55 protein-coding genes and 1 other RNA gene (2 of these 56 running past the window's edge) are annotated in these 56,039 nt (G+C 64.5%); 42 read left to right on the top strand and 14 right to left on the bottom strand.

The genetic code is table 11. The annotated features are described in order from the left end of the window. The 8 genes from AB3X95_RS08590 to pyrF form a co-directional block, all read left to right on the top strand. Positions 1–236, top strand: partial view of an SDR family oxidoreductase gene (locus AB3X95_RS08590; protein WP_176121864.1) — the 3' portion only. 547 nt of this gene lie to the left of the window's left edge; 236 of the gene's 783 nt are visible here — the last part of the coding sequence; its start codon lies off the left edge, out of view; the stop codon is at positions 234–236. Between the two features lie 121 nt (positions 237–357). Next, positions 358–1,356 carry an arabinose ABC transporter substrate-binding protein gene (locus tag AB3X95_RS08585; protein ID WP_176121862.1) on the top strand — a complete coding sequence of 333 codons (999 nt, stop codon included), beginning with the start codon at positions 358–360 and terminating at the stop codon, positions 1,354–1,356. A 105-nt stretch (positions 1,357–1,461) separates the two neighbouring features. Continuing rightward, a complete protein-coding gene (araG, locus tag AB3X95_RS08580; protein WP_176365585.1) occupies positions 1,462–3,024 on the top strand; it encodes an L-arabinose ABC transporter ATP-binding protein AraG in 1,563 nt (520 codons plus the stop codon). Between the two features lie 53 nt (positions 3,025–3,077). Then, complete coding sequence (gene araH, locus AB3X95_RS08575) at positions 3,078–4,094, top strand: L-arabinose ABC transporter permease AraH (protein WP_176105037.1); 1,017 nt, start codon at positions 3,078–3,080, stop codon at positions 4,092–4,094. 41 nt (positions 4,095–4,135) lie between these two features. Then, the gene (locus AB3X95_RS08570; protein WP_176121859.1) at positions 4,136–4,936 is read left to right on the top strand and encodes an SDR family NAD(P)-dependent oxidoreductase; all 801 of its coding nucleotides are present in this window, start codon (positions 4,136–4,138) and stop codon (positions 4,934–4,936) included. Then, positions 4,933–5,874, top strand: a complete 942-nt coding sequence (locus AB3X95_RS08565) for an SMP-30/gluconolactonase/LRE family protein (RefSeq protein ID WP_368621071.1) — start codon at positions 4,933–4,935, stop codon at positions 5,872–5,874. The genes AB3X95_RS08570 and AB3X95_RS08565 overlap by 4 nt, the downstream gene beginning before the upstream one ends. A gap of 221 nt (positions 5,875–6,095) precedes the next feature. Continuing rightward, positions 6,096–7,157, top strand: a complete 1,062-nt coding sequence (locus tag AB3X95_RS08560; protein ID WP_176121857.1) for an aldose 1-epimerase — start codon at positions 6,096–6,098, stop codon at positions 7,155–7,157. Positions 7,158–7,311: 154 nt separating this feature from the next. After that, complete coding sequence (gene pyrF, locus AB3X95_RS08555; RefSeq protein ID WP_062124713.1) at positions 7,312–8,127, top strand: orotidine-5'-phosphate decarboxylase; 816 nt, start codon at positions 7,312–7,314, stop codon at positions 8,125–8,127. A gap of 16 nt (positions 8,128–8,143) precedes the next feature. Here pyrF and AB3X95_RS08550 read toward each other — a convergent pair whose 3' ends face one another. The 4 genes from AB3X95_RS08550 to thiL form a co-directional block, all read right to left on the bottom strand. Next, positions 8,144–8,677, bottom strand: a complete 534-nt coding sequence (locus AB3X95_RS08550; RefSeq protein ID WP_176121854.1) for a cupin domain-containing protein — start codon at positions 8,675–8,677, stop codon at positions 8,144–8,146. 32 nt (positions 8,678–8,709) lie between these two features. Then, on the bottom strand, positions 8,710–9,210 hold the full coding sequence (locus AB3X95_RS08545) for a CinA family protein (RefSeq protein ID WP_013090547.1): 501 nt from the start codon (positions 9,208–9,210) through the stop codon (positions 8,710–8,712). Positions 9,211–9,319: 109 nt separating this feature from the next. Continuing rightward, complete coding sequence (locus AB3X95_RS08540; RefSeq protein WP_184226480.1) at positions 9,320–9,895, bottom strand: phosphatidylglycerophosphatase A; 576 nt, start codon at positions 9,893–9,895, stop codon at positions 9,320–9,322. Further along, a complete protein-coding gene (gene thiL, locus AB3X95_RS08535; RefSeq protein ID WP_368621070.1) occupies positions 9,885–10,886 on the bottom strand; it encodes a thiamine-phosphate kinase in 1,002 nt (333 codons plus the stop codon). Before thiL ends, AB3X95_RS08540 begins: the two co-directional genes overlap by 11 nt. A 177-nt stretch (positions 10,887–11,063) precedes the next feature. Here thiL and AB3X95_RS08530 point away from each other — a divergent pair, with 177 nt between their 5' ends. The 3 genes from AB3X95_RS08530 (at position 11,064) to AB3X95_RS08520 (ending at position 14,814) form a co-directional block, all read left to right on the top strand. Beyond that, positions 11,064–13,403 carry an NADP-dependent malic enzyme gene (locus AB3X95_RS08530; RefSeq protein WP_368621069.1) on the top strand — a complete coding sequence of 780 codons (2,340 nt, stop codon included), beginning with the start codon at positions 11,064–11,066 and terminating at the stop codon, positions 13,401–13,403. Between the two features lie 420 nt (positions 13,404–13,823). Next, positions 13,824–14,237 (top strand): ribonuclease, encoded by a 414-nt coding sequence (locus AB3X95_RS08525; protein ID WP_176121849.1) that lies wholly within the window; start codon positions 13,824–13,826, stop codon positions 14,235–14,237. Positions 14,238–14,253: 16 nt separating this feature from the next. Beyond that, positions 14,254–14,814 carry a barstar family protein gene (locus AB3X95_RS08520; protein WP_013090542.1) on the top strand — a complete coding sequence of 187 codons (561 nt, stop codon included), beginning with the start codon at positions 14,254–14,256 and terminating at the stop codon, positions 14,812–14,814. A gap of 134 nt (positions 14,815–14,948) precedes the next feature. On the opposite strand, the gene AB3X95_RS08515 is transcribed toward AB3X95_RS08520, so the two are convergent. The 3 genes from AB3X95_RS08515 to AB3X95_RS08505 form a co-directional block, all read right to left on the bottom strand. Further along, positions 14,949–15,689 (bottom strand): 16S rRNA (uracil(1498)-N(3))-methyltransferase, encoded by a 741-nt coding sequence (locus tag AB3X95_RS08515; RefSeq protein WP_368596380.1) that lies wholly within the window; start codon positions 15,687–15,689, stop codon positions 14,949–14,951. Between the two features lie 19 nt (positions 15,690–15,708). Then, positions 15,709–16,122 (bottom strand): glyoxalase/bleomycin resistance/extradiol dioxygenase family protein, encoded by a 414-nt coding sequence (locus AB3X95_RS08510; RefSeq protein WP_008923880.1) that lies wholly within the window; start codon positions 16,120–16,122, stop codon positions 15,709–15,711. Between the two features lie 104 nt (positions 16,123–16,226). Further along, on the bottom strand, positions 16,227–16,427 hold the full coding sequence (locus AB3X95_RS08505; RefSeq protein ID WP_176365591.1) for a hypothetical protein: 201 nt from the start codon (positions 16,425–16,427) through the stop codon (positions 16,227–16,229). Between the two features lie 324 nt (positions 16,428–16,751). On the opposite strand from AB3X95_RS08505, the gene tkt reads away from it, so the two are divergent. Together tkt and gap are read left to right on the top strand one after the other, a co-directional pair. Further along, a complete protein-coding gene (gene tkt, locus AB3X95_RS08500) occupies positions 16,752–18,773 on the top strand; it encodes a transketolase (RefSeq protein ID WP_368621068.1) in 2,022 nt (673 codons plus the stop codon). Between the two features lie 112 nt (positions 18,774–18,885). Then, the gene (gap, locus tag AB3X95_RS08495; RefSeq protein ID WP_176121843.1) at positions 18,886–19,896 is read left to right on the top strand and encodes a type I glyceraldehyde-3-phosphate dehydrogenase; all 1,011 of its coding nucleotides are present in this window, start codon (positions 18,886–18,888) and stop codon (positions 19,894–19,896) included. Between the two features lie 73 nt (positions 19,897–19,969). On the opposite strand, the gene AB3X95_RS08490 is transcribed toward gap, so the two are convergent. Next, entirely contained in the window at positions 19,970–20,656 is a 687-nt protein-coding gene (locus tag AB3X95_RS08490) for a FadR/GntR family transcriptional regulator (protein WP_176121841.1), read from the bottom strand. 235 nt (positions 20,657–20,891) lie between these two features. Between AB3X95_RS08490 and AB3X95_RS08485 the strand changes: the two genes are divergently transcribed. The 3 genes from AB3X95_RS08485 to AB3X95_RS08475 all read left to right on the top strand — a co-directional run bounded on the left by AB3X95_RS08485 (position 20,892) and on the right by AB3X95_RS08475 (position 23,896). Beyond that, entirely contained in the window at positions 20,892–22,220 is a 1,329-nt protein-coding gene (locus AB3X95_RS08485; RefSeq protein ID WP_176105053.1) for a C4-dicarboxylate transporter DctA, read from the top strand. A 125-nt stretch (positions 22,221–22,345) separates the two neighbouring features. After that, positions 22,346–23,356 (top strand): allantoicase, encoded by a 1,011-nt coding sequence (gene alc / locus AB3X95_RS08480; protein ID WP_368621067.1) that lies wholly within the window; start codon positions 22,346–22,348, stop codon positions 23,354–23,356. Between the two features lie 27 nt (positions 23,357–23,383). Beyond that, the gene (locus tag AB3X95_RS08475) at positions 23,384–23,896 is read left to right on the top strand and encodes an ureidoglycolate lyase (protein ID WP_184226473.1); all 513 of its coding nucleotides are present in this window, start codon (positions 23,384–23,386) and stop codon (positions 23,894–23,896) included. Positions 23,897–23,998: 102 nt separating this feature from the next. Here AB3X95_RS08475 and fur read toward each other — a convergent pair whose 3' ends face one another. Then, positions 23,999–24,427 (bottom strand): ferric iron uptake transcriptional regulator, encoded by a 429-nt coding sequence (gene fur, locus AB3X95_RS08470; RefSeq protein ID WP_027198845.1) that lies wholly within the window; start codon positions 24,425–24,427, stop codon positions 23,999–24,001. A gap of 152 nt (positions 24,428–24,579) precedes the next feature. Here fur and bamE point away from each other — a divergent pair, with 152 nt between their 5' ends. From bamE to AB3X95_RS08425, 9 genes are all read left to right on the top strand, one after another. Then, complete coding sequence (gene bamE, locus AB3X95_RS08465; protein WP_368621066.1) at positions 24,580–25,404, top strand: outer membrane protein assembly factor BamE; 825 nt, start codon at positions 24,580–24,582, stop codon at positions 25,402–25,404. A 368-nt stretch (positions 25,405–25,772) separates the two neighbouring features. Then, positions 25,773–26,570 (top strand): 4-hydroxy-tetrahydrodipicolinate reductase, encoded by a 798-nt coding sequence (gene dapB / locus AB3X95_RS08460; protein WP_176121836.1) that lies wholly within the window; start codon positions 25,773–25,775, stop codon positions 26,568–26,570. Positions 26,571–26,648: 78 nt separating this feature from the next. Beyond that, positions 26,649–27,365 carry a MotA/TolQ/ExbB proton channel family protein gene (locus AB3X95_RS08455; protein ID WP_368621065.1) on the top strand — a complete coding sequence of 239 codons (717 nt, stop codon included), beginning with the start codon at positions 26,649–26,651 and terminating at the stop codon, positions 27,363–27,365. Positions 27,366–27,413: 48 nt separating this feature from the next. Further along, complete coding sequence (locus AB3X95_RS08450) at positions 27,414–27,845, top strand: ExbD/TolR family protein (RefSeq protein ID WP_368621064.1); 432 nt, start codon at positions 27,414–27,416, stop codon at positions 27,843–27,845. 199 nt (positions 27,846–28,044) lie between these two features. After that, positions 28,045–30,636, top strand: a complete 2,592-nt coding sequence (gene leuS, locus AB3X95_RS08445; protein WP_368621063.1) for a leucine--tRNA ligase — start codon at positions 28,045–28,047, stop codon at positions 30,634–30,636. Positions 30,637–30,724: 88 nt separating this feature from the next. Next, entirely contained in the window at positions 30,725–31,276 is a 552-nt protein-coding gene (lptE, locus tag AB3X95_RS08440; protein ID WP_176105063.1) for an LPS assembly lipoprotein LptE, read from the top strand. Positions 31,277–31,330: 54 nt separating this feature from the next. Beyond that, complete coding sequence (holA, locus tag AB3X95_RS08435; RefSeq protein ID WP_176365596.1) at positions 31,331–32,458, top strand: DNA polymerase III subunit delta; 1,128 nt, start codon at positions 31,331–31,333, stop codon at positions 32,456–32,458. A gap of 247 nt (positions 32,459–32,705) precedes the next feature. Next, positions 32,706–33,977, top strand: a complete 1,272-nt coding sequence (locus AB3X95_RS08430) for a glutamate-5-semialdehyde dehydrogenase (protein WP_368621062.1) — start codon at positions 32,706–32,708, stop codon at positions 33,975–33,977. Between the two features lie 60 nt (positions 33,978–34,037). After that, positions 34,038–34,454 carry a CopD family protein gene (locus AB3X95_RS08425; RefSeq protein ID WP_176121830.1) on the top strand — a complete coding sequence of 139 codons (417 nt, stop codon included), beginning with the start codon at positions 34,038–34,040 and terminating at the stop codon, positions 34,452–34,454. 112 nt (positions 34,455–34,566) lie between these two features. Here the strand turns inward: AB3X95_RS08425 and AB3X95_RS08420 are convergent, their stop codons facing one another. Next, positions 34,567–35,412: a MurR/RpiR family transcriptional regulator gene (locus AB3X95_RS08420; RefSeq protein ID WP_176365599.1), complete on the bottom strand. Its 846-nt coding sequence runs from the start codon at positions 35,410–35,412 to the stop codon at positions 34,567–34,569. Between the two features lie 298 nt (positions 35,413–35,710). Here AB3X95_RS08420 and edd point away from each other — a divergent pair, with 298 nt between their 5' ends. The 4 genes from edd to AB3X95_RS08400 all read left to right on the top strand — a co-directional run bounded on the left by edd (position 35,711) and on the right by AB3X95_RS08400 (position 40,465). Beyond that, a complete protein-coding gene (gene edd / locus AB3X95_RS08415) occupies positions 35,711–37,675 on the top strand; it encodes a phosphogluconate dehydratase (protein WP_368621061.1) in 1,965 nt (654 codons plus the stop codon). Between the two features lie 2 nt (positions 37,676–37,677). Then, entirely contained in the window at positions 37,678–38,319 is a 642-nt protein-coding gene (eda, locus tag AB3X95_RS08410; protein WP_013090522.1) for a bifunctional 4-hydroxy-2-oxoglutarate aldolase/2-dehydro-3-deoxy-phosphogluconate aldolase, read from the top strand. A gap of 255 nt (positions 38,320–38,574) precedes the next feature. Continuing rightward, positions 38,575–39,960, top strand: a complete 1,386-nt coding sequence (locus AB3X95_RS08405) for a GntP family permease (protein ID WP_176121827.1) — start codon at positions 38,575–38,577, stop codon at positions 39,958–39,960. Between the two features lie 10 nt (positions 39,961–39,970). Next, complete coding sequence (locus tag AB3X95_RS08400; RefSeq protein WP_176121826.1) at positions 39,971–40,465, top strand: gluconokinase; 495 nt, start codon at positions 39,971–39,973, stop codon at positions 40,463–40,465. Between the two features lie 95 nt (positions 40,466–40,560). Here the strand turns inward: AB3X95_RS08400 and purB are convergent, their stop codons facing one another. Next, positions 40,561–41,949 (bottom strand): adenylosuccinate lyase, encoded by a 1,389-nt coding sequence (gene purB, locus AB3X95_RS08395; RefSeq protein ID WP_176380896.1) that lies wholly within the window; start codon positions 41,947–41,949, stop codon positions 40,561–40,563. Positions 41,950–42,136: 187 nt separating this feature from the next. Between purB and AB3X95_RS08390 the strand changes: the two genes are divergently transcribed. The 6 genes from AB3X95_RS08390 (at position 42,137) to AB3X95_RS08365 (ending at position 47,986) form a co-directional block, all read left to right on the top strand. Next, the gene (locus AB3X95_RS08390) at positions 42,137–43,093 is read left to right on the top strand and encodes a LysR family transcriptional regulator (RefSeq protein ID WP_184226466.1); all 957 of its coding nucleotides are present in this window, start codon (positions 42,137–42,139) and stop codon (positions 43,091–43,093) included. Positions 43,094–43,255: 162 nt separating this feature from the next. After that, on the top strand, positions 43,256–44,578 hold the full coding sequence (locus AB3X95_RS08385) for a Glu/Leu/Phe/Val dehydrogenase (protein WP_176121823.1): 1,323 nt from the start codon (positions 43,256–43,258) through the stop codon (positions 44,576–44,578). A 283-nt stretch (positions 44,579–44,861) separates the two neighbouring features. Further along, positions 44,862–45,755 carry a glutamate/aspartate ABC transporter substrate-binding protein gene (locus tag AB3X95_RS08380; RefSeq protein ID WP_176105074.1) on the top strand — a complete coding sequence of 298 codons (894 nt, stop codon included), beginning with the start codon at positions 44,862–44,864 and terminating at the stop codon, positions 45,753–45,755. Positions 45,756–45,846: 91 nt separating this feature from the next. Next, positions 45,847–46,587: an amino acid ABC transporter permease gene (locus AB3X95_RS08375; RefSeq protein WP_176105075.1), complete on the top strand. Its 741-nt coding sequence runs from the start codon at positions 45,847–45,849 to the stop codon at positions 46,585–46,587. Further along, complete coding sequence (gltK, locus tag AB3X95_RS08370; protein ID WP_184226464.1) at positions 46,587–47,264, top strand: glutamate/aspartate ABC transporter permease GltK; 678 nt, start codon at positions 46,587–46,589, stop codon at positions 47,262–47,264. Before AB3X95_RS08375 ends, gltK begins: the two co-directional genes overlap by 1 nt. Continuing rightward, positions 47,261–47,986 (top strand): amino acid ABC transporter ATP-binding protein, encoded by a 726-nt coding sequence (locus AB3X95_RS08365; protein WP_176105077.1) that lies wholly within the window; start codon positions 47,261–47,263, stop codon positions 47,984–47,986. The genes gltK and AB3X95_RS08365 overlap by 4 nt, the downstream gene beginning before the upstream one ends. A gap of 101 nt (positions 47,987–48,087) precedes the next feature. Here AB3X95_RS08365 and AB3X95_RS08360 read toward each other — a convergent pair whose 3' ends face one another. Continuing rightward, positions 48,088–49,047: a class II glutamine amidotransferase gene (locus tag AB3X95_RS08360; protein WP_176121821.1), complete on the bottom strand. Its 960-nt coding sequence runs from the start codon at positions 49,045–49,047 to the stop codon at positions 48,088–48,090. A 163-nt stretch (positions 49,048–49,210) separates the two neighbouring features. Between AB3X95_RS08360 and pyrC the strand changes: the two genes are divergently transcribed. From pyrC to rnpB, 3 genes are all read left to right on the top strand, one after another. Further along, a complete protein-coding gene (gene pyrC, locus AB3X95_RS08355; protein WP_176365604.1) occupies positions 49,211–50,272 on the top strand; it encodes a dihydroorotase in 1,062 nt (353 codons plus the stop codon). A gap of 11 nt (positions 50,273–50,283) precedes the next feature. Next, complete coding sequence (locus tag AB3X95_RS08350) at positions 50,284–51,210, top strand: DUF3025 domain-containing protein (RefSeq protein WP_368621060.1); 927 nt, start codon at positions 50,284–50,286, stop codon at positions 51,208–51,210. Between the two features lie 35 nt (positions 51,211–51,245). Continuing rightward, an RNA gene (gene rnpB / locus AB3X95_RS08345) (RNase P RNA component class A) lies at positions 51,246–51,659 on the top strand. Positions 51,660–51,747: 88 nt separating this feature from the next. On the opposite strand, the gene AB3X95_RS08340 is transcribed toward rnpB, so the two are convergent. Next, positions 51,748–52,170 (bottom strand): OsmC family protein, encoded by a 423-nt coding sequence (locus AB3X95_RS08340; RefSeq protein ID WP_026226035.1) that lies wholly within the window; start codon positions 52,168–52,170, stop codon positions 51,748–51,750. Between the two features lie 636 nt (positions 52,171–52,806). Here AB3X95_RS08340 and rplM point away from each other — a divergent pair. The 3 genes from rplM to erpA all read left to right on the top strand — a co-directional run bounded on the left by rplM (position 52,807) and on the right by erpA (position 54,238). After that, positions 52,807–53,235: a 50S ribosomal protein L13 gene (rplM, locus tag AB3X95_RS08335; RefSeq protein WP_013090508.1), complete on the top strand. Its 429-nt coding sequence runs from the start codon at positions 52,807–52,809 to the stop codon at positions 53,233–53,235. An 11-nt stretch (positions 53,236–53,246) separates the two neighbouring features. Further along, a complete protein-coding gene (rpsI, locus tag AB3X95_RS08330) occupies positions 53,247–53,639 on the top strand; it encodes a 30S ribosomal protein S9 (protein ID WP_013090507.1) in 393 nt (130 codons plus the stop codon). A gap of 233 nt (positions 53,640–53,872) precedes the next feature. Further along, complete coding sequence (erpA, locus tag AB3X95_RS08325) at positions 53,873–54,238, top strand: iron-sulfur cluster insertion protein ErpA (RefSeq protein ID WP_013090506.1); 366 nt, start codon at positions 53,873–53,875, stop codon at positions 54,236–54,238. Between the two features lie 123 nt (positions 54,239–54,361). Here erpA and AB3X95_RS08320 read toward each other — a convergent pair whose 3' ends face one another. Next, a complete protein-coding gene (locus AB3X95_RS08320; RefSeq protein ID WP_176121937.1) occupies positions 54,362–55,492 on the bottom strand; it encodes an anhydro-N-acetylmuramic acid kinase in 1,131 nt (376 codons plus the stop codon). A 179-nt stretch (positions 55,493–55,671) separates the two neighbouring features. On the opposite strand from AB3X95_RS08320, the gene tyrS reads away from it, so the two are divergent. Then, a protein-coding gene (gene tyrS, locus AB3X95_RS08315) for a tyrosine--tRNA ligase (RefSeq protein ID WP_176121817.1) crosses the window boundary here: on the top strand, positions 55,672–56,039 show its start. Its footprint extends 883 nt past the window's final position; only the first 368 of its 1,251 coding nucleotides appear in the window; the start codon lies at positions 55,672–55,674; its stop codon lies beyond the right edge, outside the window.

Raw genomic sequence — 56,039 nt, 5'->3', positions numbered from 1 at the left:
TGAACGCGATCGCGCCGGGCTACATCGAGACGCAGCTGACGCACGACTGGTGGAACGAGCAGCCCGATCCGGCCGCCGCGCAGCAGGCGACGCTCGATCTGCAACCGATGAAGCGCATCGGCCGCCCGGAGGAGGTGGCGATGACCGCGGTGTTCCTCGCGTCGGACGAGGCGCCGTTCATCAACGCGAGCTGCGTCACCGTCGATGGCGGCCGCTCGGCGCTGTATCACGACTGAATTCGCATCGCCAGGAGACGCACAGAACACCGGACGACGCGCTGGCCGCGTGTGTCAGGACCGGTATAAGAAGACGCGGCCGATTACCTTCTCGTTATCAATTAGTCAGGAGACACGCATCATGAAACGTAGAATTTTCCTCACGCTGGCAGCGGCGGCGACGGGTGTGCTCTTCAATGCGCCGGCCGCACAGGCAGCCGATACGGTCAAGATCGGCTTCGTCGTGAAGCAGCCGGAAGAGCCGTGGTTCCAGGACGAATGGAAGTTCGCCGAGATCGCCGCCAAGGACAAGGGCTTCACGCTCGTGAAAATCGGCGCGCCGTCGGGCGAGAAGGTGATGAGCGCAATCGATAACCTCGCCGCGCAGAAGGCGCAGGGCTTCGTGATCTGCACGCCCGACGTCAAGCTCGGGCCGGGTATCGTCGCGAAGGCGAAGGCCGACGGCCTGAAGATGATGACGGTCGACGACCGCCTCGTCGACGGCGCGGGCAAGCCGATCGAAGCGGTGCCGCATATGGGCATCTCGGCGTATAACATCGGCAAGCAGGTCGGCGACGGCATCGCGGCTGAAATCAAGAAGCGCGGCTGGGACATGAAGGACGTCGGCGCGATCGACGTGACCTATGAGCAGCTCCCGACCGCGCATGACCGCACCACCGGCGCGACCGACGCCCTCGTCGCCGCGGGCTTCCCGAAAGCGAACATCGTCACCGCGCCGCAAGCCAAGACCGACACCGAAAACGCTTTCAACGCCGCCAACATCGCGCTGACGAAGAACCCGCAGTTCAAGCACTGGGTCGCTTACGCGCTGAACGACGAAGGCGTGCTCGGCGCGGTGCGCGCGGCGGAAGGCCGTGGCTTCAAGGCCGACAACATGATCGGCATCGGCATCGGCGGCTCGGACTCCGCGCTGAACGAGTTCAAGAAGCCGCAGCCGACGGGCTTCTTCGGCACCGTGATCATCAGCCCGAAGCGCCACGGCGAGGAAACCTCGGAACTGATGTACTCGTGGATCACCCAAGGCAAGGAGCCGCCGCTGCTGACGCTCACGACCGGCATGCTGGCGACGCGCGACAACGTCGGCGAAGTGCGCGAGAAGATGGGCCTCGCGTCGAAGTAATCGCGGGTCTTGCGGTGACATGAAGTACACCGCCGGCGCGCCGCTTTCTCTGCCTGTTGCGGAGGGCGGCGCGCGTACGGTCTACATGAGGGATGAGGAGGCGAAGTGTCAGCGACGCTACGTTTTGACAATATCGGCAAGGTTTTTCCAGGCGTGCGTGCGCTCGACGGTGTGTCCTTCGACGTCAACGTCGGCCAGGTGCACGGCCTGATGGGCGAAAACGGCGCGGGAAAATCGACGCTGCTGAAAATTCTCGGCGGCGAGTATCAGCCCGATTCGGGCCGCATGATGATTGACGGCAACGAGGTGCGCTTTCCGAGCGCGGCCGCCTCGATCGCTGCCGGCATCGCGGTGATTCACCAGGAACTGCAGTACGTGCCCGACCTCACGGTCGCGGAAAATCTGCTGCTTGGCCAGCTGCCCAATTCGCTCGGCTGGGTCAACAAGCGCGAGGCGAAGCGCTTCGTGCGCGAGCGGCTCGAGGCGATGGGCGTCGCGCTCGATCCGAACGCGAAACTGCGCAAGCTCTCGATCGCGCAGCGGCAGATGGTCGAAATCTGCAAGGCGCTGATGCGCAACGCGCGTGTGATCGCGCTCGACGAGCCGACCAGCTCGCTGTCGCATCGCGAGACCGAGGTGCTGTTCAAGCTGGTGCGCGATCTGCGCGCCGACAACCGCGCGATGATCTACATCTCGCATCGGATGGACGAGATCTACGAGCTGTGCGACGCGTGCACGATCTTCCGCGACGGCCGCAAGGTCGCGTCGCATCCGACGCTCGAAGGCGTGTCGCGCGACACGATCGTCAGTGAGATGGTCGGGCGCGAAATTTCGGACATCTATAGCTATACGGCGCGGCCGCTCGGCGAAGTGCGTTTCGCGGCGAAGGCGATCGAAGGTCATCCGCTCGCGCAGCCGGCCAGCTTCGAGGTGCGGCGCGGCGAGATCGTCGGCTTCTTCGGACTCGTCGGCGCGGGCCGCAGCGAGCTGATGCATCTGGTGTATGGCGCCGAGCATCGCAAGGGCGGCGAACTCGTGCTCGACGGCAAGCCGATCAAGGTGCGCAGCGCGGGCGAGGCGATCAAACACGGCATCGTGCTGTGCCCCGAGGATCGCAAGGAAGAGGGCATCGTCGCGATGGCGAGCGTCGCGGAGAACATCAACATCAGCTGCCGCCGTCACTATCTGCGTGCGGGCGTGTTTCTCGATCGCAAGAAAGAGGCGCAGACGGCGGACCGATTCATCAAGCTGCTGAAGATCAAGACGCCGCATCGCCGGCAGAAGATCCGCTTCCTGTCGGGCGGCAACCAGCAGAAGGCGATTCTGTCGCGCTGGCTCGCCGAGCCTGATCTGAAAGTCGTGATTCTCGACGAACCGACGCGCGGCATCGACGTCGGCGCGAAGCACGAGATCTATAACGTGATCTATCAGCTCGCCGAGCGCGGCTGCGCGATCGTGATGATTTCGTCGGAATTGTCGGAAGTGCTTGGCGTGTCCGACCGGATCGTCGTGATGCGCCAGGGCCGCATTTCCGGCGAGCTCGCGCGCAAGGACGCGACCGAGCAGTCGGTGCTGAGCCTCGCATTGCCGCAGAGCTCGACCGCGCTACCTGCTGAGTCGAATACGAACGCGAACGCAGCCAACCAGAGCGGCTCGCGCGCGGCCTGAACCTTATCCGGACGAGAGTCCGCAACCCGTGGGGACGGGGAGGAGTATTGAACATGCAAGCCAGAGAAAACCTCGCGCAGCAGGCCGCCAAGAGCGCGGCCGACGCGCTGATTCCGCAGCCTACCGACAAGGCCAAGTGGTGGCAGCAGATCACCGAGTACAGCCTGATCGTGATCTTCATCGTGATGTTCGTCACGATGTCGCTGACCGTCGATCATTTCTTCTCGATCGAGAACATGCTGGGCCTCGCGCTGTCGATCTCGCAGATCGGCATGGTCGCGTGCACGATGATGTTCTGTCTCGCGTCGCGCGACTTCGACCTGTCGGTCGGCTCGACCGTCGCGTTCGCCGGCGTGCTGTGCGCGATGGTGCTCAACGCGACCGACAGCACGGTCATCGCGATCATCGCGGCGGTCGCGGCGGGCGCGGTGATCGGCTTCGTCAACGGCGCGGTGATCGCTTATCTGCGCATCAATGCGCTGATTACCACGCTCGCGACGATGGAAATCGTCCGCGGCCTCGGCTTCATCGTGTCGCATGGTCAGGCGGTCGGCGTATCGTCGGATACCTTCATCGCATTGGGCGGCCTGACGTTCTTCGGCGTGTCGCTGCCGATCTGGGTCACGCTGATCTGCTTCATCGTGTTCGGCGTGATGCTGAACCAGACCGTGTACGGCCGCAATACGCTCGCGATCGGCGGTAATCCGGAAGCGTCGCGCCTGGCCGGTATCAACGTGGAGCGCACTCGCGTCTACATCTTCCTGATCCAGGGCGCCGTCACCGCGCTCGCCGGCGTGATTCTCGCGTCGCGTATCACGTCGGGTCAGCCGAACGCCGCCGAAGGCTTCGAGCTGAACGTGATCTCCGCGTGCGTGCTCGGCGGCGTGTCGCTGCTGGGCGGCCGCGCGACGATCTCCGGTGTCGTGATCGGCGTGCTGATCATGGGCACGGTCGAGAACGTGATGAACCTCTTGAACATCGACGCGTTTTACCAGTACCTGGTGCGCGGCGCGATCCTGCTCGCGGCCGTGTTGCTCGACCAGTTGAAGAACCGCGGCTCGCGCGACTGAGCCGCTTTCACCTCATCCCAAGCTCATAAAGGAATCGAACGATGTCGTCTCCGGCCAATGCAAACGCCAGCCTCTCTGACACCGCGTACGCGCGCTATCCGAGCCTCGTCGACCGTACGGTGCTGATCACGGGCGGCGCGACCGGCATCGGCGCATCGTTCGTCGAGCACTTCGCGGCGCAGGGCGCGCGCGTCGCTTTCTTCGATATCGATGCGAGCGCCGGCGAAGCCCTCGCCGACCAGCTCGGCGATTCGAAGCACAAGCCGCTCTTTCTCCCGTGCGATCTGACCGATGTCGACGCGCTGCAAAAAGCGATCGCCGACGTGAAGGCGGCGCTGGGTCCGATCCAGGTGCTGATCAACAATGCGGCGAACGACAAGCGCCATCAGATCGCCGACGTGACGCGCGAGTCGTTCGACGCCGGCATCGCCGTGAACATCCGCCACCAGTTCTTCGCGGCGCAGGCCGTGATGGAAGACATGAAGGCCGCGCGCAGCGGCTCGATCATCAACCTCGGCTCGATCAGCTGGATGCTGAAGAACGGCGGCTATCCGGTGTACGTGATCTCGAAGTCGGCGGTGCAGGGGCTCACGCGCGGGCTCGCGCGCGACCTCGGCCACTTCAATATCCGCGTCAACACGCTGGTGCCGGGCTGGGTGATGACCGAGAAGCAGCTGCGCCTGTGGCTCGACGACAACGGCCGCCGGCAGATCAAGGAAGGCCAGTGCATCGACGCCGAGCTGATGCCGGCCGACCTCGCGCGCATGGCGCTATTCCTCGCCGCCGACGACAGCCGCATGATCACCGCTCAGGACATCGTCGTCGACGGAGGCTGGGCGTGAGCGGCAGCCCGCGCGTGCAACGGGCCACGCTGCTGCTCGACGCGCAGTGCGAACTCGGCGAAGGCGCGACCTGGTGCGCCCGCAGCGGCCGTTTCTACTGGACCGACATCGAGGGCGCGCGGCTGTGGCGCTACGATCCGGCCGACGGCCGCAGCGATTCATTCGGCATGCCCGAGCGGCTCGCCACCTTCGCGCTGTGCGAAAACCCGCGCTACGTGCTGCTCGGGCTCGCATCGCATCTCGCGTTTTTCGATCTGGAGAAGGGCAGCACGCAGCACATCGTCGACGTCGAGCCCGGCATGAACACGCGCGTGAACGATGGCCGCTGCGATCGGCAAGGGCGCTTCGTGTTCGGCACCAAGGACGAAAGCGGGCAACGGCAGACGGTCGGCGGCTTCTATCGGTTGAATCACGATCTATCGCTCGAACGCTTACCGTTGCCAGCGCCGGCAATTTCGAACAGCATCGCATTCAGTCCCGACGGCGCGACGATGTACTACTGCGATTCGCCGACGCGTGAAATCCGCGCGTGCGACTATCGCGCCGACGGCAGCATCGCGAACGATCGCCTGTTCACGCGTCTAACCGATGCGAACGGCATCCCCGACGGCTCGACCGTCGACAGCGACGGCGGCCTGTGGAACGCGCAGTGGGGCGGCGCGCGCGTGGTGCGCTACGGTCACGACGGTGTGGAAACCGAGCGCATCGACGTGCCGACCACGCAGCCGAGCTGCGTCGCGATCGGCGGTGCCGCGCTCGGCGAGGCCCCGGGCAGCGCCCGCGGCGAGACGGCGCTCGACACGCTGTACATCACGAGCGCCTACGCCGAGCTCGATGCAACGGCGCGCGCGGCCGATACGCTCGCGGGCGACCTGTTCGTCGCGACGCTTTCACGGCGTGGTGTTGTGGAACCGCTGTTCCAGGGCGCGCCTATCTAGCGCAGAATGACGCAGCCCCGGCCGCGCGCCGGGGCCGCGATCCTGAAGGTGAAGCAGAAGTCGATGTAGCAGTTTCGGTCCGCGAGCGATACGCCCGCGACCGGCCGGCAACGAATCGGCAGCATGCAGTTCGGACTCGAGGCGAATTGGTCATAAAAAAATCGCCCGCAACTCCCGTCAACCCTGACGGCAACGTCCCACGCCTCTCGATGGAGCCAGATATGACTGTTGCGAATCTCGTTTCAGCCTCATCCCCAACCTCTCAAACGCGACGCTCGCGACTTGCCGCGGCGGCCAATCCCGTGCTGGCGGGCCCGAGCACGTCGGCGGTGGCGCTCGGCGAGGGCAGTGCCGGCGATGTCGCGTGCATCACGCTCGCCAACTCGCAATTGCGTCTCGATGTCGCACCGACGCTCGGCGGCGGCGTGACCCGCTTCGACTGGCGCGACGACGGCGCACTGACGCCGATCTTCCGGCGCTGCAGTCAAGTCGGTGTCGATACGGAACCGAACCAGCTGGCCTGCTATCCGCTGTTGCCATACTCGAACCGCATCGGCGGCGGTCATTTCAGCGTGGGCGGGCGGCGCGTCGAGGTGCCTCGCAACCGCGCCGAGGAACCCCTGCCGATTCACGGCGACGGCTGGCTCGCGCAATGGCAGGTGCTCGACGCGGGCCGCGAGCACGTGCGCCTCGCGCTCGACCGCAGCGAAGGCAAGCCGTACGCGTTCCGCGCGACGCAAACCTACACGCTCGACGGCCCGACGCTCGTCATCGCGCTCGAAATCGAAAACGCCGGCCGTGAGACGCTGCCGTTCGGGCTCGGCGTGCATCCATTCTTTGTGCGCGACGCGGACACCGAGCTGTCGGCGGCGGCTGGCGGCCTGTGGCTGTCGGGCGACGACTGGCTGCCGGTGCGCCACGTGCCGGCGCCGCCCGCGTGGCAGTTCGGCGTCGCGTATCCGCTGCCGGAGACGATCGTCAATCACGCGTTCACCGGCTGGAGCGGCCAGGCGGCGGTGGTGTGGCCGAAGCGCCGGCTGTCGCTGAACATCGCCGCCGATACCGACTACTACGTGCTGTACACCCCGCCCGGCGAAGACTTCTTCTGCTTCGAGCCGGTCGATCATCCGATCAATGCGATGAACCTGGCCGGCGGCGCGAGCGAAAACGGCATGACGCTGCTCAAGCGCGGCGAGCGGTTGACGCGCACGTTCCGCTTCACCGTCGAGCGGACTGGGCTGCGCTCGATGCCGGGCGGGCGTGGCGCGCGGCGCAGGCAGTAGTTGTCGCCGTAGCCGCCGGGCCGCCGCAAGGGCGGCTGGCGCTGCTACCGCCAATGAGGTGCGGGCCGCGCGGTGACCGCCATCGACGGATGGCGATCGTGGGACGGGTAAAATACGCGCCTCCCCCGATTACCGGCTCGCCGCGAGACTCACCATGTCCAACTTCATCCAGACACTCAACGACGCCTGGCAGCGCACGAACTCGCTGCTGTGCGTTGGGCTCGATCCCGAGCCCAGCAAATTTCCGGGCGCGCTCGCGGGCCGCGCCGATGCGATCTTCGAGTTCTGCCGCACGATCGTCGATGCAACCGCGCCGTACGCGTCGTCGTTCAAGCCGCAGATCGCCTACTTCGCCGCGCATCGTGCGGAAGACCAGCTCGAGCAGCTGATCGCCCACATTCACGCGAACCATCCGGGCCTGCCGGTGATTCTCGACGCCAAGCGCGGCGATATTGGCAGCACCGCCGAGCAGTACGCGCGCGAGGCGTTCGAGCGCTACCAGGCGGACGCGGTGACGGTCAATCCGTACATGGGTTTCGATTCGATCGAACCGTATCTCGAGCACGCGGGCAAGGGCGTGATCGTGTTGTGCCGCACGTCGAACGCGGGCGGCTCGGACTTGCAGTTTCTCGAGACGGGCGGCCGGCCGCTGTACCAGGTCGTCGCTCAACTGGCCGCGCAGAAGTGGAATGCGAGCGGCCAGCTGGGGCTCGTGGTCGGCGCGACGTTTCCGAAGGAAATCGAAGTGGTGCGCGGGATCGTCGGCGACATGCCGCTGCTGATTCCGGGCATCGGCGCGCAAGGCGGCGACGTGCAGGCCACCGTGAGCGCCGGACGCACCGCGAACGGCACCGGCATGCTGATCAACTCTTCGCGCGCGATCATCTACGCGGGCAAGGGCGACGACTTCGCGCAAGCGGCCGCGCAGGCCGCGAAGGACACCCGCGACCGGATCAACGCGTTTCGTTGAATCGACGAGCGGCGCGTCAGCGCGCCGCTCCGAGCCGCCCGATCAACTCCGCATGGCGCGGATGCCGCGCCTTCAGCGCATCGACCTCCGCGAGTTCGAACTCGCTGAATTCGAAACCCGGCGCGACCGTGCAGCCGACCAGCGCGAACGACGCCGGATCGGCGCACTCAGCCGCGAACCACATGCCGGCCGGCACGACGGCCTGATACACCGTGTCGGGATGCGTGAGCGGATTGCCTAGCCGGTGCGTGACGAGCGCACCGCCGGCAGCATCGCTTTCATCGAGCATGTGAACCAGCAGCGGCTCGCCGGCGTAGAAATGCCAGACCTCGTCGGATTGGATCCGATGCCACGCCGAATGCGCGCCGTCGCACAGCATGTAATAGATCGCGGTCGATGCCGCACGAGTGTTCTCAGTCTCGCTCGCTTCGCCGGCGCGCAGCACGCGCGCGGCCGAGCGATAAGTCTCCGCGAAAAAGCCGCCTTCAGGATGTGGCTTCAGGTCGAAGCGACGGATCAGGTCATCAGCGATCGCGCGCGAATCCGGCATTGTCCGCCTCCCCAGAAATAGTCAGGCGCCGCTCAATGCTCGCGTTCGTCGAGTAGCGCCAGCAGACCGCGCAGCGCGTGCGCTGCCGCCTGCACGCGGATCTGCTCGCGATCGCCCTTGAAAATCTTCGTTTCCACCGACGTATGCAGCCGGTTGGTCCAGCCGAACGACACCATGCCGACCGGCTTGGTTTCGGTGCCGCCACCGGGCCCAGCGACGCCGGTTATCGACAGCGACACTTGCGCGCGGCTGTTGCGCAGCGCGCCTTCGGCCATCGCTCGCGCGACCGGTTCGCTGACCGCGCCGTGCTTTTCGATCAGGTCGGCCGGCACGCCGATCATTTCACTCTTCGCCTGGTTCGAATACGTGACGAAGCCGCGTTCGAACCAGCCACTGCTGCCCGAGATGTCGGTGATCGCGGTCGCGACCATGCCGCCCGTGCAGGACTCGGCGGTCACGAGCATCAGGCGCTCGTCGCGCAGACGGTTGCTCACGCGGATCGCAAGCTGGTGAACGACGGAATCGGTGGGCATGGCGTCAGTCAATCCGGAAAACGAAGCCGGCCGTGAGGCGCGGCGAACGGCAGGGGCCGGGTGGCGACCGAAAGAGTCGAACGGTGCTCAGATAGCACTCGGGCAGCGCTCAAACCGACATCCGCCACAGCGCAATCACGAGCAACGTGAAGAACGCGGCGATCAGGTCGTCGAACATGATGCCAAAGCCACCTTTCAGCCGGCGGTCGAAGTAGCCGATCGGCGGCGGCTTCACCATGTCGAAGAAGCGGAAGATCACGAACGCCCACATCTGAGCGGCGAGCGTGGCAGGCGTGACCATCAGCAGCACGAGCCAGAACGCGACGATTTCGTCCCACACGACCGCCGACGGGTCCTCGATGCCAAGCCGCTTCGCCGTAAAGCCGCACAGCGCGATGCCGGCGAGAAAGCCGACGCCGATCAGCACGCCCCATTCGATAACGGTCAGATAGCGGCTCAGTACCGCGAAGGACGCCCAACCGAACAGGGTGCCGATCGTGCCCGGCGCGACGGGCGACAGCCCGCTGCCGAAGCCGAGCGACAGGATGTGGACGGGATGCGACAGCATGAAGCGCGCGGTTGCGCGGCGTGGCTGAGCGGGCTTCGGCGCGCGCGGTCCTGGTACTTGCGGCGGCTCGCTGCCGAGGAAGTCGTCGGCGGGGCCGAGCGGGGGGTCATTCTGCATGAAAGTGATCGAAACCTTGCAAGGTCAAATTGAGCGGCACGCCGGTGGCGTTGCGCCACGCGATGGCCGGGCGGTCGGTGGCCGCCTCCAGTGCGCTTATTGTACCGATGCGAGTGACCGGCACAGCGGCCTTGTGCGCGGCGGCCGCGACCGCGGCGCGCGCGGCGCCGGGCGCGGTGAAGCACAGCTCGTAATCGTCGCCGCCGGCGAGCGTGCAGCGCTGCTGGACCTCGGGAGGCAGGCGGCGCAGCGCGGCCGAGCGCGGCACCGCGTCGACGTCGACGCTCGCACTGACCGACGAGCGCTCGAGGATATGCAGCAGATCGCCGGCGAGTCCGTCCGACAGGTCGAGCGCCGCGTGTGCGACGCCGCGCAGCGCGAGGCCGAGCGCGATGCGCGGCTCGGGGCGTTCGAGTGCCTGGCGGAACGCCGCGGCGTCGTTCGGATCGGCGGACCATTCGCCGCGCTGCACGCCGAGGCCGGCGCGCGCGTCGCCGAGCGTGCCGGAAATCCAGATGTCGTCGCCGGGTTGCGCGGCATCGCGGCGCAATGCCGTTTGCGGCGGCACGCTGCCGAACACCGTGATGCACAGATTGAGCGGTCCGCCCGTCGTATCGCCGCCGATCAGCTCGCAACCGTAGCGCGCGGCCAGCGCGAACAGGCCTTCGCTGAACCCCGATAGCCAGGCTTCGTCGGCTTGCGGCAGCGAGAAGGCAAGGGTGAACGCCTGCGGGCGCGCGCCCATCGCGGCGAGGTCCGACAGGTTGACCGCGAGCGCCTTGTGACCGAGCGCTTCGGGATCGATATCTGCGAAGAAGTGACGGCCTTCGACCAGCATGTCCGTCGATATCGCGAGCATTTCGCCGGCAGGCGGTGCCAGCAACGCGCAGTCGTCGCCGATGCCGAGCGCGCCGTTTTCGGTAGTAGAGGGCCGCGCGTGGGCGGCGCGGCGGGCGAAGAAGCGGTCGATCAGCGAAAACTCGGAAAGCATGATGGCGGACGATGAGCGGAGAAGGAGCGTAGAAATAGCGTAGGTGGCCAGGTTCGAGCATAGTGCGCCTTCGCAAGCACCGGACCACCCCGTGCGACGGGCAACGCGCTTTCACGCTGTTTCAGTCGCGGCAGTTGTACCCGTATTGAAGGAATTGCGTAGGCAATTGGGGCTACAATGCCGTCGAACGTCTATTCTAATCTGCACTCCGAAGCCCGCCTTATGTCGAATCCCGTCACTACCAAACTCCGCGAAGCAGCCCTCGATTACCACGAGTTTCCGACTCCCGGCAAAATCGCGATCGCCCCGACCAAGCAGATGATCAACCAGCGCGACCTCGCGCTGGCGTATTCGCCTGGCGTCGCATTTGCGTGCGAGGAAATCGTCGAGAGCCCGCTGAACGCCGCGCGCTTCACCGCGCGCAGTAACCTCGTCGGCGTCGTCACGAACGGTACCGCGGTGCTGGGTCTCGGCAACATCGGCCCGCTCGCGTCCAAGCCGGTCATGGAAGGCAAGGCCGTCCTGTTCAAGAAGTTCGCCGGCATCGACGTGTTCGATATCGAGATCAACGAGACCGATCCGCACAAGCTGGTCGACGTGATCGCCGCGCTCGAACCGACCTTCGGCGGCATCAACCTCGAAGACATCAAGGCGCCAGACTGCTTCATCGTCGAACGCGAATGCCGCAAGCGCATGAAGATTCCGGTCTTCCATGACGACCAGCACGGCACCGCGATCGTCGTCGCGGCGGCAGTCACCAACGGTCTGAAGGTCGTTGGCAAGGACATCAAGGAAGTTAAGCTGGTTTCCTCGGGCGCGGGCGCGGCGGCGCTCGCCTGTCTGGACCTGCTGGTCGACCTCGGCCTGCCGCTCGAAAACATCACCGTGACCGACCTCGCGGGCGTCGTCTACAAGGGCCGTACCGAACTGATGGACCCGGACAAGGAGCGTTTCGCGCGTGAAACCAGCGCGCGCTCGCTCGCCGAGGTGATCGACGGCGCGGACGTATTCCTCGGCCTGTCGGCTGGCGGCGTGCTCAAGCAGGACATGGTCAAGAAGATGGCCGCCAAGCCGCTGATCCTCGCGCTCGCGAACCCGACGCCGGAAATCCTGCCGGAACTCGCGCTCGAGGTGCGTCCGGACGCGGTGCTGTGCACAGGCCGCACCGACTACCCGAACCAGGTCAACAACGTGCTGGTGTTCCCGTTCCTGTTCCGCGGCGCGCTGGACGCCGGCGCGACGACGGTCACGCGCGAAATGGAAATCGCCGCCGTCAACGCGATCGCCGAACTGGCGCGCCAGGAGCAGAGCGACATCGTCGCGACTGCGTACGGCATCCAGGATCTGTCGTTCGGACCGGAGTATCTGATTCCGAAGCCGTTCGATCCGCGTCTGATCGTGAAGGTCGCGCCCGCGGTGGCGAAGGCCGCGATGGACTGCGGCGTCGCCGAGCGTCCGATCGAGGATATGGACGCGTACGCGCAGCATCTGCAGCAATTCGTCTACCACAGCGGCACGACGATGAAGCCGATCTTCCAGCTCGCGCGCAGCGTCGAGCCGGAGAAGAAGCGCATCGTGTTCGCGGAAGGCGAAGAGGAACGTGTACTTCGCGCAATCCAGATCGTCGTCGACGAAAAGCTCGCCAAACCGATCCTGATCGGCCGGCCTGCCGTGATCGAACAGCGGATCGCGCGTTATGGCCTGCGGCTCATCGCCGGGCAGGATTACACGGTCGTCAACACGGATCATGACGAACGTTACCGTGAGTTCTGGCAGGAATACGCGAAGATGATGTCGCGCAGGGGCATCACCACGCAGATGGCCAAGCTCGAGATGCGCCGCCGCACCACGCTGATCGGCTCGATGATGGTCAGGAAGGGCGAGGCGGACGGCATGATCTGCGGCACGGTCAGCACGACGCACCGCCATATCCATTTCATCGACCAGGTGATTGGCAAGAAGCCGGGCGCGAAGGTGTATGCGGCGATGAATGGGCTGGTGTTGCCGAATCGGCAGATTTTCCTCGTCGATACGCACGTGAATGTCGATCCGACGCCGGACGAGCTGGCTGAGATCACGATCATGGCGGCCGAGGAAGTGCGTCGTTTCGGTATCGAGCCGAAAGTCGCGCTGGTGTCGCATTCGAACTTCGGTTCGAGCAACGCGCCGAGCGCACAGAAGATGCGCGATACGCTCGAGATCCTGCGTCAACGCGCACCGGAGCTGCAGATTGACGGCGAAATGCACGGCGATGTCGCGCTCGACTCCAATCTGCGCCGCGAAGTGCTGCCCGATTCGACGCTCGAAGGCGACGCGAACCTGCTGGTGCTGCCGAACATCGATGCCGCCAATATCGCGTACAACCTGCTGAAGACGGCGGCCGGCAACAACATCGCGATTGGCCCGATCCTGCTCGGCGCGGCCAAGCCGGTGCACGTGCTGACGCCGTCGGCGACCGTACGCCGGATCGTCAACATGGCGGCGCTCCTGGTTGCGGACGTCAGCGCGACCCGCTAAGCGCGCATCGTGACCGGGCCGCGACAGGCCCGGCGCCGGTTCTCCAACCGGCGCGCCCTGAAAAAAAAGGCGTGCCCGCAATGGGCACGCCCTCAGGGCAAGCTGGGGATCGCCACCCCGAAAAATGGCAATGACACAGCCTTTCGGCTGAGTGGTTCCAGGCTTTGACAACCGCGAGCGAGCGCCCCGGCCACCGGCCGCTTGCATCGCTTGCGCTGCGCTCGATCACGGTTGAGCTCAGTTTAGCCTGATCGAGCTAAACATTCTGTCAAAAGTCGTCAAAGCCCCGATGGCCGGCTTTCCGCGCCGTGAGGCGGGGTGTCGTCCGGCCGTCGAACGTTGATTCCAAAGGCTATTAGCGATACCCTTACGACTTTCATGGTCGTCAAACTCGTGGTCTTACAGCGGGAAACCTGATACATGGCACGCAACTGGTTGCGCATGAAAGGCGTGCTGATCGGTGCTGCCGCGCTCTGCGCGTTGTCAAGTTCGACGCCCGAGGCGCTGGCGCGAGACTACTCGGCGCCAGCTGCGGCGGAAGCGCGGGTAGGCACCATCGCGCTGGCGCAATTGCCGCGCGAGGCGGTCGATACGTTGAACCTCATTGCTACCGGCGGGCCTTACCCGTATCAGAAGGACGGCATCGTATTCGGCAACTACGAACGGGTGCTGCCCGCTCATCGGCGCGGCTATTACCACGAATACACCGTCCCCACGCCTCACGCGCGTAATCGCGGGGCGCGCCGCATCGTCTGCGGAGGTCCGCTACAGCGAACCGACAATTGTTATTACTCGGACGACCATTACACCAGTTTTAACCGTATTGTTGAATGACATTGGGATGAACGGCATGAGCGACAACATCTACGCGCACGATTCCGGAGTCGCGACGGATCTTTTCGCGGCCGGCGACGGCAATTTGTTCCAACGCGTCATGAAGATGCGCGCCGACGAGCAGGGTCGCGACAACCAAAGCGAGGCTGGCACGGTGGTTTCATCGAACGAAGAGCCCATGAGCCTTTTCAGGACGGTGCGGCCGAACATCGTGCAGTCGATCCGCGCGTTCCGCGTGCAGGATCTCGCCGACGAGGCCAACCACCTTGGCCAGCACTTTCTGTATGCATACTGCGCGAATGCCGCGTCGAAGCAGGAAGTGCTCGAGACGATCGCAACGTCGTTCCTGTTTCCCAAGCATTTCGGCAAGAACTACGACGCGCTCTACGACTGCCTTACCGACCTCGTGCACAAGGCCGGCGCGCAGCCCGGCTTCGTGATCGTGCTCGAACACCTGCCGATCGCGCAGAAATTCGACAAGGAAGGGCGCGAGACGCTGCTCGACGTGTTCCGCGAAGCGGCCGAATTCTGGGCCGAGCGCAAGGTCGCGTTCCGGGTGTTTTACTCGTTCGCCTGAGGCTCGCCGGATGTTCACCTGTTCAGGCGTACTTGATTGGCTCTGACGGCGAACGTCGCGCTACAGACGATAAAGGCCCGCTAATTGGCGGGCCTTTGCTTTTGTGGCGGTGTTTGGCGCAAGCTAGCTCCCGCTTACCAACCGCCCCAGCGCGCCGCAAGCGCAGCAAGCACCGCGATCCCTGCGGTCTCGGTGCGCAGCACACGCGGTCCCAAGCCCACCGCGGCAAAGCCCTGTTCAACGGCGGCGGCTTCCTCGTCGGCGGAAAGGCCGCCTTCGGGGCCGATCAGCAGCGTCACGCCGCCAGGCGGCGGCGCGTCCGGCAGCGCAGTGAAACCGATGCTCGCGCGTGGCGACAGCAGCAGGCGCAACTCGTCAGGTGCCGGTTCGCGCGACAGGGTATCGAGCCAAGCGCCAATCTCACACACCGGCATGACGTCCGGCAGCCGATTACGCCCGCACTGTTCGCACGACGCCCGCACCACACCTTGCCAGTGCTGCTGCCGCCGCTGCGCGCGCTCGCCGGTCAGCCGCACGACGCTGCGTGCGGTCGCGAGCGGCACGAAGCCAGAGGCGCCGAGTTCGACCGCCTTCTCGATCAGCCAGTCCATCTTGTCGCCGCCGGCGATGCCTTGGGCGAGCGTCAGCCGATACGGCGGCTCGACCTCCACCGCGCGAAATTCGCCAATTTTCACGCGAGCCGAACGGCGCTCGACCTCGACGAGTTCGGCGCCGTATTCGCCGCCCTGGCCGTTGAACAGCACGAGCGAATCGCCAGGCTGCAAACGCAGCACGGCCACGTGGCGGACGACGTCGTCTGGCAATGCGATCACGTCGTCGGGGTAAAGCAGCGCATCAACAAAAAAACGGGGCATCGACGAAAGACTCTCGGATTCAGGAAAGGTGGCGGGCGAGCGCCCAGCGATAGCCGTCGATATCTTCGACCTGCGCGAAGCGGTCGCCCCAAAACTGGTCCTGCGGCTCGCTCAGCGACTTCGCGCCAGCCGCGAGCGCGCGAGCATACACGGCATCGACGTCCTCGACATAGACATAGAACGATTGCGGCGCAATCGTGCCCGCGCTTTTCGGCGTCTTCGCGGTCGAGCCGAACGCGCCTTCGGGTGCGAACATCACGATCAACTGGCCTTGGTAGGTCATCTCGACGTGCATGACGACGCCGTCGTCCTGCACGCTGTCGCGCACGTCGAAGCCGAACGCCGCCGAAAAAAACGCCGTGGACGCGCGCGCGTCGCGCACCGTCAGATAGGGGGTCAGCCAGGGCACACCGGCGGGGCGGGGAGCGGTCATGGAGTTCTCCGGATCTCGTGGGGCAGCGTGGCCACTGTTGCGGGTTTCGCTCCGGCGCAGCATGCCGGCTTCGCTCGAACCGGTTCGCTCCAGGTGTCCACGCTTCAAATGGATGGTTTCGTCGTCGGACTCAGTTTATCGCGCGCCGTTCGCGCTGCCGAGAATAGCCCCGCGTGCAGGGCCGGTTCGTCATGATGCAGCGAATCGATGCCGCGCGCGGCGAGACGTTCGGCGAGCGTGCGAATCGGGCGGGTCGTCGCGGAGCTCGATAGGCATCCGCGCATCGAGCCGATCGAGGCGTGCATGAGGAAATCCGTAGACGGCGTCGGCACAAGGCTGGAACAATAGCGGGGCGTTCACGGCGGACGGGCTCGATCGGCAGCGTGGGCAAATCAGCTGCTCGAATCGTGAATGCCGCCGCCGGGCGGAGTGCGTTGAACCGCGCGGCCGGGCGGCTTTCCGGCCGGCTAGGGGTTAACCTTCTGCTAGAATGTGACGCTTTCAGCCTTGTCCGCTTGCTCTGCCCGTTTCGCGTCTCCTGGCGCCGCATCGTGCGCCGTAGCGAACTGGCCGCCGAGCTTCCGGGCCTCAAGCGCGCCCCGCTTTCTGACTCTGTCTCCGGACTCGACATGACGACCCCGTCTCCCGCACCCACTTCCCTGATGGCCAACGCGATCCGCGCGTTGTCCATGGACGCCGTTCAAAAGGCGAACTCCGGCCACCCCGGCATGCCGATGGGCATGGCCGAAATCGGCGTTGCCCTGTGGTCGCGTCATCTGCGCCATAACCCGAAGAACCCGCAATGGGCCGATCGCGACCGCTTCGTGCTGTCGAACGGTCACGGCTCGATGCTGCTGTACTCGCTGCTGCATCTGACCGGCTACGACCTGCCGATGGAAGAGCTGAAGAACTTCCGCCAGCTCCATTCGAAGACGCCGGGTCACCCGGAATATGGCATCTCGCCGGGCGTCGAGACGACCACCGGTCCGCTCGGACAGGGCCTCGCGAATGCGGTCGGCATGGCGCTCGCCGAGTCGCTGCTCGCCACCGAATTCAACAAGCCCGACGCGAAGATCGTCGACCACCACACGTATGTGTTCGTCGGCGACGGCTGCCTGATGGAAGGCATCTCGCACGAAGCCTGCTCGCTCGCGGGCGTGCTGAAGCTGAACAAGCTGATCGCGTTCTACGACGACAACGGCATCTCGATCGACGGCGAAGTGGTGCACTGGTTCCACGACGACACGCCGAAGCGCTTTGAAGCGTACGGCTGGAACGTGATACCGAACGTGGTCGGCCATGACGTCGACGCGGTCGACGCGGCGATCAAGCAGGCGAAGCAGTCGGACAAGCCGACGCTGATCTGCTGCAAGACCGTGATCGGTGAAGGCGCGCCGACCAAGGCGGGCTCGCACGACTCGCACGGCGCGCCGCTCGGCGACAAGGAAATCGCGGCAACGCGCGAAGCGATCGGCTGGAAGTGGGAGCCGTTCGTGATTCCGCAGGAAGTCTACGCGGCATGGGATGCGAAGGACGCGGGCGCGCGCCTCGAATCCGAATGGGACAAGGCGTTCGCCGCCTACGCGGCCAAGTATCCGCAGGAAGCGGCCGAGTTCAAGCGCCGCAGCGCGAAGCAGCTGCCGGCCGACTGGAAGGACAAGGCAAAGGCGATCATCGCCGGCGCGAACGAACGCGCCGAGACCGTCGCGACGCGTAAGGCGTCGCAGCAGGCCATCGAAGGCCTGTCGGCCGTGCTGCCCGAACTGCTCGGCGGCTCCGCCGACCTGACCGGCTCGAACCTGACCAACTGGAAGGCCGCGAAGCCGGTGCGCGTGAACGCCGAAGGCCGTGCCGCCGGCAACTACGTGAACTACGGCGTGCGCGAATTCGGCATGAGCGCCGCGATCAACGGCGTCGCGCTGCATGGCGGCTACAAGGCATTCGGCGGCACGTTCCTGACGTTCTCGGACTACAGCCGCAACGCGCTGCGCGTCGCCGCGCTGATGAAGTCGCAGTCGATCTTCGTGTTCACGCACGACTCGATCGGTCTCGGCGAAGACGGCCCGACCCACCAGTCGATCGAACACGTCGCGAGCCTGCGCCTGATCCCGAATCTGCAAACGTGGCGTCCGGCCGATACGGTCGAAACCGCGGTGGCCTGGACCCATGCGATCGAGCATGTTGGTCCGTCGTGCCTGATCTTCAGCCGTCAGAACCTGCAGTTCAACGAGCGCACCGACGCGCAGATCGCCAACATCGAGAAGGGCGGCTACGTGCTGCGCGACTGGGACGAAGAGATCGTCGCGCGTAAGATCATCCTGATCGCGACGGGCTCCGAAGTCGAACTGGCGATGAAGGCCGTCGAGCCGCTCGCGCGCGAAGGCATTGCCGCACGCGTCGTGTCGATGCCGTCGACGACCGTGTTCGACAAGCAGGACGCCGAGTACCGCGAACGCGTGCTGCCGCACGGCGTGCGCCGCGTCGCGATCGAAGCGGGCGTGTCGGATTTCTGGCGCAAGTACGTGGGTCTGGAAGGCGGCGTGGTCGGCATCGACACGTTCGGCGAATCGGCCCCGGCAGGTGTGCTGTTCAAGCATTTCGGTTTCACCGTCGAGCACGTGGTGGCGACGGTCAAGGCCGCTCTCGGCTGATGGTTGCGTCGCGTTGCCGTCGCGCCCCTCGTGGTTGCGCGGGGCAACGCACCGAACCGGATGTCCGACCAGGCGAACATAAACGGATTTTTTAGCCATCAGGAGATACATCATGACGATTCGCGTCGCAATCAACGGCTACGGCCGGATCGGCCGCAATACCCTGCGCGCCTTCTATGAAAACGGCAAGAAGCACGATATCGAAATCGTCGCCATCAACGATCTGGGCGATGCGAAGACCAACGCCCACCTGACGCAGTACGACACCGCGCACGGCAAGTTCCCGGGCCAGGTGTCGGTGGACGGCGACTACCTCGTCGTGAACGGCGACAAGATCCGCGTGCTGGCGAACCGCAACCCGGCTGAACTGCCGTGGGGCGAGCTGGGCGTCGACGTCGTGATGGAGTGCACGGGCTTTTTCACGACCAAGGAAAAGGCCAGCGCGCACATCAAGGGCGGAGCGAAGAAGGTCATCATCTCGGCGCCGGGCGGCAAGGATGTCGACGCGACCGTCGTCTACGGCGTGAACCACAACGTACTGAAGGCATCGGACACGGTCATCTCGAACGCATCGTGCACGACCAACTGCCTCGCGCCGCTGGTCAAGCCGCTGAACGACAAGATCGGTCTCGTGAACGGCCTGATGACGACGATCCACGCGTACACGAACGACCAGGTTCTGACCGACGTGTACCACGAAGACCTGCGCCGCGCGCGTTCGGCCACGCATAGCCAGATCCCGACCAAGACCGGTGCGGCATCGGCGGTCGGCCTCGTGCTGCCGGAACTGAACGGCAAGCTGGACGGCTACGCAATCCGCGTCCCGACGATCAACGTGTCGGTCGTCGACCTGTCGTTCATCGCCGCGCGCGACACGACGGTCGAGGAAGTCAACGCGATCATGAAGGAAGCGTCGGAAGGCGCACTGAAGGGCGTTCTCGGTTACAACGACGCACCGCTCGTGTCGATCGACTACAACCACAACCCGGCTTCGTCGACGTTCGACTCGACGCTGACCAAGGTGTCGGGCCGTCTCGTAAAGGTGTCGAGCTGGTACGACAACGAGTGGGGCTTCTCGAACCGCATGCTGGACACGGCTGTGGCGCTCGCGAACGCGAAGTAAGTTTCGGGTTTCACGCTGCATGAAAGCCGCTCCTCGGAGCGGCTTTTTTTCGTCTGCGGTATCGGCGCGACGGCTACGGCGTCGGGAAATAGACGCCCGCGCGCTGCGCGGCGTTCGCGATGTGCGTCTCGATCGCCTTGCCCGCCGCGAGCGAATCGCGGGCCTTCAGCGCGTCGAGAATCGCGCGATGCTCGGTGTAGGTGGATAGCACCCGCTCGCGCCGGTAGAACGGCATGCGCTGGCTTTCCTTCATGATTTCGGCGCTGCTGCGCAGGATCGACTCGATCGCGGCATTGCCCGCGATGCTGACGATGCGCATATGGAACGCGTAGTCGAGCCGCGCCGCTTCGTCGAGCTCCTCGCAGGCGAGCGCGCTTTGCATCGCGGTGACGTTTTCCTCGAGCCACGCGAGGTCGTCGTTGGTGACCGCGAGCACCGCCATGCGCGCAACGAAGCCTTCGAGCGCGTAGCGCATCTGGTACGTGTCGGGCAGCGACGACTGCTCGGCGAAACGCCACGCCTGAGCGGCTTTCGCCTGCGCGCTTTCCACGTACACGCCCTTGCCGGGCCGGATGACCAGCAGGCCGAGCGCTTCGAGCGTGGAGAGCGCTTCGCGCAGCGACGCGCGGCTGATCGACAGTTCATCGGATAGCTGGCGCTGCGCCGGCAGCAGGCTGCCCACCGGATAGACGCCCGCTTCGATGCGTTCGCGGATGGTCGCGATGGCCGCGTCGGTGACGGTGTGCGGGACGTTTTTCATAAAAGCTCACTGGGTGGCGTGGTCTGACCGCAATTCTAATACGCGGTCGAAAACGGCGCGCCGCACGGCGTCGCGAATCCTGAATCCGACCCGAAATCGCCGAAAAAACAACGGGTAAACACTGTTCGATCAATCCTTGACGGGACTATATCGGCTTCCTACTATTCCCCATAACACTACTGGTCGGACCAGTCTGAACAGAAGTGACCGAGACAACCATCCGCAGGAGGAAGCCGTGTTGAAATTCTTCAATTCGCTATTTGGCCGGGTCGTGATAGCGCTCGTGGTCGGCATCGTGCTCGGTGCCGTGTTTCCGCATTTCGCGCAGTCCTTGCGGCCGCTTGGCGACGGCTTTCTGAAGCTGATCAAGATGGTGATCGGACCGATCGTGTTCTGCGTGGTGGTGAGCGGTATGGCGCATGCGGGCGATTTGCGCAAGGTCGGCCGCGTCGGCTTGAAGTCGGTGATCTACTTCGAGGCGATGACGACGATCGCGCTCGTGATCGGCGCGGTGCTCGCTTACGCGACGCGTCCGGGCGCCGGCATGAACGTGAACCTGAGTTCGCTCGATGCGGCGTCGCTCACGACCTATACCGAGCACGCGAAGAGCCTGAAGGACACCGCCGGCTTTCTGCTGAAGATCATCCCCGACACGGCGATCAACGCGTTCGCAACCGGCGACATCCTGCAGATCCTCGTGTTCTCGGTGCTGTTCGGCTCGGCGCTGTCGCTGCTCGGCAAGCGCGCGCAACGCGTGAGCGGGTTGATCGATGAGCTGTCGCAGGTGTTCTTCCGCGTGATGGGCTTCATCATCAAGCTCGCGCCGCTCGGCGTGCTCGGCGCGATCGCGTTTACGACCGGCACCTACGGCGTCGAGTCGCTGAAGCAGCTCGGCATGCTCGTGCTGGTGTTCTACGCGAGTTGCGTGGTGTTCGTCGTGCTCGTGCTCGGCGCGGTGATGCGGCTCGCCGGCTTCAGCATCTTCAAGCTGATCCGCTATCTGCGCGAAGAACTGTCGATCGTGCTCGGCACCGCGTCGTCCGACGCCGTGCTGCCGCAGATCATGCGCAAGCTCGAGTGGATGGGCGTCAAGGATTCGACGGTCGGTCTCGTGATTCCGACCGGCTACTCGTTCAATCTCGACGGCTTCTCGATCTATCTGACGCTTGCGGTGCTGTTCATCGCGCAGGCGACCAACACCCCGCTGTCTATTCATGACCTGATCGTCGTCGTGCTGGTGTCGCTGGTGACGTCGAAGGGCGCGCACGGCATACCCGGCTCGGCGATCGTGATTCTCGCTGCGACGCTCTCCGCGATTCCCGCGATTCCGGTGCTCGGTCTCGTGCTGATTCTGCCGGTCGACTGGTTCGTCGGCATCGCCCGCGCGCTGACCAACCTGATCGGCAACTGCGTCGCGACGGTGGTGGTCGCCGTGTGGGAAAACGATATCGACAAGGCGCGCGCGCACCGCGTGCTGAATCGCGACGCGGCGCTGCGCTACGTGCCCGCTGTCGACGACACGCTCGCCGAGCCGGGTGCGGGCGAACACGCGCCGGCAGTCTGACGGCGGCGCGCCGGCTCTGGTCTGACCAGACCAACCGGCATCGTCTTCAGACGGAGTTTTTCGCAAACCGACGGCTGCCGTGGCGCCGCCGGCCGTTTCTGACCTCTTCGACACTGACCGACATCATGGCCAACCCGATCCTCGACCCGAACGCCCCCGTCTTCACGCGCCGCTACATGAACCTCGCCGATCCGCGCCTCGGCGCGAAGGCGCTGGTCGCCAGCGACGAATTCTTCGCACCGAAAGAGCGCATGCTGGAGCCGCAGCCGGCGGTGTTCATCCCCGGCAAATACGACGACCACGGCAAGTGGATGGACGGCTGGGAGACGCGCCGCAAGCGCACGAACGGCCACGACCATTGCGTGATCCGTCTCGCGCGGCCGGGCGTCGTGCATGGCGTCGATCTCGATACGAGCCACTTCACCGGCAATTTCCCGCCGGCGGCGTCGATCGATGCCTGTCACAGCGACGCTGACGTGCCGCCCGAGCACGCCGACTGGCAGCCGCTCGTGCCGGCGACGACGCTACAGGGCAACCAGCATCACTACGTTGAAGTGAAAGACGCGCGCCCGGTCACCCATCTGCGGGTGAATCTCTATCCGGACGGCGGGCTCGCCCGACTGCGCGTGTACGGCCAGCCGCAGCGGGACTGGAGCCGCGTCGAGCGCGGCACGCTGCTCGATCTCGCCGCGATCGAAAACGGCGCGTACCTCGTCGCCGCGAATAACCAGCATTTCGGGCCGGCCTCGCACATGCTGATGCCAGGCCGCGGCGTGAACATGGGCGACGGCTGGGAAACCCGGCGGCGTCGCGAGCCGGGCAACGACTGGGCGATCGTCGCGCTCGCGCGGCCCGGCGTGATCCGCAAGATCGAAGTGGATACGGCGCACTTCAAGGGCAACTTCCCGGACCGCTGCTCGCTGCAGGCGGCATCGGTGACGGGCGGCACCGACGATTCGCTCGTCACGCAGGCGATGTTCTGGCCGGTGCTGCTCGGCGAACAGAAGCTGCAGATGGACCATGTGCACACGTTCACGGACGACCTCGCCGCGCTCGGGCCGGTCACGCACGTGCGCTTCAACATCTTCCCGGACGGCGGCGTGTCGCGCCTGCGTCTGTGGGGCGAGATCGCTTAACGCACGCAACATCAGGGAGCGGCACGCATGAAGATCCTGCAGATGGAACGCCTGACGCGCGCGGCTTTCGCGCCGTTCGGCGACGTGATCGAACTTGACGGCGCGCGTCATTTTCCCATCAATGGCGGCACCACCGAGCGCTATCACGACCTCGCGCGCGTCGACGTGGCGGAGCAGGGCGGCCGGCCGCTCGTCAATCTGTTTCGCGCGCAGCCGCGCGCGCTGCCCGTCGAGATCACGATGATGGAGCGGCATCCGCTCGGCAGCCAGGCTTTCATTCCGTTACGCGCGGGCCGCTATCTGGTGGTGGTCGCGCCGGCCGGCGAGTTCGACGCCACGCGGATGCGCGCGTTCTGGACCGACGCGTGGCAAGGCGTCAATTACGCGAAAGGGGTTTGGCACCATCCGCTGCTCGCGCTGGACCAGGTCAGCGATTTCATCGTCGTCGATCGTGGCGGCGACGCGCCGAATTGCGACGAATTGCAGTTGGCCGAGCCGTGGCGGCTCGCCTTCGAGCCGAGCGTGGAACTGGTCGGATAGCCGTATTTGCCGTCGCCTGAACAAAAAACCCGACCGATTCTCATCGGCCGGGTCTTTCTTCTGACTTGCCAGGCCGCGTATTCCCACGCGGCCCGCGATGCATCAGTGCTTGCGATGCGGGCAATTTTCCTTCGTGCACGCCCCATACAGTGCCAGCGCATGCTCCTGCAGCTTGAAGCCGCGTGCCTTGGCGATGGACTGCTGACGACTTTCGATTTCGGGGTCGAAAAACTCTTCCACGAGCCCGCAATCGAGGCACACGAGGTGATCGTGGTGTGTCCCCTCGTTCAGCTCGAACACCGCCTTGCCCGACTCGAAATTGCTGCGCGAGAGCAGGCCGGCCTGCTCGAATTGCGTCAGCACGCGATACACGGTGGCGAGACCGATATCGAGTTCCTCGTGCAGGAGGTTGCGGTACACGTCTTCGGCGGTTAGATGACGTACCGGACTGTGTTGGAAAATCTCAAGGATTTTGAGGCGCGGAAGGGTCGCCTTGAGCCCGATATTCTTGAGATCGGTTGGATTGGTCATGACAAGGGATCCCTAGAGTACAATGCTGGGCTCTCATAGTAATGTGTTTTGCCGTTCTGGTCATTTTCGATGGAATGAGCGCGGCCCGCAAGCGGGCCCGCACGGTGAGTGAAATGATTTCTAAATCTCAATTGATCTACCGGGGGAGCCGCATGCGGGGTACCTTGATCGCGGTTGCGACTGTCGCGGTTCTTGCCGGATGTTCCACGTACGACAGCCTGACCCAGCGCGTTGCCCAAAGCATTACGCCGTATCGGATTACGGTCGTGCAAGGTAACTTCGTGTCGCAGGAAATGGCCAGCCAGATGAAGGTCGGCATGACGCGCGCACAGGTGCGTCAGGTGCTCGGCACGCCGCTGTTGACCGATATGTTCCACGCGGATCGCTGGGATTACACGTTCTATTTCAAGCGTGGCAACACCTCGATCGTTCAGCAACGCGACTTCGTCGTGTTCTTCTCGGGCGACACCGTGACCCACTGGACGGGTGGCGAGGATCTGCCGACCAATCTCGAATTGCTGGCCGAAATCGACGGCGACCGCAGTGGCCGTCGCTCGAACGCTACGCCGCCGAGCGCGGCCGAGGCCGCCAGCGCCGCAGCCGCCGCAAGCGGGGCTGCCGCCGCGGCGCCGGTCACGGTGGACACGACGCGCTCGCCGTCGGTCGAAGGCGCCCAGCAAGCCGCCACGCCGTCCATGGACGCCAACGCGGAAGCTGCCCAGGCGGCCAATCGCGCGACCAGCGCGGTGTCTACGCCGAGCGGCGCGCCGTCCGTGCGTTCGGCCGTGCCGAGAGCAGGCGCTGGCGGAATCCCGACGCAAGGCCCGACGGCCGGTGGTCAGCCGCAGTTCCAGTTCAAACGGCCGCCGCCGCCGGCGCCGGAAAACGAGAGCAACCCGGTCGGCCCGACGGGCTCGCAAAGCGGCGACAGCTCGGCGCCGAACGCTTCGCCGTCAACGTCCGGAACGAGCAACTGATCCGCTTGTCGGTGTCGTGAGGCGGGCTGCGCGTAGCATGTGCGGCGCCCGCCAGATGTGTGTTCGTCCGGCGTCAGGCGAGGCCGGAAATGCACCGCTTGGGCCGCATGAACCTGTTGCCGCAGTGCGCCGCGGCAGTGGCTCGCCGCAGCGGGCGGTATCAGTCAGTCACCTGAGCGAGCCGTCCCGGTTGGCCGCGGGCGTTGGCTTCAGCAGCGAGCCGCGCGGCCTTGTCGCAAGATCGTGCCGCCTGTCGCCGCTTGTTTCTATATCGACCGGGCGCATTCCCCGGCACACTGGTCGGTGCATTCGCCGGGCCGCGTTTGCCGGGCTCCATCCCGGTTGACTCTTTTCGAATCCTCATCGTCATGAAAATTGCCATTGCAGGCGCATCGGGCCGTATGGGCCGCATGCTGATCGAAACCGTCCTCAACGACGCCGACACGACGCTGTCCGGCGCGCTCTGCCGCACGGGCGCGGCGCAGCTTGGCCAGGACGCCGGCGCGTTCCTCGGCAAAGAGACCGGCGTGCTGCTGTCCGACGATATCGAGCGCGTGTTTGCCGAATCCGACTACCTGATCGACTTTACACGCCCGGACGCGACGCTCGCGCATCTCGAAGCCGCGCAGCGCCACGGCGTGAAAATGGTGATCGGCACGACCGGCTTCGACAACGCGCAAAAAGCGCAACTGCGCGCGGCGGCGCAGAAGATCGGCGTGGTGTTCGCGTCGAACATGAGCGTCGGCGTGAACGTTACGCTGAAACTGCTCGAATACGCGGCGCGGCACTTTTCGACCGGCTACGACATCGAGATCATCGAGGCGCATCATCGCCACAAGGTCGATGCGCCGTCCGGCACCGCGCTGACGATGGGCGAAGTGATCGCGGGCGCGCTCGGCCGCAATCTCGACGACTGCGCGGTCTACGGCCGCGAAGGCGTGACCGGCGAGCGCGATCCGTCGACGATCGGCTTCTCGGCGATTCGCGGCGGCGATATCGTCGGCGATCATACGGTGCTGTTCGCGGGCATCGGCGAGCGCATCGAGATCACGCACAAATCGGCGAGCCGCCTGTCATATGCACAAGGCGCGCTTCGTGCTGTACGCTTCCTCGAAGGCCACGACAACGGCTTCTTCGACATGCAGGACGTGCTCGGCCTGCGTTGAGCGAAGTTCGTTGCGCATAGGCGGGGCAGCGCATCCCGAGCGCGCCCTCCCGAAGTCACTTTCCGAAGGCGAGGTCAGATGGCAGGCAGCAGCGGCATCATCCATTACCTGCAAACGAGCGACGCAATCACGCATGCCGTCGCCTACGTGCTGCTGGCCATGTCGATTGCGAGCTGGTGTTTTCTGATCGTCAAGAGCTGGATTCTGGCGCGCACGAAACGCCAGTCCTCGCGGGCGATCGCGCGCTTCTGGCAAGCGCCGACGCTCGCCGAAGGCGTCGCCATCCTGCGCCGCGCCGACCGTGAGCGCGTGTTCGCGCCGCTCGCCGAAGCGGCGCTCAGTGCGGCCGAGGTCGACATTCCGGGCGCGCTGCTCGCGCGCGTCGAGCGCAGCGAACGGGTGCTGCGCGCGCTGCGCCAGGCGCTCGCCGCGTCGCAGCGGCGGCTCGAGTTCGGTCAGGTGCTGCTGGCGTCGGTGGGCAGCACCGCGCCGTTCGTCGGTCTGCTCGGCACCGTATGGGGCATCTATCACGCGCTCGGCAGCATCGCGGCGAGCGGGCAGGCGCAGATCGAGAACGTCGCGGGACCGGTCGGCGAGGCGCTGATCATGACCGCGTTCGGTCTGGTGGTCGCGATTCCGGCGGTGCTCGGCTACAACGTGCTGGGCCGCCTCGTGCGGCAATTGACCGAGGAGCTGGACGGTTTCGCGCACGATTTGCACGCGTACGTGTGCTCCCCCGAGCATGCGCCGACGCCGCCTCGCGCGCAGCAGGCGGCGCACGAGGCGCACCGCTGACGCTTGGCGTGCGGCGGGCAGGGCCAAGCTCAGACGCAAGGAGGCGACATGGCATTCGACGGACTCGAGAAGAAGCAGGCGGCCGCGCCGATGGCCGAGATCAACATGACGCCGCTGATCGACGTGATGCTGGTGCTGCTGGTGATTTTCATCATTACCGCGCCGCTGTTCTCTCATGCGATCCGGCTCGATCTGCCGAAGGTCGCGGCGGCGCCCGCGCGCCAGACCCCGCAAACCATCTCCCTGTCGATCGACGGCGCCGGCAAGCTCTACTGGAACGGCAAGCCGATCACGCTCGCGCAGATGCGCGTGCAGTTCGCCGAGGCCGGCAAGCAGGCGGACCAGTCGGACATCCAGCTGCGCGCGGAGCGTTCGACGCGCTACGAAGTAATCGCGCAGGTGATGGGCGCCGCGCAGCAGGCGGGGCTCGAGCGGATCGGCTTCGTGACGGACCCGCCGCCGCCCGCCGCGCAGCACTGAGCATCACCGGACGCTGGCGGGCGCGCAGCGCGTCGACGAATCCGGCATACCCCGCCCCGCACCATGCCGCGCGTAGCGGCGCACCCGTCCGCGAACGGTATAATCAGCCCTTTCCCCGCCGAAGGGGAAACGACGCAACGACATTCTGCAGAGCACCGGGCCGGTGCGAAAGCACCGAACCTAGCGATCCCATCACACCATGCACGAAAAATACGTTCCCTCCGACGTCGAAGCCGCCGCGCAAGGGCAATGGCGCGCCATCGACGCCTACAAGACGACGGAAACCACCGACAAGCCCAAGTTCTACTGCGTCTCGATGCTGCCGTATCCGTCGGGCAAGCTGCACATGGGGCACGTGCGCAACTACACGATCAACGACGTGATGTACCGCTATCTGCGGATGAACGGCTACAACGTGCTGATGCCAATGGGTTGGGACGCGTTCGGCATGCCGGCGGAAAACGCCGCGATGGCCAACAACGTGCCGCCCGCGCAGTGGACCTACGACAACATCGCTTACATGAAGAAGCAGATGCAGTCGATGGGTCTCGCGATCGACTGGTCGCGCGAAGTCGCGACCTGCAGCCCCGACTACTACAAGTGGAACCAGTGGCTGTTTCTGAAGATGCTCGAAAAGGGCATCGCGTACAAGAGAACCGGTACCGTGAACTGGGACCCCGTCGACCAGACCGTGCTCGCGAACGAGCAGGTGATCGACGGGCGCGGCTGGCGCTCGGGTGCGCTTGTCGAAAAGCGCGAAATCCCGATGTACTACATGCGCATCACGCAGTACGCGGATGAACTGCTGAACGATCTCGACGGCCTCGGCTGGCCCGAGCGCGTGAAGATCATGCAGCAGAACTGGATCGGCAAGAGCTTCGGCGTGAACTTCGGCTTCCCGTATGAAATCGACGGCGAACAGAAGCTGCTGCGCGTGTTCACGACGCGCGCCGACACGATCATGGGCGTCACGTTCTGCGCGATCGCCGCCGAGCATCCGCTCGCCACGCGTCTCGCGCAAGACAAGCCGGAACTGCAGGCATTCATCGACGAATGCAAGCGCGGCGGCGTCGCCGAAGCCGACGTCGCGACGATGGAAAAGAAGGGCATGGCCACCGGCTTCTACGTCACGCATCCGCTGACGCACGAGCAGGTCGAGGTGTGGATCGGCAACTACGTGCTGATGACTTACGGCGAAGGCGCGGTGATGGGCGTGCCGGCGCACGACGAGCGCGACTTCGCGTTCGTGAAGAAGTACGGTCTGCCGGTGAAGCAGGTGGTCGCGGTCGAGGGCAAGGAGTTTTCGACTGAAGCCTGGGCGGAGTGGTACGGCGAGAAGACCGGCACGCTGGTCAACAGCGGCAAGTACGACGGCCTCGCGTACGACGAAGCGGTGGACCGCATCGCCGCCGATCTTAAGGAACTCGGCCTCGGCGACAAGCAGATCACGTGGCGTCTGCGTGACTGGGGCGTGTCGCGCCAGCGTTACTGGGGCACGCCGATTCCGATCATCCACTGCCCGAAGTGCGGCGACGTGCCGGTGCCGGAACAAGACCTGCCGGTCGTGCTGCCGGAAGACCTCGTGCCGGACGGCACGGGCAATCCGCTCGCGAAGTCCGAAGCGTTCCTGAACTGCACGTGCCCGAGCTGCGGCGGCGCGGCGAAGCGCGAAACCGACACGATGGACACCTTCGTCGATTCGTCGTGGTACTTCTATCGCTACGCGTCGCCGGATGCGAAGACGATGGTCGACGAGCGCACCGATTACTGGGCGCCGATGGATCAGTACATCGGCGGTATCGAACACGCGATCCTGCACCTGTTGTACTCGCGTTTCTGGGCGAAGGTGATGCGCGACCTCGGCCTCGTGAAGTTCGGCGAACCGGCGACGAACCTGCTCACGCAGGGCATGGTGCTCAACGAAACCTACTACCGCGAAAACGAAGCGGGCAAGAAGACCTGGTACAACCCGGCGGACGTCACCGTCTCGTTCGACGACAAGGGCCGCCCGGTCGGCGCGGTGCTGAACGCCGACGGCGAGCCGGTCGTGCTTGGCGGCGTCGAGAAAATGTCGAAGTCGAAGAACAACGGCGTCGACCCGCAGATGCTGATCGATCAGCACGGCGCGGACACCGCGCGTCTGTTCGTGATGTTCGCGGCTCCGCCCGAGCAGCAGCTCGAGTGGTCGGGTTCGGGCGTCGAAGGCGCGAGCCGCTTTCTGCGTCGCGTGTGGAACTTCGGCTACACGAACGAAGCCGCGCTGCGCACGGGCGGCCAGTTGGACGCCGCACAATTCAACGACGCCGACAAGGCGCTGCGTCGTGAAATCTATAGCGTGCTGAAGCAGGCCGATTTCGACTATCAGCGTCTGCAGTACAACACGGTGGTATCGGCCGCGATGAAGATGCTCAACGCGCTCGATGGCGCGAAAGGCGCGCAGACGGCCGTGCTGCGCGAAACTTACGGCGTGATGCTGCGTGTACTGTATCCGGTCGTGCCGCACCTGACGTTCCAGCTGTGGCAGGAGCTCGGCTATGCCGACGAATTCGGCCCGCTGCTCGACGCGCCGTGGCCGAAGGTCGACGAGAAGGCGCTCGAACAGGCCGAGATCGAACTCGTGCTGCAGGTGAACGGCAAGGTACGCGGCGCGATCACGGTCGCGAAGGACGCATCGCGCGACGCGATCGAGCAGCAAGCGGCCGCGCACGAAATGGTCGCGAAGTTCAGCGAAGGCAAGGCGCCTAAGAAGATCATCGTGGTGCCGGGCCGTCTCGTGAACGTGGTCGTTTGACGTTCCGAGCCCTCATCCGGCAGATGGAGCGCCGCCCGTCCGGCGGCGTTCCTCGGCATTGCGAATCCACTGCGAACCGGGAGCGAATGTGACTCGCAGATCGTTTTTGACGCTCGCTTGCAGCGTAATGATGTTGTCGGCCTGCGGCTTCCAGTTGCGCGGCCAGCAGGACTACGCGTTCAAGCGCCTCTATGTGTCGGGCGGCTCGCCCGCGGCCATCGCGCGCTTCACGCGCATCGTGCAGGGCGGCAGCGACACCGTGGTGGTCAACTCGGTCGCCAATGCCGACGCGATCCTGCAAATCACGCAGAACCGCAACCTCAGCACGCTGACGCTGAATTCGCTGGGCGTCGTCGCCGAGTATCAGCTGAATCTGCAGATGACCTACACGCTGACCGGCAAGGACGGCACCGTGCTGATTCCGGGCAGCGTGATCGCGCTGAACCGCGCGATGACCTATAGCGACCAGTTCTCGCAGGCGAAGGCCGCCGAGTCCGACATCCTGTTCGCCGACATGGAAAACGACGCGGTCGATCAGCTGATCCGCCGTCTCGGCGTGGTGCGCTCGCTGCATCCGACGCCGGCCGAGGCCGTGCCGGGCATCGTGCCGCGCGCGCCGCTGCCGCCGCCGCCGCTGTGAGCATCGCGTCGTTCGTGAGTCGTCGAATCTCATCCATCCCGTCAACCGCCAGCCATGCAACTGCGACCTGACGCGCTCGAAGCGCATCTCGCCAAAGGCCTCGCCGGACTGTACGTCGTGTACGGCGACGAGCACCTGCTCGCGCAGGAAGCGTGCGACCGCATCCGCGCGGCGGCGCGCGCGGCAGGCTTCACCGACCGCTCGGTGTTCACGGCCGAGCGCTATTTCGACTGGAGCTCGCTGCTCGGCGCGAGCCAGTCGATGTCGCTGTTCGGCGACCGTCAACTGGTCGAATTGCGCATTCCATCGGGCAAGCCGGGCAAGGAAGGCGCCGACGCGCTGAAGGCCCTGGCATCCACCGTCAACGACGACGTGCTAACGATGATCACGCTGCCGCGTCTCGATGCGGCCACGCAGAAGTCGGCATGGTTCAGCGCGCTCGCCGATGCGGGCGTCGCGCTGAGGATCGATCCGGTCGAGCGCGCGCAGCTGCCGAACTGGGTCGGACAGCGGCTCGCGGCCCAGGGTCAGCGCGTTGCAGCCGGCGAGGAAGGGCGGCGCGCGCTCGCGTTCATCGCCGAGCGCGTCGAGGGCAATCTGCTCGCCGCGCATCAGGAAATCCAGAAGCTCGGGCTGCTGTATCCGAGCGGCTCGCTGAGCTTCGATCAGGTGCAGGACGCGGTGCTCAACGTCGCGCGTTACGACGTGTTCAAGCTCAATGAGGCGATGCTCGCGGGCGACGTCGGCCGTCTCGCGCGCATGCTCGACGGCCTGCGCGGTGAAGGCGAGGCTGCGGTGCTCGTGCTGTGGGCCGTTGTCGAGGAAGTGCGCACGCTGTTGCGGATCAAGCGCGGCGTCGCGGCCGGCAAGCCGCTCGCGATGCTCACCCGCGAGAACCGCGTGTGGGGTCCGCGCGAACGGCTGATCGGGCCGGCGCTGTCGCGTGTCAGCGAAGCGGCGCTCGAGAAGGCGCTCGCGCTGGCGGCGCGGCTCGACCGGCAGGTCAAGGGCTTGTCGGGAGGCACGCCGGGCAATCATCGCAACGATCCGCCGCCCGATCCGTGGGACGGCCTGTTCGAACTCGCAATGACGGTGGCCGCGCCAAAACCGTCGGCGGCGTCGCCAGTGCCGCCGCCGCGACCTCGGGCGCCGACTGCGGCTCCAGCGCGGCGGCCAATCTAAGCAGCCGGGCGCGGGCGAGTTCCGGCGGCGATTGCAATCGCACAGCAACCGTCAATCGCGTCAAATGCAGACCACCGCGTTTCCCATGCCACGGGCTCAACACAACGCATCGGCAAGCCCGCGACAGCACAGCGCACCCGCAGCCCCCTCGCGAGCAAAGCCCCGGTACCCGACTTACAATCGTTTGATCTTTCGCTAATCTTGCCCGACCACCGCACGCCAACGTGCGGGCATCACGAGAATGACCATGGATATCGACCAGTACATGACCGACCTCGGCCAACGCGCTCGCCAGGCTTCGCGCGCGATGGCGCGGGCGTCGACCGCCGCGAAGAATGCGGCGCTTGCAGCCGTTGCCGAGGCGATCGAACGCGATGCCGATCTGCTGAAGGCCGCCAACGCGCGCGACCTCGAACGCGCCCGCGGCAAGGGCCACGACGCCGCATTCATCGACCGTCTGACGCTGTCCGACAAGGCGCTGAAGACGATGGTCGAAGGCCTGCGCCAGGTCGCGGCGCTGGCCGATCCGATCGGTGAAATCAGCAATCTGAAGTATCGACCGAGCGGCATCCAGGTCGGCCAGATGCGTGTGCCGCTCGGCGTGATCGGCATCATCTACGAATCGCGCCCGAACGTGACGATCGACGCGGCCGCGCTGTGCCTGAAGTCCGGCAACGCGACCATTCTGCGCGGCGGCTCGGAAGCGCTCGAATGCAATACCGCGCTCGCCAGGCTGATCGGCGAAGGGCTCGAAGCAGCCGGTCTGCCGCAGGACGCGGTGCAGGTGGTCGCGACGCCGGACCGCGCGGCGGTCGGCAAGCTGATCACGATGACCGAATACGTCGACGTGATCGTGCCGCGCGGCGGCAAGAGTTTGATCAAGCGTCTGATGAACGAAGCGCGCGTGCCGATGATAAAGCACCTCGACGGCATCTGCCACGTCTATGTCGACGATCGCGCGGACCTGGCGAAGGCTCTCAACGTCTGCGACAACGCGAAGACGCACCGCTACGGCACCTGCAACACGATGGAAACGCTGCTGGTCGCGCGCGGCATCGCGGCCGAAGTGCTGCCGCCGCTTGGGCGATTGTATCGAGGCAAGGACGTCGAGCTGCGCGTCGATGCGGCGGCGCGCGCGGTGCTGGCCGATGCGGGCGTCGGCCCGCTCGTCGACGCGACCGAGGAAGACTGGCGCACCGAGTATCTGGCGCCGGTGCTCGCGATCAAGGTGGTCGACGGCATCGACGCGGCGATCGAGCACATCAACACTTATAGCTCGCAGCACACCGATGCGATCGTTACCGAAGACCACGACCGCGCGATGCGCTTCCTGCGCGAAGTCGATTCGGCGAGCGTGATGGTCAACGCGTCGACGCGTTTCGCGGACGGCTTCGAGTTCGGTCTCGGCGCCGAGATCGGCATCTCGAACGACAAGCTGCATGCGCGCGGCCCGGTCGGACTGGAAGGGCTGACTTCGCTGAAGTACATCGTGCTCGGGCACGGCGAAGGTCGTCAATAAGCGCGCATCGAGGCACCGCCACAACGAACACAACAACAAGAACCACAAGGACCCCCGCCGATGCTTTGGGTAAAGACGTTTCACATCGTGTTGATTGCCTCCTGGTTTGCCGGCCTGTTCTATCTGCCGCGCATCTTCGTCAATCTGGCGATGGAAACGGAACCCGCGGCGACGGCGCGTCTTCTGCTGATGGCGCGCAAGCTGTTCCGCTTCATGAGCTTCATCGCGGTGCCCGCGATCGCGTGCGGCTTGTGGTTGTGGCTCGTGATCGGCATCGGCAGCGGGCAGGGCTGGATTCACGCGAAGGTCGGCGTGGTCGTGCTGCTCGTCATCTATCACGCGTATTGCGGCGTGCTGCTGCGCAGGTTCGAGCGCGGCCAGAATCGCCGCTCGGACAAGTGGTATCGGATGTTCAACGAGCTGCCGGTGCTTGGTATGCTCGCGGCGGTTGCGCTGGTGGTGATCAAGCCGTTCTGAGCGGCTGACGGCGTTAGGCAGGGCGCTGGAAAAAACAAGAGGGCGGTGTGCCGGTTGAATGGCACACCGCCCTTTTTCGTTATGCCCGTCGTTCCGCTCTTATCGGAGCGTATTACCCCTGTGAGTCCACTCGCCGCCGGTGTATCACTTCCTTCGTCTGCGCGAGCTTCTCCACCAGTTCGGGCCCGCGGCTCAACGCGACACCGACCGCCAGAATGTCGCCGATCGCCAGATGCGATACGCGCGAGGTCATCGGCGAAAAGATGTCGGTGTCTTCGTCGACGTTCGCGAAGAGTCCCACGGTCGCGAGCCGCGCGAGCGGCGAATTGCCATGCGTGATCGCGATCACCTTCGCGCCCGAGTTCAGCGCGGCCCTCGCGGCATCGATGATGTCGCGCGTGCGGCCGGTATTGGAAATCGCGACGACCACGTCCCCCGGTCCGAGCAGCGCGGCCGACATCAGAAACGTGTGTGGGTCCGAATACGCGACGCTCGGCATGCCGAGCCGGAAGAACTTGTGCTGCACGTCGAGCGCGGCGATGCCCGAGCCGCCCGCGCCATAGAACTCGATGCGCTTCGCCTGCGCGAGCATGTCGATCGCCGCCGCGACGCTATCCGAAGACAGATTGTTGCGCACCTGAATCAGCGCACCGATGGTCCGGTCGAGGACCTTCGCGGCGACGCCCGGCGTCGGCTCGTCGGGCCGCACGTCGCGATAGACGGCGGGCACTTCGCTGGCGATGCCCTGCGCGAGCCGGATCTTGAATTCGCGAAAGCCGGAAAAACCGAGCGCGTGACAGAAGCGCGCGATCGTCGGCTGACTCACGCCGGCGCGCGCGGCGACCTCGGTCATCGACAGATCCAGCACCTCGCGCGGCGCCTCGATCACATAATCGGCCAGCTTGCGCTCGGACGGGCGCAGCTGATCACGCATCTCTTCCACTTGGGACAGCATCATCGGAAAACTCGCACTATGCTGAAGAACGTGTGGACTATATCCGATTGGTCGTTGGCGCACAAAAGCTAGGTACAAAAACTACATATGCGCGCGTAAGTGTATTCCCTGGGTTTCGGCCGCAAAGCGCCGAGACGCCGCCAATTGGGCGACTCGGCGATTCGCGCGATGCGGCACCGCAACAGCGGTCGTATTTGCGATCATGTAGTTTTTCTACTAATATGGCGTGGTTCGATATCACAACCCCGCGATACCGCCTGGTGTCATGCGTGCGCCTGCCGCCAGCGACGAAGGAGCTCCGATGGTTTCCCCGCATTCGCAATTATTGAAGGTCACGCAACGCGTGATCGAGCGCAGCAAGCCCACGCGTGAAGCGTATCTGGCCCGCATCCAGCATGCGCAGGGGCGCTTTCCGGCACGCGGCGCGTTGTCGTGCGCGAACCTGGCCCACGGTTTCGCAGGTCTCGAAGGCAACGACAAGCTCGTGATCAAGCAGATCCGCGAGCCGAACATCGGCATCGTGTCGTCCTACAACGAGATGCTGTCGGCGCACGCGCCGTACAAAAACTACCCGGACATCATCAAGCAGGCCGCGCGCGAAAACGGCGGCGTCGCGCAATTCGCGGGCGGCGTGCCGGCGATGTGCGACGGCATCACGCAGGGCAACGCGGGCATGGAGCTGTCGCTGTTCTCGCGCGAAGTGATCGCGATGAGCACGGCCGTCGCGCTCACCCACAACATGTTCGACGCCGCGCTGTGCCTCGGCATTTGCGACAAGATCGTGCCGGGCCTGCTGATCGGCGCGCTGCAATTCGGCCATCTGCCGACCATCTTCGTGCCGGCCGGTCCGATGACGAGCGGCCTGTCCAACGACGACAAAGCCAAGACGCGCCAGCAGTTCGCGACTGGCCAATGCGGCCGCGAAGCGCTGCTCGAAGCGGAAGCGGCCGCGTATCACAGCCACGGCACCTGCACGTTCTACGGCACCGCGAACAGCAACCAGATGCTGATGGAAGTGATGGGCCTGCATCTGCCGGGCTCGGCCTTCGTGCATCCGCACACGCCGCTGCGCGACGCGCTGACCGCCCAGGCCGCGCGCCGCGTGCTCGACCTGACGGTCGAGCGCGGCCATTACATGCCGATCGGCCATGTGATCGACGAGAAGGCGATCGTCAACGGCATCGTCGCGCTGCTGGCAACCGGCGGCTCGACCAATCACACGCTGCACCTCGTCGCGATCGCGCGCGCGGCCGGCATCGTGATCGACTGGGACGATTTCGACACGCTGTCGCAGGCGGTGCCGCTGCTCGCGAAGATCTATCCGAACGGCAAGGCCGACGTGAACCACTTCCACGCGGCGGGCGGCGTCGCGTTCCTCGTGCGCAATCTGCTCGAAGGCGGTCTGCTGCATGAAGACGTGAACACCGTCGCGGGCAAGGGCCTGAAGCGCTACACCGAGGAGCCCAAGCTGCTCGACGGCAAGCTGCAATGGGTCGCGGGCGTCGAGGCGAGCGCGGATACCGCGGTGCTGCGCGGCATCCAGGAGCCGTTCCAGCCGGACGGCGGACTGCGTCTGATGCAGGGCAAGCTCGGCCGCGGCGTGATCAAGATCTCGGCGGTCGCGGCGCCGCATCGCAAGGTAAAGGCGCCGGCAATCGTGTTCGATTCGCAGGAAGCGGTGCAGGAAGCATTCGACAAGGGCGAGCTCAAGCGCGACTTCATCGCGGTGGTGCGCTTCCAGGGCGCCCGCGCAAACGGCATGCCCGAGTTGCATCGTTTGACGCCGCTGCTCGGTGTGTTGCAGGATCAGGGTTTCCATGTCGCTCTGGTGACCGACGGCCGTATGTCGGGCGCGTCGGGTAAAGTGCCGGCGGTCATTCATGTTTCGCCGGAAGCGTTGCTGCAAGGCCCGCTCGGCAAGGTCCGCACGGGCGACACGCTGGTCATCGACGCCGAAGCGGGCGTGCTCGACATCGAGATCGACGCAGCCGAATGGGCCGCGCGTCCGAACGCCGAGCCGCTGCATCAGGCGGACAACGAAGCCGGCTTCGGCCGCGAGCTGTTCGGCGTGTTCCGTGCGGCGGCGGCGCCGGCGGAGCAAGGCGCGTCGGTGTTCGGCAAGCTGATCGGCGAGGGCGGCGCGCTCGACGGCCAGCACGGCCACGGCAGCCACCACAAGCACGGCGACAAGCACGCCCATCAATCCAGCAGCCATCACACGAGCACCGCGCAAGCCGGCGCGGCGCTGCAGAAACAAGGAGTCTGACTATGACGTCGAAAACAGTAAGCGATATCGTGCGCCTCGGCCCGGTGATTCCGGTGCTCGCGTTCGACACGGTCGAACAGGGCGAACACGTGTCGCGCGCGTTGCACGCGGGCGGCGTGAAGGTGCTCGAAATCACGTTGCGCACGCCGGCGGGCCTCGGCGCGATCGAGCGTGCGTGCGAGCTCGCCGACGACATCGTGGTCGGTGTCGGCACGATCACGAAGCCCGAACATTGCGCCCAGGCGAAGAAGGCGGGCGCGCAGTTCGGCGTGTCGCCGGGTTTGACCAAGGACATGCACCAGGCCGCGCAGGATGTGGGTCTGCCGCTGCTGCCCGGCGTGATGACGCCGTCGGACATCATCCTCGCGCTCGAGCTCGGCTACGAGATCGTCAAGTTCTTCCCCGCGCAGCAGGCCGGCGGCGTGCCGATGCTGCAGGCATTCCACGGTCCGTTCCCGGCGCTGAAGTTCTGCCCGACCGGCGGCATCACGCCAGAAAGCGCACCGCACTTCCTGTCGCTGCCGAACGTGGTCTGCGTCGGCGGTTCGTGGCTCACGCCGAAGGCCGCGCTCGCCGCGCAGAACTGGGATGAGGTGACGCGCCTTGCGCGCGCCGCGAGCCAGTTGGCGGCGCCCGCACACTAAGCCCCACGACTCACCAGTGCATCGGTTGACTGAGCCGGGCCCAGGAGTCTCGTCGATACAGCCGCATCAGGCTGTCGCGCCGAGACTCTTTTTTGCTTGATATGCGTGCTGGATTTGCGCGCGTTTTTGAAAAACAAACAGTAAAATTCAGCGTCCGCGCGGCCAGCCGGGTTTTCAGGCATCGCGCAGGTTGCCGTGAGACGAAGTGCCGGCCGCATCCGCACTCTGAAATCAATAAACCAAAGGAGGGGCTTCATGGAATCTGCCCACGGAAGCATGTTGCTGGTCTACGCGTTGATCGCGATCGCGTTGCTGATCTTCATGATCACGCGCCTGAAGGTCTATCCGTTTCTCGTTCTGATCATCGTGTCGTTGCTGCTGGGCCTCGTGGCCGGCATGCCGATGCAGACCATCGTCAAATCGTTCGAAACGGGTAACGGCAACACGCTCGGGCACATTGCCATCGTCGTCGGTCTCGGCACGATGCTCGGCAAGATGATGGCCGAATCGGGGGGCGCCGAGCGCGTCGCGACCACGCTGATCAACTGGTTCGGTGAGAAACACATTCACTGGGCGATGATGGTCGTCGCGATCATCGTCGGTTTGCCGGTGTTCTTCGAAGTCGGTTTCGTGCTGCTGATTCCGATCGCGTTCAACGTCGCCAAGCGCACCAACAAATCGCTGCTGCTGGTCGGCCTGCCGATGGTCGCGGGTCTGTCCGTCGTGCATGGGCTGATTCCGCCGCACCCGGCCGCGCTGCTCGCCGTGCAGGCGTATCACGCGGACATCGGCAAGACGATCGCCTATGGTCTGATCGTCGGCATCCCCTGCGCGATTGTCGCCGGTCCGCTGTTCGCGCTGCTGGTGAGCCGCCATATCCAGTTGCCGAAGGAAAATCCGCTTGCCGCGCAATTTCTCAGTCACGACTCGAATAACGGCAACGGCGTGAAAACCAACGCGCCCAAGCGCGAACTGCCGGGCTTCGGCATCACGCTGGCCACGATCCTGTTGCCGGTGGTCCTGATGCTGGTCGGCAGCTGGGCCGACCTGGTGTTCGAACCGAAGACGCTGCCGAACGATCTGCTGCGCTTCTTCGGCAACACCGACGTCGCGCTGCTGACGGCCGTGCTGGTCAGCTTCTGGACCTTCGGCGCGAGCCGCGGCTTTAACCGCGAGCAGATCCAGAAGTTCTGCGGCGAGTGTTTGGCGCCGATCGCGGGTATTACACTGATCGTCGGTGCGGGCGGCGGTTTTGGCCGCGTGCTGTTGGATAGCGGCATTTCGAAGGAAATCACCAACGTTGCGACCGCGGTGCATCTGTCGCCGCTGCTGTTCGGCTGGATCGTCGCGGCGATGATCCGTCTCGCGACCGGTTCGGCCACCGTTGCGATGACGACCGCCTGCGGCATCGTCGCGCCGATCGCGGCGGCGGGCGCGGTGCAAGTGAAGCCGGAACTGATGGTGCTCGCGACCGGCTCGGGCTCGCTGATCTTCTCGCACGTGAACGACGGCGGCTTCTGGCTGATCAAGGAATATTTCGGCATGACGGTGGTGCAGACCTTCAAGACCTGGTCGCTCCTCGAAACCATCATTTCGGTAATGGGGCTGGCCCTGACCTTCGCACTCGCGGCGGTCCTGTAAGGAGTTTCAAATGATTCTGATCGCAATGGGCGTGTCGGGCGCGGGCAAGTCTCTGATTGGCGAAATGCTGGCGGCGCGTCTGCATTGCACGTTCACCGACGGCGACGCGTTCCATAGCGCGGCGAACAAGGAGAAGATGCACCACGGCATTCCGCTCACCGACGAAGACCGCTGGCCGTGGCTGAAGACGATCCGCGCGGCGATCGAGGAAAAGCAGAAGGCGGGCGAGACGGCGGTGTTCACGTGTTCGTCGCTGAAGCGCTCGTATCGCGACATTCTGCGTGCCGGCGACAAGGACGTGTGCTTCGTCTACCTGAAGGGTTCGCGCGAGGTGCTCTCGGAGCGTCTCGGGCATCGCACCGGGCACTTCTTCGATCCGTCGCTGCTGCAAAGCCAGCTCGATACGCTCGAGGAGCCGGGTGACGATGAAGCGATCACGGTCAGCATCGATCTGACGCCGGAGCAGATCGTCGACGAGGCGCTCAGGCAGCTCGAAGCGCGCTGAGTCTTTGATCCCCCGCGTTCCAGTTTCGAACGCGGGACGAAAAAAAGCCGCTCCTCGGAGCGGCTTTTTCTATGAGCCGAAGCTGGACCAGCCGATCAGCCGATTCGCTTCGCCAGGTCGACGGCCTTGCCGATGTACGAGCCGGGCGTCATTTCGAGCAGACGGTCCTTCGCGTCCTGCGGAATCGCCAGGCCGCCGATGAAGCTCTGCAGCGCCTCGCGCGTGATGCCCTTGCCGCGCGTGAGTTCCTTCAGCTGCTCGTACGGATTCTCGATGCCGTAACGGCGCATCACCGTTTGCACCGGCTCGGCCAGCACTTCCCAGCAGTTGTCGAGGTCTTCGTTCAGACGCTGTGCGTTCACTTCGAGCTTGTCGAGGCCGCGGATCAGCGAGTCGTACGCGAGCAGCGAGTAGCCGAACGCGACGCCGATGTTGCGCAGCACCGTCGAGTCGGTCAGGTCGCGCTGCCAGCGCGACACCGGCAGCTTGTCGGCGAGATGGCGTAGCGTCGCGTTCGCGAGGCCGAGGTTGCCTTCGGAGTTTTCGAAGTCGATCGGGTTGACCTTGTGCGGCATCGTCGACGAGCCGATTTCCCCAGCCTTGGTGCGCTGCTTGAAGTAGCCGAGCGAGATGTAGCCCCACACGTCACGGTCGAGATCCAGCAGGATCGTGTTTGCGCGCGAGATCGCGTCGAACAGCTCGGCCATGTAGTCGTGCGGCTCGATCTGGATCGTGTACGGATTGAAGGTGAGCTTCAGGCGATTCTCGACGACGTCCTTCGAGAACGCTTCCCAGTCGAACTCCGGATACGCGGACAGGTGCGCGTTGAAGTTGCCGACCGCGCCGTTCATCTTGCCGAGCAGCTCGACCTTGGCGATACGCTCGATCGCGCGTGCGAGACGCGCGGCGACGTTGGCGATTTCCTTGCCGAGCGTGGTCGGGCTGGCCGGCTGGCCGTGCGTGCGCGACAGCATCGGCTGGGCGGCTTGCGCATGTGCGAGCGCGACGAGGCGTTGATGCACCGAGCGCAGCGCCGGCAGGATCACGTGCTCGCGCGCGCCGGCGAGCATCAGGCCGTGCGACGTGTTGTTGATGTCTTCCGACGTGCACGCGAAGTGAATGAACTCGCTCGCGCGCTCCAGTTCTTCCTGACCCTTCACCGATTCCTTGAGCCAGTACTCGACGGCCTTCACGTCGTGGTTCGTCACGCGCTCGATTTCCTTGATGCGCGCGGCGTCGTGCGCGGTGAAGCGCTCGGCCAATTGCAGCAGGAACTGCTCGGACGCCTCGGAGAAGCGCGGCACTTCGGCGAAGCCGGCGCGCGACAGCGCGATCAGCCAGTGGATTTCGACCGTCACGCGATTGCGCATGAAGGCGGCTTCCGAGAGCCAGTCGCGCAGGGCTTCGGTTTTGGCGGCATAGCGGCCGTCGAGCGGGGAGAGCGCGTTCAGCGCGAACAGGGTGTCGGGGCGGGTGTCGGACATGATGAGGACCGGGTTGAGGCGCAAGTTGAGGCGCGGGTTAAGGCACTGAGCGCTCAGCGAGCGGATCGGAAACGGAGGGAACCGTGGATTTTACCACTGTGATGCGATGCGCCCGCCCGGATGCGTCGGCCGCACTTCGCGCCGCTAGAATGCAGACTTCTTCCCTCTCGCCGGCAAACGCACTCGCATGGAACTGAAATGGCTCGAAGACTTCATTTCGCTCGCGGAAACACGTAGTTTCAGCCGCTCGGCCGAACTGCGCCACGTCACCCAGCCGGCTTTCTCGCGCCGCATCCAGGCGCTCGAAGCGTGGCTCGGCACGGAACTGATCGACCGTTCTGTTTATCCGACGCGGCTCACGGCGGCCGGGCAGGTGTTTAACGAGCAGGCGCTCGCGATGCTGTCGCAATTCCACGAGGCGCGCGCGCTGCTGCGCGGTCACACGGCGACCCCGCAGGCGACGATCGAATTCGCGGTCCCGCACACGCTGTCGCTGACTTACTTTCCGCGCTGGCTGCAGCGCATCGAGGCGCAGATGGGCCCGATCCACACGCGGCTGCGCGCGCTGAACGTGCACGATGCGGCGCTGTCGCTCGTGGAAGGCGGCTGCGATCTGATGATGGGCTACCACCATCCGAGCCACCCGGTCGCGCTCGATCCGGCGCGCTACGACATGCTGACGCTCGGCCACGAGCCGATCAGCCCGTTCTCGGTGCCGGCCCGCGCGGGCCGTCCGCGTCACACGCTGCCTGGCTCGGCCGACGCGCCCGCGCCGTATCTGTCGTACACGCCGAACGCCTACCTCGGGCGCATGACCGAGGTGATTCTCGCGAACGCGCCGGAGCGCCTGTACCTCGACCGGCTCTACGAAACCGACATGGCCGAGGGGCTGAAGGCGATGGCGCTCGCCGGCCACGGCATCGCGTTTCTGCCGCATAGCGCGGTCGAAGATGCGGTGGCCGAAGGCCGGCTGATCCGCCTCGATCGCGCGACGCGCGGCACACCCGAAGGGCAGCTGACGCTCAGCATGGAGATTCGCCTGTACCGCGACAAGCTCGCCGCGAAAAGCGACGACGCGCGCCAGATCCTCGTGCGGCAGTTGTGGGACGTGGTGTCGGAGGAACTCCGGCAAAGCGCCGCCTGAAACGCGGCATAAAACTGAAGCTCGAACCTGCGTCGCCGCGACGCGAATTTGCGGCTTTCCGAACGTTATGCAAGAAAAACATAACCGGATAAGGAAACGGCATTGGATTTCAATACGGCGTTTTTTCACAATGCCCGTACTCGATCAAACGCCGGAGCGTTCATGTCATCCCAGCAACAAGCCGCAGAATCGGCACAAGCCGCCTCAACGTTGCAGTCCGTTCCCTCCTACCTCAACAAAGAAGATCTCGGCCCCTGGGGCAACTACTTGCGCCAGGTCGACCGCGTCGCGCCGTACCTCGGCTCGCTGTCCCGCTGGCTCGAAACCCTGAAGCGCCCGAAGCGCATTCTCGTCGTCGACGTGCCCATCGAACTCGATAACGGCACGGTCGCGCACTTCGAGGGCTATCGCGTGCAGCACAACGTGTCGCGCGGTCCGGGCAAGGGCGGCGTGCGTTATCACCAGGACGTTACGCTCTCCGAAGTGATGGCGCTGTCCGCGTGGATGTCGGTGAAGAACGCGGCGGTGAACGTGCCGTACGGCGGCGCGAAAGGCGGCATCCGCGTCGATCCGCGCACGCTGTCGCGCGGCGAGCTCGAGCGTGTGACGCGCCGCTACACGAGCGAGATCGGCATCATCATCGGACCGAATACCGACATCCCCGCGCCGGACGTGAACACGAACGAGCAGATCATGGCGTGGATGATGGACACGTACTCGATGAATCAGGGGCAGACGGCCACCGGCGTCGTGACCGGCAAGCCGATCACGCTCGGCGGCTCGCTCGGCCGCCGCGAGGCGACCGGCCGCGGCGTGTTCGTGGTGGGCTGCGAAGCGGCTCGCCGCATCGGTTTCGATATCGAAGGCGCGCGTATTGCGGTGCAGGGCTTCGGCAACGTCGGCGGCATCGCCGCGCGTCTGTTCCAGGAAGCGGGCGCGAAGGTCGTCGCGGTGCAGGACCACACCGGCTCGGTGTACAAGTCCACCGGCATCGACGCGGTCGCGCTGCTCGATTACGTCGCGAAGAAGGGCGGCGTCGGCGGATTCCCTGAAGCCGACGCGATCACCGCTGACGAGTTCTGGACCGTCGAATCGGACATCCTGATTCCGGCGGCACTGGAAAACCAGATCACCGAAAAGAACGCAGGCAAGATCAAGACCAGGATCATCGTCGAGGGCGCGAACGGCCCGACCACCACGGCGGCCGACGACATCCTGCACGATCGCGGCATCCTCGTGATTCCGGACGTGGTCGCGAATGCGGGCGGTGTGACAGTGTCATATTTCGAATGGGTGCAGGACTTTTCGAGCTTCTTCTGGACCGAGGACGAAATCAACGAGCGCCTCGAGCGCGTGATGCGCGAAGCGTTCGCGGCGGTGTGGCAGGTGTCGAGCGAGCAGAACGTGTCGGTGCGCACGGCGGCGTTCATCGTCGCGTGTAAGCGGATTTTGCAAGCGCGCGAGATGCGCGGCTTGTATCCCTGATGGACCCTGTCCTATCTTGTTGGAAGCGGCGGTGACGCGGCCCGGTATCCGGGCCGGGAGGCGAAACCGTCGAAATTTTGTGCATCAGCGCGGTCCACAAGACGGCGTGTTTGACCGGCGGGCGGCATCCTATCGATGCCGCCCGCCTTCTCGTATGTGCGAAACGGCTGTGCGACCGCGCCGCGGGCCCATCGCGGCGTGCGCGCAACAGCATGGTTAATAGGAATACTTTCAGAAAAATTACTTTGTTACACTGGCGCCGGTTCTTGCCAAGGAGATCAAGATGAAGGTTAAAAAAGCTGCACTGTTGCTCGCCACTCTCGGATTGTTTACGGTTGGCGCGCATGCGCAAGACTCGGGGACGCTGAAAAAGATCAAGGATACCGGCGTCATTTCGCTGGGCCATCGGGAGTCGTCGATTCCGTTCTCGTATTACGACGACAAGCAGAACGTGATCGGCTACTCGCAGGATTACGCGATGAAGATCGTCGAGGCCGTCAAGCAGAAGCTGAACATGCCGAACCTGAAGGTGAAGCTTGTGCCGGTCACGTCGCAGAACCGTATTCCGCTCGTGCAGAACGGCACGGTCGACATCGAGTGCGGCTCCACCACGAACAACCTCGAGCGCCAGCAACAGGCTGCCTTCACGAACACGATCTTCGTGATCGGCACGCGGTTGATGACCAAGAAAGATTCCGGCATCAAGGACTTCCCGGACCTGAAGGGCAAGACGGTCGTGACGACCGCCGGCACCACGTCCGAGCGCCTGCTTCGCAAGATGAACCAGGACAAGAGCATGGGCATGAACATCATCAGCGCGAAGGATCACGGCGAGTCGTTCCTGACGCTGTCGACGGGCCGTGCCGCCGCGTTCATGATGGACGACGCGCTGCTCGCCGGCGAGCGCGCCAAGTCGAGCAACCCGAACGATTTCGTGATCGTCGGCACGCCGCAATCGCGTGAGGCTTACGGCTGCATGCTGCGCAAGAACGACGCCGACTTCAAGAAGGTCGCCGACGACGCGATCGCGAAGGTTCAATTGTCGAGCGAAGGCGAAACGATCTACAAGCGCTGGTTCGAATCGCCGATCCCGCCGAAGGGCCTGAACCTGAACTTCCCGATGAGCGACGACATGCGTGCGCTGTTCAAGAATCCGAACGACAAGGCAATCGACTAAACCCTAGCTGCTTTTTCGACACTTTCGAAACGCTGAACGGAACGGAAGGGGCCACGCGCTTCTTCCGTTTCTTTTTGCCGGAGTCTTGGTCATGTCATATCACTGGAACTGGGGCATTCTGCTGAGTCCCGTCTCCACGGGCGAGCCGACCACCTACCTGGGCTGGCTGCTCTCGGGGCTGTGGGTGACGGTCACCGTGTCGCTGTCGGCATGGGTGATCGCGCTGATCGTCGGCTCGCTGTTCGGTGTGCTGCGCACGGTGCCGAACAAATGGGCGTCGGGCGTCGGCACCGTCTACGTCGCGATTTTCCGTAACATTCCGCTGATCGTGCAGTTCTTCATCTGGTATCTGGTGATACCGGAGCTGCTGCCCGTGTCGATCGGCACCTGGTTCAAGCAATTGCCGCCGAGCGCGCAGTTCTTCTCGGCGTCGATCGTGTGTCTAGGCCTCTTCACCGCCGCGCGGGTGTGCGAGCAGGTGCGCTCGGGCATCAACGCGTTGCCGCGCGGCCAGCGCGCGGCCGGTCTCGCGGTGGGCTTCACGCAATGGCAGACGTATCGCTACGTGCTGCTGCCGGTCGCGTACCGGATCATCGTGCCGCCGCTCACATCCGAGTTTCTGAACATTTTCAAGAACTCAGCGGTTGCCTCGACGATCGGTCTGCTCGATCTGTCCGCGCAGGCGCGTCAGCTGGTCGACTACACGTCGCAAACTTATGAGTCGTTCATCGCGGTCACGGTCGCATACATGCTGATCAACGTGATCGTGATGCTACTGATGCGCTGGGTCGAAGCGAAGTCCCGGCTGCCCGGCTATATCGGAGGCAAGTGATGCATCATTTCGACTGGAGCGGTATTCCGGGTGCACTACCTACGCTGTGGACCGGCGCGATCATCACGTTCAAGATCACGCTCGTCGCGATCGTGTTCGGCATCATCTGGGGCACCATTCTCGCGATCTTTCGACTGTCGTCGATCAAACCGCTCGCATGGTTCGCGCAGGGCTACGTGACGCTGTTCCGTTCGATCCCGCTCGTGATGGTGCTGCTGTGGTTCTTCCTGATCGTGCCGCAGGTGCTGCAAAGCGTGCTCGGTCTGTCGGCCGACATCGACATCCGGCTCGCCTCGGCGATGGTCGCGTTCTCGCTGTTCGAGGCTGCGTACTATTCGGAGATCATCCGCGCCGGCATTCAGGCGGTGCCGCGCGGCCAGGTCAACGCGGCGTTCGCGCTCGGCATGACCTATGGGCAGGCAATGCGTCTGATCGTGCTGCCGCAGGCGTTTCGCGCGATGGTGCCGCTGCTGCTCACGCAAGGGATCGTGCTGTTTCAGGATACATCGCTCGTGTACGTGATCAGCCTTGCCGACTTCTTCCGCACGGCCACGAATATTGGCGATCGTGACGGCACGAATGTCGAGATGGTACTGTTCGCGGGTGCGGTTTATTTCGTGATCTGCGTTATCGCGTCGAGCCTCGTCAAAAGTCTTCAGAAAAAGGTCGCAAGATGATCTCTATCAAGAATGTTTCGAAGTGGTACGGCCATTTCCAGGTGCTGACCGACTGCACGACGGAAGTCAAAAAGGGCGAAGTGGTCGTGGTGTGCGGGCCGTCCGGCTCGGGCAAGTCCACGCTGATCAAGACCGTCAACGGCCTCGAGCCGTTCCAGAAGGGCGAGATCGTCATCAACGGTCAGTCGCTGACCGACAAGAAAACCAATCTGTCGAAGCTGCGCTCGAAGGTCGGCATGGTGTTCCAGCACTTCGAGCTGTTCCCGCATCTGTCTATCGTGCAGAACCTGACGCTCGCGCAGGTCAAGGTGCTCGGCCGCTCGAACGACGAGGCGACCGCGAAGGGCCTCAAGCTGCTCGATCGCGTCGGTCTGCGCGCGCATGCGGACAAGTATCCGGGGCAGCTGTCCGGTGGTCAGCAGCAGCGCGTGGCGATTGCGCGAGCGCTGTCCATGGACCCGATCGCGATGCTGTTCGACGAGCCGACTTCGGCGCTCGACCCGGAGATGATCAACGAAGTGCTCGACGTGATGGTCGAACTCGCGCAGGAAGGCATGACCATGATGTGCGTGACGCACGAAATGGGCTTTGCGAAGAAGGTCGCGCATCGCGTGATTTTCATGGACAAGGGCTTGATCGTCGAAGACGACCGCAAGGAAGACTTCTTCGCAAATCCGAAGTCGGATCGCGCGAAGGACTTTCTCGCGAAGATCCTGCACTGAGGTTCGCTGCGCGGGCCTCGTTGCCGAGGCTTGTGTGGGGATGAGAAAAGCCGCTCCGTGGAGCGGCTTTTTGTTGCCTGGCTGAGGGCGACATCAGCGGTTCATGACTCGAACGCCGCCGCATCATCCGCGGCTTCGAGATCGGTTTCGCTGTCGGGCGAAAGCGTGGTTCCGCGCGTGCCCACCGGCTGCGCGCCGTTCGATGCCGCGATCGTCGTCGCCGATGCGGATGCATCGAGGGCCGGATTGCGCAGCTTTTCGAGCACCGAGTCCGGCACCGGGATATTGGCCTGGCCGATCACTTCGCCATGCCGGAACATCAGCAGATCGCCGGGCTTGAACGCGGTCCACACTTCGTTGTCGGTCAGCGGCTTGGTCGCGATGACTGCGACGCGGTCTTCGGGCGTCGTGTATTTGGCAAAGTCGATCGATACGTCCGCGTCGACCAGATGCGCGGTCGAAAACGGCCAGTGACGCACGAGGTAATGCAGATGCGTCGAGCAATGCGCAAACAGCGCCTGGCCGTTCGACATCAGGAAATTGAACACGCCGTATTGCGTGATTTCACGCGTGAGCGCCTCGAGCGCGCCGAACAGCTCGTCAAGCGGCGGCTGCTGCGCGCCCGGAAAAGCCTTGCGCAAACCTTGCAGCAGCGCGCAGAACGAGAGTTCGCTGTCGGTCGTGCCGACCGGCTGATATACGCCGTTCAACTCCGGCGCGTACCCCTGCAGATCGCCGTTATGCGCGAAGATCCAGTGACGTCCCCACAGTTCGCGCATGAACGGGTGGCAGTTTTCGAGCAGGATGTGCCCTTGCGTCGCCTTGCGGATGTGCGCGATCGTGTTTTTCGATTTGATCGGGTAGCGCTTGACCATCTCGGCGATCGGCGAGGTGGCCGACGATTGATGATCGATGAACAGGCGGCAGGCCTTGTCTTCAAAAAAGGCGATGCCCCAGCCGTCGGCGTGGTGATCGGTGACGCCGCCGCGCGCCGCAAAGCCGGTAAAGGAAAACGTGACGTCCGTCGGCGCGGCGCAGTTCATTCCGAGAAGTTGGCACATGTTGCGGGTGAGCCTGTGAACGGAGCGAGCCGTTACAATGATGATTTTCCAAGCATATCACCGAGCCGGAGACGCCAAATAGCAAAATTGACACGTGTTTGGGCCGCTACAACGCGGTTTGACCGGTCGATCAGCGAGGCGCGCGAAGTCTCGTATTCCTGCCATGACTGCTTCCAACGTTTCCCCCGATTCCGTCACGCTGGTCCGCCCGGACGACTGGCACCTGCACGTGCGCGACGGCGCGATGCTCGCGGCCGTGCTGCCTGACACCGCGCGCCAGTTCGGCCGCGCGATCATCATGCCGAACCTGAAGCCGCCGGTCACGACGACCGGGATGGCGAAGGCGTATCGCGAGCGCATCATCGCCGCGATTCCCGAGGGCGCGAAATTCGAGCCGCTGATGACGCTGTACCTGACCGACAACACGCCGCCCGACGAAATCCGCCGCGCGCGCGAGAGCGGCTTCGTGCACGGCGTGAAGCTCTATCCGGCGGGCGCGACGACGAACTCCGACGCGGGCGTCACCGATCTGATGAAGTGCGCGAATACGCTGGAAGTGATGCAGGAAGTCGGCATGCCGCTGCTCGTGCACGGCGAGGTGACGGATTCGGACATCGATCTGTTCGACCGCGAGAAGGTCTTCATCGATCGCGTGATGATGCCGCTGCGCCGGGCGTTTCCGGCGCTGAAGGTCGTGTTCGAGCACATCACGACGAAGGACGCGGCAGACTACGTCCGCGAGGCGGGCGTCGCGCCGGAACTGCTAGGAGCTACGATTACCGCGCACCATCTGCTGTACAACCGCAATGCGATTTTCCAGGGCGGCATCCGTCCGCATTACTACTGCCTGCCGGTGCTCAAGCGCGAGACGCATCGCGTCGCGCTGGTCGAGGCCGCGACCTCGGGCGATCCGCGTTTCTTCCTCGGCACCGACAGCGCGCCGCATCCGAAGGGACTGAAGGAGCACGCGTGCGGCTGCGCGGGCTGCTACACCGCGCTGCACGCGCTCGAGCTCTACACCGAGGCATTCGACAAGGCCGGCGCGCTCGACAAGCTCGAAGGCTTCGCGAGCTTCCACGGGCCGGACTTCTATCGTCTGCCGCGCAATACGGAGAAGATCACGCTGCGTCGTGAGGAATGGACGCTGCCGGCCGAGCTGCCGGCTGGTGATACGCCGGTCGTGCCGCTGCGCGGCGGCGAATCGATTGGCTGGCGTCTCGTTTGAGGCTACGGCTGATGCCCGAGCGTGAGGCGGGGCAGCGCACTGCCAATATTGATGTGGCGGCGAACGCGGGCTCCGCGCTAGCGCATGAAGCCGCGGCCAAAGCTGCGCGCGGCATGGCACCCGAGCCTGTGCTAGCAGGCTTCGCCGCAATCGACTGGTCGACCCCGTGGTTCGCTCAATTCGCCGCACGCGGTCAGCGTTGGCAGCAAGCCGCGCTGACCGGCTACGCTGACCTGCTCGCCGCGATGAATGCCGACGCGGCCCAGATGCAACAGAGCACCGGCCGCGGCCAGCGTCTCACGTTTATCGCGCAGGACGATCTGCCACCGGGCGCCGCGTACGAGGGACATATCGCGTCGACCGGCTGCGTGCCGACGCGCCACAATCTGCACGACTTCTTCAACGGTTCGATGTGGTTCGCCTTTCCGCGCATCAAGGCGGCGTTGAACGCGCGCCAGTCGGCGGAACTCGACGTGCTCGGCGTCGGCTCGAAGCGTGGCGGCGTGCGCGACATGCTGACTCTGTTCGACGAAAATGCGCTGCTGTTCGCTTGCGCCGATCCTGCGCTGAGCGCCGCGCTACGTGGTTTCGACTGGCAAACGCTGTTCGTCGCACGCCGCGATGCATGGGGGCATGCCTGCGAAGTACGTTGCTTCGGTCATGCGCTGCTGGAAAAGCTGATCGCGCCATTCAAGGGCTGCACCGGCCATGCGTGGATCGTCGACGTTCCGGCCGAATATTTCGATTGGGACACCCCGGCGCGCGACGCGTGGCTCGATGAAGTGGTCAGCACGGCGGTGCTCGGCACCGACGCTTTGACGAGCCGCCTGTTCGCACCGCTGCCGGTGCTCGGCATTCCGGGCTGGTGGCCCGAGAACGAATCACCCGCGTTCTACGACGACACGACCGTGTTCCGAGCGGGGCGGCGCAAGCGCTAGGCGCTTTTGCGTTCGGTGTTAAAATCCGCGCCAGCAAAGCAGGCCAGGCAGTCGCGGCCTCGACGGCTTCGGCCAACGAGGGCGAGGAAAGTCCGGACTCCACAGGGCAGGGTGATGGCTAACGGCCATCCGTGGCGACACGCGGAACAGGGCAACAGAAAGCAAACCGCCGATGGCCCGGCGCAAGCCGGGATCAGGTAAGGGTGAAACGGTGCGGTAAGAGCGCACCGCGGCTGTCGCAAGGCAGACCGGCACGGTAACCTCCACCCGGAGCAATTCCAAGTAGGCAGGCGCGCATCTTCGCGATGCAGGACGGGGCCCCCGTCTCGTCTGCGGGTAGGAAGCTTGAGCGCGTCAGTAATGGCGCGCCTAGAGGAATGGCTGCCACGCGCGTCGCGTCTTCGGACGCGACGTGTGCACAGAATCCGGCTTATCGGCCTGCTTTGCCGCTGAATAAGAAAAGCCGGCGTCCGTTGGGACGCCGGCTTTTTCATTTGGGGGCGCGGATGGCGGCCGTGGCCGCTATCGCTATCGCGCTCAGAGCGCGACGATGTCGAACGAATGCGTGAGCTCGGCGGTCTTCGCGATCATGATCGACGCCGAACAATATTTGTCGTGCGACAGATTGATTGCGCGCTCGACGGTCGCCGGATTCAGATTCTTGCCCGTCACCGTGAAGTGGAAGTGGATCTTCGTGAATACTTTCGGATCTTCGCTTGCGCGCTCGGCCTTCAGCGTCACCGAGCAGCCGGCGATCTCCTGGCGGCTCTTCTTCAGGATCATCACGACGTCGTAGGCGGTGCAGCCGCCGGTGCCGAGCAGCACCATTTCCATCGGACGCGGCGCGAGGTTGCGTCCGCCACCCTCGGGTGCGCCGTCCATCGCGACCAGATGACCGCTGCCCGTCTCGGCCGCGAACGCCATCCCGTCTTGTCCCATCCAGCTTACTTTGCATTCCATGCTGTCACTCCCACCGCGCATCGCTTTGTCGAGACGGCATTGTAGCCCGGTGTCTGACAATTAGCTCAGGCCGACCGCAGCCGGTGTCCATGCACGCTGATTGCTTTCTTGCTGCGGTGCGGAATGGACCGGCGGTTTCCTAGTCCCGCACCCGGTTTAGGGGTTTTAGTCTAGGGGTTATCTGCTGCTGTTGGAATTATTTCGCCCTTAGTGCTTGATCCAAAAGGAGTTTTGCCAAATCTTGGTCGCACGCTGAATCTGCCGCATTATGAAAACGCATTTCGCAATGCAAATATTCTTGCGTTGCACAAGGGCGACTCTTATAATCCACCCATCGTTGCAGCAGTTCTGCAACCTCCGCTGTCTCCTCCACCTCCTCCTTTGGTGGATTAAACCCGAACCACTTGTTCGGGTTTTTTTTCGCCTGGCTTTGTCCGCCGTTTTGCCCCGATTTCGGACCGCTGATGGAGAGCGCATCGCACGTTTTGACTTGCGAGTACAAATTCCTTTATAATTCAGGGCTTTTCCGCATCCGCGCCCGCGGAAGAAGAACCAGGGAGAGCCTGCACGCGCCTCGATGCGCAAACTACAAGCAGGAAAGAACACATTGGGCGCAGCAATTTTTTTGGATCGATCATGAAGACGTTTTCCGCAAAAGCCCATGAGGTGACGCGCGAATGGTACGTGATTGACGCGACGGATAAGGTTCTCGGGCGTGTCGCCAGCGAAGTGGCACACCGTCTTCGCGGCAAGCACAAGCCTGAATTCACTCCCCACGTCGACACCGGTGATTTCATCATCGTTATCAACGCTGGCAAGCTGAAGGTCACGGGCAACAAGGTTACCGACAAGAAGTACTACCGTCACTCGGGCTACCCGGGCGGTATCTATGAAACGACGTTCGGCAAGATGCAGGAACGCTTCCCGGGCCGCGCGCTCGAGAAGGCGGTCAAGGGCATGCTGCCGAAGGGCCCGCTCGGCTACGCGATGATCAAGAAGCTGAAGGTCTACGCTGACGCAACGCATCCGCATTCGGCACAACAGCCGAAGGCGCTCGAGATCTAAGGGGAGCCCACATGATCGGTAACTGGAATTACGGCACGGGCCGCCGCAAGAGCGCCGTCGCTCGCGTGTTCATCAAGGCAGGCAAGGGCGACATCGTTGTGAACGGCAAGCCCATCGCCGACTACTTCTCGCGCGAAACGTCGCTGATGATCGTGCGTCAGCCGCTGGAACTCACGAACCACGGCACCACGTTCGACATCAAGGTCAACGTGACCGGTGGCGGTGAAACGGGTCAAGCCGGTGCGGTTCGCCACGGCATCACCCGCGCTCTGATGGACTATGACGCAACGCTGAAGCCGCAACTGTCGAACGCTGGCTTCGTTACGCGTGACGCTCGTGAAGTCGAGCGTAAGAAGGTCGGCTTCCACAAGGCACGTCGCCGCAAGCAGTTCTCGAAGCGTTAATCGTTTCGGGCGCAATCCGGGCTTCACGCCGGTTTGCAGCAAAAGCCGCCAACGCCACGAGCGAAGGCGGCTTTTTTTATGCTTCGCTGGCGTTCGCGGGCTGGTCTCGTTCGCTCAGCGGCAACGGCTCGCCTTGCATCGACCTTGCAACAAGAACCCATTGATTTTGTGGGCATCAGCACGATATCCGGAACAGCCCTACAATATCGGCTAAAGCTTTTTGGAGAGTTCGAATGAACGCAGTCACCGACACCCCCGTGACCGAGATGCCGGCCCCCTTCGTCTTCACCGACGCAGCGGCGGACAAGGTCAAGCAACTGATCGATGAGGAAGGCAACCCGGAGCTCAAACTGCGCGTGTTCGTGCAGGGCGGCGGCTGCTCGGGCTTCCAGTACGGCTTCACGTTTGACGAAGCGATCAACGAAGACGACACCGTGATGAACAAGAGCGGCGTGCAGCTTCTGATCGATTCGATGAGCTACCAGTACCTGGTCGGCGCAGAGATCGACTACAAGGATGACATCAACGGCGCGCAGTTCGTCATCAAGAACCCGAACGCGACCACGACCTGCGGTTGCGGTTCGTCGTTTTCGGTCTGAGCGGTAAGGCTCATTAAACCACAGCGAAAACGGGGCCTAGGCCCCGTTTTTTTTTGTTGCTTCCGCGCCGCGGAAGCAGCGCGCGACGGCAAAAGGCGTCGGTTTCTTCGCCTGGACCTCTCATCAGCGCGGATAAATCGCCCCCAGAACCCGCTCCGCGGACGCCCCCGTCACGCTTGGCAGACTGCCCGGCAGACGCGCGATGCAGCGCATCGCGAGCCATGCGAACGCGAGCGGTTCGACCTGGCTCGGCGGCACGCCTAGCGCGTCGGTCGTCAACACGGGCACGCCGCTTACGCCGCTGTCTTCGAGCGCCTGCTGCAACGCTTTCATGATCTCCGGATTGCGCGCGCCGCCGCCACACACGTACACGGCCCGCGCGTCGGATGCATGCCGCTCGATCTCGCGCGCAACCGTCACCGCGGTCAGCGCGACGAGTGTCGCCTGTACGTCGGCCGGTGCGAGCGCGGCGAACGGCTCGAGTTTCGCATCGAGCCATGCGGTGTTGAACAGATCGCGGCCGGTGCTCTTGGGCGGCTGTTCGGCGAAGAACGGCTCGTCGAGCAGCGCGTTCAGCAGCTTGCGATCGATCTGGCCGCTCGCCGCGAAATGACCGTTTTCGTCGAATGGCTTGCCAAGATGGCGCTCGGCCCAAGCGTCGAGCAGCGCGTTCGCCGGGCCGCAGTCGAAGCCGCGCACCCCGCCGGTCGCGTTCAGGATCGTGATGTTGCTGATGCCGCCAAGATTGCAGACGACACGCGTTTCGTTCTTCGCCCCGAAGATCGTCGCGTGAAAAGCGGGCACGAGCGGCGCGCCCTGGCCGCCCGCCGCGACGTCGCGGCTGCGGAAATCGGCGACCACGTCGATATGCAACATCTCCGCGAGCAGCGCCGGGTTGTTGATCTGCCGCGTATAGCCCTTTTCCGGCCGATGCCGCACGGTCTGCCCATGCACGCCAATGGCACGGACCTCGTCGGCCGATACGCGGCTATCGCGCAGCAGATCGTGGCAGCACACCGTGTAGCGCGTCGCTAGCGCGTTGGCGGCGAGAGCTTCGCGCTCGATCTCGTTGTCCCCCGGCTGTTGCAGCGCGAACAGCGCCTCGCGGATGCCGGCCGAAAAGCCGACGAACGCCTCGGCCAGCACTTCGGGCGGTTTCCCCGTGGCAAACCGGACGGCGACGCCGTCCACACCGTCCATGCTGGTTCCCGACATCAGTCCGAAATAGATGCCGTCTGCGGGATCTTGCGCCACGTCGCTGCTCCTGTCGATGTTCATTGCGATTCGTTGTAGCAGATTATCGGCGCAAACGCGGTAGGTGACGCGAGCGGCAACGAAATCGCCCGTCGCGGAGCCGCACAGGGCGTGTCAGTGGGCGCGGCGGCGCGCATCTATGGGACAATCCTGTTTTTTCGCGACTTCACGTTTCCAGCATGAGCACCGAGTCCACCCAGCCTAATCCCGCTTCCGCCTTCCCGATCACCGATGAAGTCCGTCACGCGCTCGCCGTGACCAAGCGCGGCGTCGACGAACTGCTGATCGAAGACGAATTCGCGCAAAAGCTCGCGCGCAGCGCGGCGACGGCCAAGCCGCTGCGCATCAAGCTCGGGCTCGATCCAACTGCACCCGACATCCACATCGGCCATACCGTCGTGCTAAACAAGATGCGCCAGCTGCAGGACCTCGGCCACACGGTGATTTTCCTGATCGGCGATTTCACGTCGCTGATCGGCGACCCGTCCGGGCGCAACGCGACCCGCCCGCCGCTCACGCGCGAGCAGATCGAATCGAACGCGAAAAC

Origin of the sequence: Paraburkholderia sp. BR13444 (assembly GCF_040948755.1) — a bacterium.
GTDB classification, from domain to species: Bacteria; Pseudomonadota; Gammaproteobacteria; order Burkholderiales; family Burkholderiaceae; genus Paraburkholderia; species Paraburkholderia youngii.
This window is presented reverse-complemented; position numbering and strand designations above follow the sequence as displayed.

Bases quoted from the DNA above. Each gene is read 5' to 3' on its own strand.
- AB3X95_RS08585 (WP_176121862.1), top strand. From the start codon at position 358: ATGAAACGTAGAATTTTCCTCACGCTGGCAGCGGCGGCGACGGGTGTG.
- araH (WP_176105037.1), top strand. From the start codon at position 3,078: ATGCAAGCCAGAGAAAACCTCGCGCAGCAGGCCGCCAAGAGCGCGGCC.
- AB3X95_RS08570 (WP_176121859.1), top strand. From the start codon at position 4,136: ATGTCGTCTCCGGCCAATGCAAACGCCAGCCTCTCTGACACCGCGTAC.
- AB3X95_RS08560 (WP_176121857.1), top strand. From the start codon at position 6,096: ATGACTGTTGCGAATCTCGTTTCAGCCTCATCCCCAACCTCTCAAACG.
- pyrF (WP_062124713.1), top strand. From the start codon at position 7,312: ATGTCCAACTTCATCCAGACACTCAACGACGCCTGGCAGCGCACGAAC.
- AB3X95_RS08550 (WP_176121854.1), bottom strand. From the start codon at position 8,677: ATGCCGGATTCGCGCGCGATCGCTGATGACCTGATCCGTCGCTTCGAC.
- AB3X95_RS08545 (WP_013090547.1), bottom strand. From the start codon at position 9,210: ATGCCCACCGATTCCGTCGTTCACCAGCTTGCGATCCGCGTGAGCAAC.
- AB3X95_RS08540 (WP_184226480.1), bottom strand. From the start codon at position 9,895: ATGCAGAATGACCCCCCGCTCGGCCCCGCCGACGACTTCCTCGGCAGC.
- thiL (WP_368621070.1), bottom strand. From the start codon at position 10,886: ATGCTTTCCGAGTTTTCGCTGATCGACCGCTTCTTCGCCCGCCGCGCC.
- AB3X95_RS08530 (WP_368621069.1), top strand. From the start codon at position 11,064: ATGCCGTCGAACGTCTATTCTAATCTGCACTCCGAAGCCCGCCTTATG.
- AB3X95_RS08525 (WP_176121849.1), top strand. From the start codon at position 13,824: ATGGCACGCAACTGGTTGCGCATGAAAGGCGTGCTGATCGGTGCTGCC.
- AB3X95_RS08520 (WP_013090542.1), top strand. From the start codon at position 14,254: ATGAGCGACAACATCTACGCGCACGATTCCGGAGTCGCGACGGATCTT.
- AB3X95_RS08515 (WP_368596380.1), bottom strand. From the start codon at position 15,689: ATGCCCCGTTTTTTTGTTGATGCGCTGCTTTACCCCGACGACGTGATC.
- AB3X95_RS08510 (WP_008923880.1), bottom strand. From the start codon at position 16,122: ATGACCGCTCCCCGCCCCGCCGGTGTGCCCTGGCTGACCCCCTATCTG.
- AB3X95_RS08505 (WP_176365591.1), bottom strand. From the start codon at position 16,427: ATGCACGCCTCGATCGGCTCGATGCGCGGATGCCTATCGAGCTCCGCG.
- tkt (WP_368621068.1), top strand. From the start codon at position 16,752: ATGACGACCCCGTCTCCCGCACCCACTTCCCTGATGGCCAACGCGATC.
- gap (WP_176121843.1), top strand. From the start codon at position 18,886: ATGACGATTCGCGTCGCAATCAACGGCTACGGCCGGATCGGCCGCAAT.
- AB3X95_RS08490 (WP_176121841.1), bottom strand. From the start codon at position 20,656: ATGAAAAACGTCCCGCACACCGTCACCGACGCGGCCATCGCGACCATC.
- alc (WP_368621067.1), top strand. From the start codon at position 22,346: ATGGCCAACCCGATCCTCGACCCGAACGCCCCCGTCTTCACGCGCCGC.
- AB3X95_RS08475 (WP_184226473.1), top strand. From the start codon at position 23,384: ATGAAGATCCTGCAGATGGAACGCCTGACGCGCGCGGCTTTCGCGCCG.
- fur (WP_027198845.1), bottom strand. From the start codon at position 24,427: ATGACCAATCCAACCGATCTCAAGAATATCGGGCTCAAGGCGACCCTT.
- bamE (WP_368621066.1), top strand. From the start codon at position 24,580: ATGCGGGGTACCTTGATCGCGGTTGCGACTGTCGCGGTTCTTGCCGGA.
- dapB (WP_176121836.1), top strand. From the start codon at position 25,773: ATGAAAATTGCCATTGCAGGCGCATCGGGCCGTATGGGCCGCATGCTG.
- AB3X95_RS08455 (WP_368621065.1), top strand. From the start codon at position 26,649: ATGGCAGGCAGCAGCGGCATCATCCATTACCTGCAAACGAGCGACGCA.
- AB3X95_RS08450 (WP_368621064.1), top strand. From the start codon at position 27,414: ATGGCATTCGACGGACTCGAGAAGAAGCAGGCGGCCGCGCCGATGGCC.
- leuS (WP_368621063.1), top strand. From the start codon at position 28,045: ATGCACGAAAAATACGTTCCCTCCGACGTCGAAGCCGCCGCGCAAGGG.
- holA (WP_176365596.1), top strand. From the start codon at position 31,331: ATGCAACTGCGACCTGACGCGCTCGAAGCGCATCTCGCCAAAGGCCTC.
- AB3X95_RS08430 (WP_368621062.1), top strand. From the start codon at position 32,706: ATGGATATCGACCAGTACATGACCGACCTCGGCCAACGCGCTCGCCAG.
- AB3X95_RS08425 (WP_176121830.1), top strand. From the start codon at position 34,038: ATGCTTTGGGTAAAGACGTTTCACATCGTGTTGATTGCCTCCTGGTTT.
- AB3X95_RS08420 (WP_176365599.1), bottom strand. From the start codon at position 35,412: ATGATGCTGTCCCAAGTGGAAGAGATGCGTGATCAGCTGCGCCCGTCC.
- edd (WP_368621061.1), top strand. From the start codon at position 35,711: ATGGTTTCCCCGCATTCGCAATTATTGAAGGTCACGCAACGCGTGATC.
- eda (WP_013090522.1), top strand. From the start codon at position 37,678: ATGACGTCGAAAACAGTAAGCGATATCGTGCGCCTCGGCCCGGTGATT.
- AB3X95_RS08405 (WP_176121827.1), top strand. From the start codon at position 38,575: ATGGAATCTGCCCACGGAAGCATGTTGCTGGTCTACGCGTTGATCGCG.
- AB3X95_RS08400 (WP_176121826.1), top strand. From the start codon at position 39,971: ATGATTCTGATCGCAATGGGCGTGTCGGGCGCGGGCAAGTCTCTGATT.
- purB (WP_176380896.1), bottom strand. From the start codon at position 41,949: ATGTCCGACACCCGCCCCGACACCCTGTTCGCGCTGAACGCGCTCTCC.
- AB3X95_RS08390 (WP_184226466.1), top strand. From the start codon at position 42,137: ATGGAACTGAAATGGCTCGAAGACTTCATTTCGCTCGCGGAAACACGT.
- AB3X95_RS08385 (WP_176121823.1), top strand. From the start codon at position 43,256: ATGTCATCCCAGCAACAAGCCGCAGAATCGGCACAAGCCGCCTCAACG.
- AB3X95_RS08380 (WP_176105074.1), top strand. From the start codon at position 44,862: ATGAAGGTTAAAAAAGCTGCACTGTTGCTCGCCACTCTCGGATTGTTT.
- AB3X95_RS08375 (WP_176105075.1), top strand. From the start codon at position 45,847: ATGTCATATCACTGGAACTGGGGCATTCTGCTGAGTCCCGTCTCCACG.
- gltK (WP_184226464.1), top strand. From the start codon at position 46,587: ATGCATCATTTCGACTGGAGCGGTATTCCGGGTGCACTACCTACGCTG.
- AB3X95_RS08365 (WP_176105077.1), top strand. From the start codon at position 47,261: ATGATCTCTATCAAGAATGTTTCGAAGTGGTACGGCCATTTCCAGGTG.
- AB3X95_RS08360 (WP_176121821.1), bottom strand. From the start codon at position 49,047: ATGTGCCAACTTCTCGGAATGAACTGCGCCGCGCCGACGGACGTCACG.
- pyrC (WP_176365604.1), top strand. From the start codon at position 49,211: ATGACTGCTTCCAACGTTTCCCCCGATTCCGTCACGCTGGTCCGCCCG.
- AB3X95_RS08350 (WP_368621060.1), top strand. From the start codon at position 50,284: ATGCCCGAGCGTGAGGCGGGGCAGCGCACTGCCAATATTGATGTGGCG.
- AB3X95_RS08340 (WP_026226035.1), bottom strand. From the start codon at position 52,170: ATGGAATGCAAAGTAAGCTGGATGGGACAAGACGGGATGGCGTTCGCG.
- rplM (WP_013090508.1), top strand. From the start codon at position 52,807: ATGAAGACGTTTTCCGCAAAAGCCCATGAGGTGACGCGCGAATGGTAC.
- rpsI (WP_013090507.1), top strand. From the start codon at position 53,247: ATGATCGGTAACTGGAATTACGGCACGGGCCGCCGCAAGAGCGCCGTC.
- erpA (WP_013090506.1), top strand. From the start codon at position 53,873: ATGAACGCAGTCACCGACACCCCCGTGACCGAGATGCCGGCCCCCTTC.